We start from the raw sequence: 50,873 nt of genomic DNA, 5'->3' as shown, positions 1-50,873 counted from the left end.
GGTAGTTCTTTTTCGCGACAAGGTGTTCGGGGAATCGGGAAAATTCGCCGAGGGATTGCCGATCCCGCCAGTAGTAGATCGAGTTCTGGGTTTTGCCATCGGGGGAGAGCCAGCGCTCAGCCCCCACAAAACCCTCCAGTGATTCGGCGAAAGCGTCGATGGCGTCGTTCAGGCGGTGAAACTCGGCGTCATAGTCACCGGGGGTGAACATGAATTGGGCTAACCACATGGCCTCAGTATCCCAGTCGGCCCGAACAAGGCCGCACGGACCAAATATGCTACAGTGTAGTATATTGTGGATAACAGGGTAGGCATCAGGGAACTTCAGCAGCATGCTTCTGCGGTGATTAATCGTGTTCGAGAAGGCGAAATACTGGTCGTGACCGACCATGGCAACCCAGTAGCGAAGATTATGCCCGCGGGACCCACCACGCTTGCCGAGCTCGCTGAGGCCGGACTGGTGAGTACTCCCGATCGGGACATCACTGCGCTACTCGACCGGATTCCTCGAGGTGAGCCCTCCACTAAAGGCACTGACGCCTTGCGTGAGCTGCGCAAGGAGCAGTAGTGGGGGCTTTATACCTCGACGCCTCGGCGGCAGCCAAGTTAATTGTCGACGAGCCAGAATCGGTTGCATTGGCAGCCTTTATCCGAGAACACTTGGCCAGGCAGCCAGGCCCACGCACCCTGGTCTCTTCCGAGCTCCTGCGCACCGAACTCCTGGCGGTCACGGGGCGTGTGGGGGGAAACCCTGACGACGCACGAATACTTCTTCGCAGTGTTCAGCTCCTGGCCCTGACGACTGCGATCTGTGATGCGGCGGGACGAATCGCCGGCGCAGTGGTCGGTCCCGCACTTGGAAGCCTCGATGCCATTCACCTGGCCAGTGCCCTCACTGTTGTGAGTGACATTGATTGGATCGTGACCTACGACAAGCGATTTCGGGAAACCGCCCGGTCAATGGGTCTTGAGGTCGTTGCACCCGAATGATCCTGGAAAGCAAAGGTCCCGCGGGTTTACCCGCGGGACCTTTGTGATGTGTCGTTGGCGGTTTACTGGTAAACCATGCCTCCGTCGATCATGATCAGCTGACCGGTCATGTAGTCGCTGTCGGCACTGGCCAAGTAGGCGGCGGTGCCGAGAATGTCGTCGGGGTAGGAGTAGCGCTTGAGTTCAATCATGTTGGCCGCGAGGCTGTCCATCGACTGACCGGGCTGCTCGAACTTTCCGATTTCGACCAGGTCTTTATCCAGCTGTTCCCACATTTCTGTGCGCACCACACCGGGGCCGTAGCCATTGACGGTGATGCCGTGGGGGGCAAGAGCCTTGGCTCCACCGCGGATGAGGGCGAGCACCGCGTGCTTGGCCATCGAGTAGGGGATGATGTCATCGAAGGACATCCTGGAGGCAATCGACCCGACGTTGATGATTTTGTAGGGCTCCTCCTGCTTGCCCTGGGCAATCATCTGCTTGGACACTGCCCGCATCACGTTGAACTTGCCCCAGGCGTTGACGTTCATGATGAAGTCGTAGTTTTCCTTGGGGGTATCGGGGAACATGGTCGGCTTGTTCACACCGGCGTTATTGAGCAGGAGGTTGATTTCGCCAAACTCGCTCACCACGTGAGCAACAGCGGCCTCGGCCTGTTCTTCGCTGGTGACGTCGAGGACAAAGTGGGTGGCCTGACCCCCCGCGTCGCGGATCTCCTGGGCAACCTCTTTGATGCCCTCTTGGTTGATGTCTGCCACGCAGATTGCTGCGCCTTGCGCAGCCCAGTTCTTCGCGATCGCTGCACCCATACCCTGGGCGGCGCCGGTGATTAGTGCTTTTCTACCCGCAAGACGTTGCGTGTCCATATTTCTGTCTCCTCGTTGAGCTGGATTGTGGAGTGTGTTGTGGCCCAGTGGGGGGTCAACCCGCCCACTACCGCCGGGTGTTAACTCTCAGCTTACACTCGGTGGTCGGCCGTGCACACTATGTTTTTTCTACTCTCTGGGCTCCAGAGAGTCCAGAAGCGCGTGCCACTGTCGACCAAACGACACCCCGGTGTTCACTCTAAGCAAGCAGTGCCAGGGGGTGTTCGATGTAGTGGCGGAACGCCTTCATCCATTCGGCAGCCAGCGCTCCGTCTACTGCACGGTGATCAGCCGAGAGGTTGACGGTCATCACCGTGCCCGCCACCAGTGAGCCCTGCTCCACCACTGCAGCATCTCGTGCGGCTCCCACCGCGAGGATTCCTGACTGTGGAGGGTTCAGGATGGCCTGGAAGGCGTCCGTTCCATACATCCCCAGGTTGCTAATCGAGAAGCTTCCGCCCTCAATTTCTGCCTGGGTGATCTTGCCATCACGGGCTTTTGAGGCCAACGCATTCACCTGAGCGTTGATTTCGGTGAGGCTCATCGACTCCACCCCGCGCAGAACCGGCGTGAGTAGTCCACCCTCCACGGCAACAGCGATGGCGATGTCGACTCTGTTGAAGTAGCGCAGGGCCTCATCGCGCCAGATGACGTTCGCCTCCGGCACGTCCAGCATGGCTTTCGCGACTGCTTTGATGACCCAGTCATTGACCGAAAGCTTGACACCGGTGGCCTCATTCATTTCGGCGCGAGCGGCCAGCAATTTCTCCACACGACAGTCAGCACCCACATAGAAGTGGGGAACGGTCGTCTTCGATTCGGTCAACCTCCTGGCAATCGCCTTTCGCATACCGGAGTGAGGTCGGTCGGTGTATTCGGCGTCACCGGAGACCATTGCCCCTGGGGATACTGCAGTAGCGGGTGTGACTTGAGCCTGTCCGGCAGGAGCAGGAGCAGGAGCAGCTTGGGCCGGCGCGGCCGGCGCTGAAGTGCCGGCGGCGGCCATCGCCTCAAGGTCTTTCTTGACGATGCGCCCACCAGGGCCCGTTCCCATCACCTGGGTGAGGTCAATTCCTGCCTCCCGGGCCCGCTTTCGCACCAGGGGGCTCGCATAAATGCGCCCACCCGATACCGGAGGAACAGCTCCGCTGTGTGCGGGGGATACCTCTACAGCTGAGGGAGCAGGATCGTCTTGTGGAGCCGGAGCGGGCGCCTCGGCCGAGGCGTCGGTGGCTGGGGCGGCCGGTGTGGCAGCGGGCTCGCTGGCACCACCGGATTGGCCGACCGATTGACCGATTCCTGCTGCGGCGAGAGCCGCATCGATATCATCGTCGGTGTCTCCGGGTGCGGCGAAGACGGCAATGGGTGCGCCGACCTCGACGGTGTCGCCCGGGCCCACGAGGACTCGGGCCAAGCGACCCTGTTCTTCTGCCTGGTAGTCGACGTTTGCTTTTTCGGTTTCGATTTCCGCCAGGGTGTCGCCGACCGAGACGTCGCTGCCTTCTTGCATCATCCACTGCGACAACACGGCTTCGACCGCGCCGGCTAACACTTCGGGCATTCGAATGACGACGGCCATTAGCGCCCCCCTCCTGCGTTGATTCGCGCCTGCTCAAGCCCGGCGGCCACGTCGTCGACACCGGCAATCGCGGCGCTCTCGAGGACCTTCGAGATGCTGGGGGAGGCTTCTTGACCGCTGACTCGCATGACCGGCTGGTCGAGGTGGTCGAAGAAGCGTCGCTGAATCTCATCGGCGAGCCAGCCGCCATAGGAGGTGCCCCTGGCGCCCTGTTCGACAATCATCACCGCGTTGGTCTTGGCAATGCTCGTCTCAATGGTGGACCAGTCGATACTCGCCTGGTCCAAAAAGCGCAGGTCGATAATTTCGGCGTCGACACCGGTCTGTTCGGTGGCACTGAGGGCTTTGTGCACCATGGAGAGGTAGCTCAACACGGTGACCTCGGCGCCTTCGCGGACCACCCGCGCAGTTCCAAAGGGAATCTGGTAGTCCAGATCGCCCGCAGGAATGGTGCCCTTATCGCCGTAGAGCTCGACGTGCTCAATCATCAGCACCGGGTCATCACAGGCCAACGCAGCGTTCATCATGCCGACGTAGTCGTGGGGGTTTGATGCCGCCATGATGCGCCATCCCGGTGCGGTCGCAAAGATTCCCGCGGGGTCCATCGAGTGCTGGGATCCGTAACCGGTCCCCATGGCTACTTTGGTGCGAAGCACCAGTGGTACCGGGGATTCGCCGCCAAACATGTGTCGGGCCTTACCGATTTGATTAAACACCTGGTCTGCCGCGACCCACAAGAAGTCGGGGTACATAAATTCGACCACCGGGCGGAAGCGACCATCGAGAGCCATTCCCCCTCCCAGGCCGACAAAAGCGTTCTCACTAATGGGGGTTCCCAGGATGCGCCCGGGATACTTTTCGGTCAAACCCTTGGTGGCACCGTTGGTGCCGCCTTTTAGTCGGTGAACGTCTTCGCCGAGGACGACAATGCGCTCGTCGAGGCCCATCCGGCGGTCCATCACCGCGGCGACCGCGTCGACGAAGCGGACCTCCTCGACCTCGCCGGGCTGGCCTGCCTCCCGGGTATTGGCCCCCGCGAGTTCGCTGAGGTCGCCGCGAACACCCACGTTCACAAAGTCGGTGCTCGGCCACAGGTCGGGTTTGATGCGGCGCACTCCGGCTTTACCGGCCGGGTCCTGCTCGACCAGTTCAGCGGCCGCCTGAGCCATCGCCGACTGCGCCTCGGCGCGAAGCTGCGCGACCTCGTCTTCGGTAATCAGCCCTCGGGTGATCATTTCACTGGCAACCCGGGTCAGTGGGTCGCGCTCGCGCCAGGAGGCTTCTTCTTCTTTGCTGCGGTAGCCAAAGGCCGAACCGGGGAAGGCACCGTTTTGGTGGAAGAAGCGGTAGACCTCTGCTTCGACGACGACGGGGCCCTTACCGGAGCGGGCAATCTCGGCGGCCTTCTGCATCGTGAGGTGCACGGCCAGCGGATCCATGCCGTCCACCTGCAGAGAAGTGATCCCAAAGCCGACTCCGCGACCGGAAAGCCGGGGCTCTCCGGTGGCTTCCTCGACCGTCGTGGAGACCGCGTAGAGGTTGTTTTCGATGAAGAAGACCAGCGGCACATCCCACGCGGACGTGAGGTTCATGCTCTCCAGGACAGATCCGATGTTGACCGCTCCGTCACCGAAGTAGGTGACGGTGAGGTCATCGGTTCCGGCGTGTTGTTGGGCCCAGGCGTTTCCCGCGGCCAGCGGAACACCGCCGCCGACGATGGCGTTGGTTCCCAACGCGCCAGCTTCGTGCCACTGCAGGTGCATGGAGCCGCCTCGACCCTTACAGAAGCCTTGAGCGAGGCCGAGAATTTCGGCGAGTGTTTTCTGCAACACGGTCTGAATTTCCGGTGTGACCGGGGAGTTCTTATCGAAGCCTTGCGGCGCGACATAGCCGAGGGCTTTGGCAAGGAATTGGTGGTGGCCACGGTGTGAGCCGTTAATGGCGTCGGTGGCGCGCAGTCCGACGACGGAGCCTACTGCGCCTCCTTCTTGGCCGACCGACGAGTGTGCGGGCCCGTGGACGAGCCCTTCGCCGGCGAGTTCGAGCACGGTCTCTTCGAAGGCACGGATGAGGTGTAGTTGCACGAGCATGGAGTGCAAGAGTGTGGGGTCCGCGCTATCCCAGTCGGATTTGTCGGAACTGATGTGCACCCAGGGTTCAAGCGGGTGAAGTTTCTTTTCTTTCGCCACAGTGGCCTTCTTCCGTGTCCGGCTCGCGGCGACGCCGCGTGGGTCCCTTCATTGGGGTCGCTGACACGGTACACCAGATAGTATCCAATGTCACCCTTTTTTTGGGAGAAAGGCTGGCGCTTCCGCGTAGTTGCCGTCATACTGGATGCAATCAGCGAGACATGAGGGAGTGTCTGATGCCATTACCGGGAATGCGCGGCACCGATCACATCGGCTTCACCGTGCCCGATCTCGACCAGGCCGAGCGCTTCTTCGTCGACATCATCGGATGCCAGCGCGTCTACGCGCTGGGGCCCTTCGAGCGTGACGATAACTGGATGAATGAGCAACTCAATGTTCACCCGCGCTCGGTCATTAGAGAAAACCGGCACTTTCGCTGCGGCTTTGGCACCAACTTCGAAATCTTCGAGTGGATCACCCCGGAACCGCCCGCACCACAACCCAAAAATTCGGACATCGGTGGCCACCACCTCGCGTTCTACGTCGATGACTTAGACGAGGCGATCGGGTTCCTCACAGACCATGACGTTGAGGTGTTGGGTGAGCCGGTGGAGAGCAAACAAAACGCTACCGGGCAGCGCTGGATTTACTTCCTCACTCCGTGGGGCATGCAGTGCGAACTGGTCAGCTACCCCGACGGCAAAGCCTACGAAGCAGACAGCGACGTCATCATGTGGAATCCGACGAAACCGGGAGAATAGGCGCGTGAGTGAAACCACCCCGGCAGTGCGCGATGGCTCAGCGAGCCATCGCATCGCCGAGGCGGTCCGACAGGCAATCCTCTCCGGCGAATACCAACCGGGGGAGAGGATTGTTCAAGAAGATCTCTCCGAGCGCTACGGCGGATCCCGCATTCCCGTCCGAGAGGCACTGCGCCAGCTGGAAAGCGAAGGCCTGGTGCGCTTGGTGGCCAATACGGGCGCGTGGGTTCAAAGCCTCACCCTCGCGCAGTGCTCCGAGGTCTATCAAACGCGCGAGCGAATCGAGCCCCTCCTGCTTCGCCACTCAGCCGAATACTTCACCGACAGCGTGATCGCCCAGATGGCGAGCTTGGCCCACGAGATGGAGCAGACCGACGACCTCGAAGTGTTTCTCGACCTCGATCGTCAATTTCACTTTGCCACCTACCGGGCGGAAGGCACTTACGTGCTGGGTGATCTCGTGACCCAACTGTGGAATACGACTCAGCCCTATCGCCGCGCCTACACCGGATCTGTCGATCGTGAACACATGCGTCTTTACCACGACGACCACCACATGCTGGTGCGCGCCCTGCGCGATGGTGATCTCGAACTCGCCGAACAGGTCGTCGCCATTCACATCCGCCGCACCCGAGTAAACCTCGAGCGCCACCCCGAGATTTTCCCCGAACCAGACCCCAACACAGGATGAGAGTAAGAACATGGCAATAGCTGTCGTCAACCCCGCTACCGGCGAAACCGTGGAAACCTTCGGCGATCACAGCGCTGAGGAAATCGAAGCCCGCGTGGTCAAAACAGAAGCTGCCTACCAGGCACTGAAAGCCACCGATTATGCCCAGCGTGCCGTGTGGATGAAAAAAGCGGCGGACATCCTCGAAGAGGAAGTCGATGAGCTAGCCACAATGCTGACCATCGAGATGGGTAAGCCCATCGCCCAGTCGGTCGGTGAAGTCCTCAAGTGTGCAAAAAACGCCCGCTTCTACGCCGAAAACGCCCACAAATTTCTCGCCGATGAACCCCTCGAGGACCCCAGCATCGTGGGTGCTTCCACGGCTTACCTGCACTACCAACCCCTCGGTGTCGTCCTGGCCGTAATGCCCTGGAACTACCCTCTGTGGCAGGTCATTCGCTTCGCTGCTCCCGCACTCATGGCCGGGAACACTGGGCTGTTAAAGCACGCCTCCAACGTTCCCCATTCGGCGCTCTATCTGGATTCCCTGTTCACCCGCGCCGGTTTCCCCGACGGGTCCTTCACCACAATCCTCACCGGTTCGGCCCCGATCGCCGGACTGATCGAAGATCGTCGGATCAAAGCCGTCACCCTCACCGGCTCAGAACCCGCCGGTCGTGCCGTGGCCGGACAGGCTGGGGCACACATCAAGCCCGCCGTCATGGAGCTCGGTGGCTCCGACGCCTTCATCGTGATGCCCTCTGCCGACATCGAGCAGGCCTCCACCGTGGCCGTCACGGCGAGAATCAACAACAACGGCCAGTCCTGCATTGCCGGTAAACGCTTCGTCGTCCACGCCGACGTGTACGACGAGTTCATGGAGAAGTTCGTCGCCAAAATGTCCGCACTGGTGGTGGGCGACCCCATGGAGGAAGCCACCCAGGTAGGGCCCCTCGCCACGGAGCGGGGACGCGATGAAATCGCAGAACTGGTCGACGACGCACGCGACAAAGGCGCCACCATTCGCACCGGAGGCAAAGCCCCCGAACGCGCCGGGTGGTTCTACGAACCCACTGTTGTGGATGACCTGAAGCCCGGCATGCGCCTGGTGATGGAGGAAGCGTTTGGCCCAGTCGCCAGCGTCTACAGGGTGTCCTCACGCGAAGAGGCAGCTGAAGTGGCCAACCAGACCACGTTCGGTCTCTCGTCAGCGCTGTGGACCACTGACGCCAGCGATGAAGACTACTTCATCAAAAACATCGAAGCCGGAGCAGTGTTCGTCAACGGGATGACCATTTCCTACCCGGAGCTGCCCTTCGGTGGGGTGAAAGATTCCGGCTTCGGTCGTGAATTGGGTGCCCCGGGAATCCGGGAGTTCTGCAACTTTAAGACGGTCTGGAGGAGCTAGCCATGGCCAAGGTGGGATTCCTCGGACTAGGTTCCATGGGTCAAGCCATGGCTACCCGCCTGGTCGATGCCGGACACGAGGTTGTTGTCTGGAATCGCTCCGAGGCACCCCGAGTGCAGATGGAGCAGGCAGGGGCCACCGCGGTAGATCATCCTGCGAAAGCCCTCGCAGTGGACGTGTCCGTATCGATGCTTGCCAACGACCAGGCTGCCGATGCGGTGTTGTCAGAAGAACACCTTCCCGACCACCGCATCGTGCACGCCAACATGGCTTCGGTCAGTCCCGATATGGGTCAGAGCCTGGCGGAGCGCTTCTCCTCACACGGGCACGGCTATGTGGCCTCGCCGGTGCTCGGTCGACCCCATGTCGCCGCAGCGGGGGGACTCAATATCTTGGCCGGTGGCCAGGCGGCTGATATCGAGGCCCTCCAACCGTTTTATGACGTGATGGGGGCGCGCACCTGGCCGATGGGAGAGGATCCGCGAACGGCAAACCTGGTGAAAATAGCGGTCAACTACAACATCATTCACGCCATTCAGGCGCTCGCCGAATCGGTGGCACTGACCACCGCGGCGGGGGTGAAACCCCAGGACTTTGTCGAAGTTCTCACGAACACGCTCTTTGGCGGTGTGGTCTACAGCGGATACGGCAATCTGGTGGCCGAGCGCGAATACCTGCCACAGGCTTTCTCGTTGGAGCTTGGGTTGAAAGACCTCGGATTGGCAGAGTCGGCAGCGAACGCGGCCGGCATCACCCTGCCGACCAGTTCCGCATTGCGGGCGGTGTTCGATGAGGCACTCGAACAACCCGATTTGGCGGATAAGGATTGGTCGGCGTTGGCTGAGATTACGCTCAGTCAGCTGGGCGAATCCAGAGAGAACAGTTAGCCGGGTTGTGGTTGAAGCCAGATTGTAGGGAGAGAAGATGAGAGTGGCTTTTTGTGGTGCAGGGGCGGTCGGAGCATCGCTTAGTGCCGACATGATCAACGCCGGTGTCGACGTCACCGTCATTGACCCCTGGGCCCCACACGTCGACGCAATCCGCGAATCGGGGTTGAGTGTGAACATGCCGACCGGCACCGAACACACCGCGTTTCATCCGTACCACCTCTATGACGTTCCCACACTGCGGGGAACCTTCGACATTGTCTTCACCGGGGTGAAGTCTTACGACACCAGGTGGGTTGCCGAACTGATGAGACCGTTGATGGGGCCGGATTCGGTGTTTGTGGGCACCCAAAACGGGATGACCATTGATGACGTCTCCGAGATTCTGGGACCCGAGCGGACAGTGGGCTGTGTGGTGGGAATTGCGGCCAATATGCCACAGCCCGGTCTGATCAACCGGGAAGTGACCCGCGAGGGCACCTGGTTGGCCGTGGGGTCTCTGGATGGAGCCATTACCGACCGGGTGCGACAGGTCCACGAGGTGCTCTCTCACGGCGCTCAGGTGGAAATTACCCACGACATTCGCTCCGCGAAGTGGATGAAGCTTTTGGCCAACATTCCAGAGATGTTGCCCTCAGGAATTCTCGGAGCACCGCTGGTGGAGGCCGCCGGAAACCCCACCATTCGACAGGCGATGGATCAGGCCTCCATCGAGGCCTATGGTCTGGCGAAAGCCCTCGGTGTGACGTTTATGCCCTCGCTCGGCATTACCGCCGAGGAGATGCCCGACTCGGAGCAGTACGCACTCGATCTCCTCGACGCCGTTCTGGCACGTTTTTCCCAACCCACTACCCGTGTTGCTGTCCTTCAAGACTGGGACAAAGGTCGCCGGGCGGAGTTGGATGCGTTTTGTGGCTATGTGGTGAAAAAGGGCAAAGAAATCGGGATGCCCACACCGGTAAACGAAGCCATACTCGACATCGCCCACAGGATTGAATCCGGTGAACTAACTCCCTCCTGGGACAACCAGGACCTTCTGGTCGCCGCGGGTGAAGCCGGTAACTAGCGAACCCAGCACCTCACACGCTCAGACACAACGAAAGAGCCCTCCCCATCGAAGGGGAGGGCTCTTTTTACTCTCTGGGGTCCTCTGTCTGCCTCGCCCTGTTTAGTAGGGGTTGGCGACGAAGAGTTCTTGTGCGGGGAATCTGGTGAGGACTTGGGCTCCGTTTTTGGTCACGACGACTTCTTCTTCGATGCGTGCTGCGGAGATGCCGTCGGGGGCGGGGCAGTAGGTCTCCAGGGCGAAGACCATGCCTTCTTGGATTTCTACTGGGTTGGTCATGGAGTTCAGTCGGGAGATGATGGGGCGTTCGTGGAGGCCGAGTCCTAGTCCGTGGCCGAATTGGAGTCCGAAGGCTTCCATTTCGTTGGGGAACCCGAATTCGGTGGCTTTGGGCCAGAGGGCGGCGACTTCGTCGGTTCCGACACCGGGGGCGACTTTCGCAATCGCGGCATCCATCCATTCGCGGGCTTTGGTGTAGGCGTCGTGTTGGAAGTGGTTAGAGCTTCCGACACTAAATGTGCGGTAGTAGCAGGTGCGGTAGCCGTTAAACGAGTGGATGATGTCGAAGAAGGCTTGATCTCCGGGTCGAATGATTTTGTCGGTGAAGTTGTGCGGGTGTGGATTACACCTCTCACCGGAGACCGAGTTGATGGCTTCAACCTGGTCGGAGCCTAGTTCGTAGAGACGTTTCGCGGCGAGAGCAACGATCTCGTTTTCGCGAATGCCGGGTTTCAACACGTCGACAATGTTTTGGTAGACACCATCGACCATGGCGGCTGCTTGGGAGAGCAGCATGATCTCGTCGACGTTTTTGATGGCCCTGGCACCCAACATGTCTTGTTGGATGTCTCGAACGTCGAGGCCCTGTGCTTGCATTTCGAAGAGGAATGCGGGCTCGACGATGTCGACACCGATGGGGTCATTGACGACTCCGGCGTCGGTGAGCATGTTTTTGATGTGCGTGACGGCTTCTTTCATGAGGCCCACTTCGGGGTGGATAGCGCCTCGAAGTCCGAGCATGCCGGCGTGGGAGTGGCCTTCCTCCAACCAGGGGGCAAACAGGCGGTGGTGTTTCGCCGCGGAGCCGAAGTCCCAAATGTGGGGGTTGCCATCGGGCATCAGGAGGGCGTAGCGCGACATTTTGTCGCCCAGTGCACCACCGATCCAGGTTTGGGTGACGTAGCGGATGTTGTAAAAGTCGAACAGGAGGAACGCACCACACTCGGACTGGTTGAGCGCATCCATCGCCCGGCCAAGCCGGTAGTCGCGCAAGCGGTGGAAGTCCACTCGTGCTTCGAAGTCGACGGCCATTGTGCCGTGCGCGGGGATTTGACGGTTGGCGAAGTCCAAGGCGGGAATCAGGGGAGCTGGAGCAGCTTCACGCGATGCGTGGGTCTCAACAGCGGCGGCCTGATCAGTGGAGAGCGAGTCAGACATGGTCTCAATTCGTGTGGTTGGTGGTGTCGTGGTCTGGGTCGTGCGGGTCATGCGATGGTGTTGTGGGTGGGGTGACAAAACACCCCACCCACAACATTTTCACCGAAGTGAAATTAGTGGTTTACCACTCGGGAGCGACCTCTGGGTCGTCCGCGTTTTCAGCAGTCACCTTCACAGAAGGCATGTATGCGGTGACGCGGTCGCCCTGGGCGATCTCTCCGGTGAGTACGCGGTGCATGTACTCGGGAGCGTTCTCACCCTCCCAGCCCGAGGACTGGAACACGGTGCCGTACATCTTGCCCTCTTTTACTAGGGGGTTTCCGAGGACGGTGTTACCGATACCGGTGATGTAGTACTCACTTGCATCCTCACCGAGAGCCTCCAAGGCCTTGACGGCCCCGTCGACCATGCTGTCGTCGGCTGCGTAGATGCCGCCGATGTTCTCGACACCTTCAGCAGCGAGCATTTCTGCAGCGACCTGCTGTGCTCCCGCGGGAGTCCAGTCGGCGTTCTGCTCAGCAACGATGGTCACGTTCGGGCAGTTTGCCTCAACGTGGTCGGTGAAACCATTGTCGCGGTCGATTGCAGTTCCGTTTCCGGCTGCACCGTTGACCTGGATAATGTTCACCTCTTCGTCGCCCACTGCCTCACACATCAGTTCGGCAGAAGCTTTGCCCTGGCCGTAGGTGTCAGGACCCGAGTAGCCGTAGGTCAACGGGGCGTCGGCGGGACCAACGTCAGTGTTGATGACCCAGACCGGGATACCAGCGTTGTCAGCCAACACCAGGCAGGGGCGCACCGCGTCACTCACGGCGGGCCACAGCATGATGCCGTCGGGCTGTGCGGCAACGGCGGTTTCACACTCAGCCTGCTGCTTTACGGCGTCGTAACCCGAGTTGGTGAGCGTAATGTTGATGCCGAGCGCTGCTGCGTTCTCCTGCAATGGCTCGATCAGGGTGCTTCCGTACGCCTGGTCGTTTCCTTGCGGGAAGAGTGCGTACACCTCGAACTCTTCGGCGGCCGCCTCCTCAGTGGTGGCCTCCTCAGTGGTGGCTTCCTCGGTGGTGGGTTCCTCCGTGGCAGCTTCCTCAGCCGAAGCACATCCGGCGAGGGTGAGTCCAGCAACAGCGAGCAAGCCCGCCATTCCCAGTGACTTTCGTGATTTGAACATCAAGTAGCCTCTCCTCTTTCTTTCTCTGTGATTTCGGCCTCCGGGAGGAGACCGTGGTTGCTCCGCTTAACTTGGTGCAACCTTCGCGCGTTTCGAGAGTGCCGAGCGCAGTTTCTCGATAAGCGCGCGAAGACTAGTGGGGTCGGTAATTACTGCCAGGAGCAGGATCGCTCCGATGAGTGTGTTTTGAACCGGAACTTGAATTCCGGACATTAAGAACGTGGTTTGCAGCATGCCCAGCGCGGTCGCTCCCAGCAGGGTTCCCACGATCGAGCCCTTACCGCCCTTGAGGTAGTTGCCGCCAATAATGGCCGCCGCAAAACTACTGAGCAGAACATTCGAGCCCGCGTCCGGCGATGCCGTGGTCAGGGTGAGGGTATAAATCACGCCGGCGAGGGCGGACACGAAGCCGGAGATGATGAACCCGGTAAAGATGCGCCTCTTGACGGGAATTCCCGAATCGTAGGCCGCTTGCCGATTACCCCCGACCGCGAAGAATTCCCGGCCTGCCTTCATGCGTGTGACAAACAACTGGAGCGCAATGAATACGAGGAAGAAGAGCAAAATTCGCGGAGTGAGTGGTCCGAGAACCGGCTGGCTGAAGAGGATGCCGGCATCCTGGTTTTGGAGGTTCACGGGCTCCTCACCCGAGAGCACGAACGCGAGGCCGCTGAGGCCAAAGAGCATCCCGAGGGTCGCAATGAAGGAGGCGATTCCGACAATGGCGACGAAAAACGCATTGACGATGCCGACCGCGATGCCTGTCAGCAGTGCCACGGGAATCGCGATGCGAAGATCCGGGATGACCGCGACGATCACACCAGAAGCCGCGAGTGTGCTGGCCACACTCAGATCGAGCTCACCCATCAGGATGACCGCCGTGAGTCCGAGCGCGACCAAACCGATGAGCGCAATTCGGCCGAGCGTCACGGGGTAGGCGGTGAATACGAGGGGTTCGTAAAAGACCACCACAAGCGAAATGACGGCCAGCAGGATGACTGCACGACCCTCCGTGCGCCTCCTCACAAAAGCCTTTAGTTTGGGACCAAGCCCGGGCTTTTGCAGGTTTCCGAGTTCCATGGTTTGCGTCATTGCTGTCCCAACTTTCGTGACAGGACGTCGAGAGTGACGGCCAAAAGGATGAGCACTCCCAGAGCCAGCTGCTGGAAGCCGAAGGTGAAGCCGAGCAACGTCAACACGTTGTCGAGAACGCTGACGAAGATGACTCCCAGGAGTGTTCGGAGCACGCTCCCGCGCCCTCCAAAGACACTGGTACCGCCGATGATGATGGCCCCCAGTGCTTTGAAGTCAAACCCCTGGGCCATCGTCGACACGGCGGTGTTGGAAAAGGCCGCGAAGACAAACCCGGCGATCATGGCCGCTAACGCGGTCACTAAGAAGGCCCCGACGATGACCATGTCGGTGTTCACTCCACCGAGGCGGGTAGCCCGCTCATTGACCCCGAAGGACTTGACCAAAAATCCGAAGTTGGTGCGGGTGAGCACCAAAGACAGCACCAGTGTTAACCCGAGGAACACGAAGGCCGAGTAGGGGACCGGCCCGACTTTGCCGGATCCGAATACGTCCATGGGGCCGTCCGGGGGTCCAAAGAAAATCGAGCCACCGGAAAAGTACCGAAGCAGACCCAGACCGATATACGTGGTCGCGAGGGTCACGATTACCGCGTTGGCTTTGAATAGCCCAACCGCTAGGCCATTGACCAGGCCGTACAAAATGGCCGCTCCGGTAGCGGCCAGGGCGGCCACTCCGAGGCCATATTCGCTTCCTACCGCGAGGAAAATGACTCCCGATGTCGCCACTTGGGCCACGACGGAGAGGTCGAGGTAGTTGCCACTGATGACGACGAAGGTCATCCCCACCGCGACGATCCCCAAAGGCACCGCGCGGTTGAGAATGTTGGTGACGTTGTCCAGCGAGCCGAAACCGTTCACGAAGAACGCCGCGAAGACGGCCAAGACCACCAGGAACAAGAACACCCCGTTTTGGGTCAGCCACAGCCCCACGCCCGATGTCTTTTTCGGGGCTTCTTGAGCGACCACCTCGGTCAGAGCAATCTGCTCGGTCAGTGATTCTTTCGCCATTACGCACCCACCAATTTCTCTCCAGAGGCGAGTGACATCACTGCCTTTTCCGTCGCATCCTGGTGCCCGATTGAGCCCTGAATCTTTCCGTCTCGTACGACGTGAATCGTGTCGGAGAGCTCGAGCAGCTCAGGAAGGTCGGAGCTCACAATCAACACCGCCGTGCCCTGATCGGCGAGCTCTTTAATCAAGCGGTGAATCTCTGCTTTGGCTCCGACATCAACACCGCGGGTGGGTTCGTCGAGAACCATGACCGCAGGCCGGCGACCCAACCACTTGGCAATCACGATTTTCTGCTGGTTTCCCCCGCTGTACTGTCCGGCCTCGCGCTTAATTTCCGGCGGTCGCAAGCCGACTTGCTCGGCGAGACGCTGGGCGAAGGTGCGGATCTTTTTGATCTGTTGAAAACCCGCAGTGGAGAGCTCTTTGCGGTTTGGCAGGTTGATATTTTCTGCGACCGTCATGGTCAGCGCGAGACCATCGACGCGACGCTCCTCGGGAATGTACCCCACCCCGGCCCGAATAGCAGATTGGTACGAACTGATGATCCGGGTTTTTCCGTCGACGGTAATCGTGACCCGACCGGATTTGCGGGCATCGGCACCGATGATTGCTCGGACTATTTCGGTCCGTCCGGCACCGACCAGTCCCCCGAGACCCACGATTTCGCCCGCCCGAACCTCGAGATCGACGTCATCGACGCTGGGCGCCCGAATTCCTTCTGCTTTCAACACGACATCGCTGGGCGTGGCGTCGCGGTGTGATCCGAGGTCCTTTTTCAGCTCGCGACCGACCATCTGGTCCACGACACCCTCCGGCGTGCTCTCAGCCACCGCGGTCACCGACACCCGCTTGCCATCTCGAAGAATGGTCACGTTGTGACAGATTCGAAACACTTCGGGGATTCGGTGGGAGATGTAGACGATCGCCATGCCGCGCCCCGCAAGACGCTGGAGCATTTCGAGCAAGTAGTCGGTCTCCGCCGGAGTGAGTGTTGCAGTGGGCTCGTCCAGGATGAGCACTTTGGGTTTGCGGGCCACCGCACGAGCAATTTCGACAAACTGGCGAAGAGCGACCGAAAGGCGCGAGATTCGCTCGTCGAGGTCGACGCTGACACCGATTTCCTCGAGCGCTGAGCGAGCGATGTTTTTCATTTCCGAAAAATTGGTGAATCCCAGTGTTGTCGGCGCCGAGCCGAGCAAAATGTTCTCGGCAACAGTCATTTCCGGCACGAGTGAGAGCTCCTGGTGGACCAGGGAGACTCCGAGGTCGATGGACTCTTTCGCGCCACCTTCGAGCTTTACTCCGTCGACGATTACCGAGCCCGAATCTTGTTGGTGCACACCGGCAAGGACCCGCATCAGCGTGGATTTGCCCGCCCCGTTTTCGCCGACTACCGCGTGGATTTCCCCGGGATATACCTCAATGGACACATCGTCGACGGCAATCGCTCCGCCGAATTTCTTCACGATGCTGTGGGCTTCGATGACTGGCCCGGTCGATGAGGACGCAGAAGGTGTCACGTCTGGGGCTCCTTTGCCTAAGTGTGCACGGCCCACATGCTGGGCTGTGCGCCAAGTGTAAACACAGACATAACACCATGTCCACTGACGGTTGCAGATTTACCGAAACGTTATCTATTGCAGAACGCTTCTCAGTGCGCGGAAGGCTTAAAAGTCGTGCCCGTTACGGTGGCCCACGGCGGCAGAATTACTGGTCTCACCCTCGGTGTTTTCGTCGCGGTCCGAGACGAACCACACCGCCCGAACCTCGTCGGGGCCCGAATTCCAAAAACGGTGGGGAATGCGCGAATCGAACGCCAGTGAATCTCCCGGTCCGAGCAGCGCTTCACTAAATCCAATCTGAACGTTCAACACACCCGAGAGAATGACGCCGTATTCCCGGCCAGAGTGGCGAATGTAGTCCTCGGGGGGTTCGCCGCCAGGATTTGGCGCGTACACCACTTCCAAAAATTCGCAGGCTTCTTCGGGTTTGGCCGTCAGCCGCTCCCACCGCGGCCCCGACTGGAGCTTCAAAGTGGGGCGAGATCCGCGGCGCAGCACGATGCCCGACTCATCGAGAGGGCCACCCTCCGCCGTCACATCCGCTTCGTCTGGCGGCGCCAGGAGGGGCCCACCCTCTGGGGTGCTGGCCTCTTCAAAAAGGCTGTCCATCGACACACCCAGGATGCTCACCACGTTGTAGAGGGATCGGACACTAAAAGACGCGAGACCGCGCTCCACCTGCGACACGTGGCTCGCGGACACATCGACCCGTCGCGCCAGCTCCCGCACGCTCATTCCCATGACTTCACGCGCCGCTCGGATGCGGTCTCCCACGACGGCCCACTCCTGGGTTGCATCGGTTGTCGCCTCGGTGCCAGTCACCAGGGTGTCCTTTCCGTCTACACGAATTAACGCGTCAACACTCTACGCCTGTTCTGCCCTGCAACACGCTACTAGGTAGGCCAAGCCCTACCTGGAGCGAACGGTGCCCCGATAGAGGGTCGACCCGGACGGCGGAAGGAAAGCCTGCGCATTAGTGTTCCCTGTCTCGCGTGTGGTCGTGATCCCGCTGTGCGAGGTGGCGCTCATGCCCCTCACATCGCGCAACACGTCGAGGGGTATCGTTTGTCGTCGCCATGAAGCACTGAAGCCCCGACATGGTCGAGGCTTCAGGCAGACAACGTTCCGGAATCCAGCCCGTCGTTCCTCCGGTGTACACCTGTCGAGGCATGTGAATCTGGCTTGGGGATAACTTCCCCCGGGTGGTGTCGGCCTTTCTTACGCTGTGGGCAACCGGTAGGAAGGGGAAAAGCCATGAACACATTCGAGAACCGCCCCGGAGAAAGGGGTGACGTTCCGGGTTGGGTCCTGATCACCCTGATGACGGCGGGGCTCGTGATTGTGATTTGGTCGGCTGCGGGTCCCGCTCTGGCCGGAGTGTTCGAACAAGCCATCTCTCGTGTCACGTCGTTTTAGTACCCGCACGGATGATGCTCGCCCCCCAGGGGTGAACAGCGAGTCTCCCGAGCGGGGTAATGCCCCCGCCGAATTCGTGTTGGTCTCAGGCCTTCTTGTCGCACTCGCGCTCGCAACGATTCACGTCACCCTGGTCGTCCACGTGCGACACACCCTTCACGCCTCGGCGTGGGAGGGCGCCCGGCTCGCCAGCTACTACAACGCCACATCAGAAGACGGGGCTGAATTGACCAGGCGACTCATCATCCAGGGGCTTGGACCAGGCTACGCGCAGAGCGTTGATGCCGGGCAGATAACGGTGGCGGGGCAACCCGTTTCTCTCGTGAGCGTCGTGGCGCCCCTTCCCACAGTGGGTTTGTGGAGTGTGGGTGGTGAGATTCGTGTGGAAGCCACCGCCCCACTGGAGCGACCCGACTAATCGTCGGGAATTAGACGCAGGCCGGGCCTCGCTGGAGTTCCTGGTCGCCGGAGTGGTTCTCTTCATCCCTCTCGTACTACTCACCGTGTCGCTGTGGGGACTGCAACAGGCGGCGCTCGCCACTGATGCCGCTGCCCGCCATGGGGTGCGAGTCTTCACCCAACACACAGCGCTCTCCAGCGCAGTGCCGGGCACCCAGCGGGCGATTTCCGACGCCCTCGAGGCGTTCACCATCGATCACGACGTTGCCGTGTCTCTTCGCTGTCGACCCACGAGTGGTTGTTTGGATCCGGGAAGTTGGGTCGAAATTACCGTCGTGGCCGACGTCCCGCTGGGCGCCATTCCGCTCATCCCCGCCGCCCTGCCCGTGAGCGTTCCCATCACCGGTGTGGCTTCAGCGCAGGTCTCTGACTACCGGGGTGACCCGTGATTCGCAAGTGTGCGGGGGAGCGCGGCTGGACTGGGCAGTTCAGCCCAGAGCGGGGTTCCATGCTTCCGCTGGTCGCTGGCGCGATGGCGCTCGCGCTCGCGGTGTCGATGGCGGTCGTCTCGGCCACCTCGCTCACGATTGAGCGCCATCGCCTCGTCGCGCTCGCCGAAGCGACCGCGCTGCGCGGTGCGGAATCTTTTGATCCCGCGAGGCTTCGTCGAAGTGGCGATGAAGTAGTGGCGCCGCTGGAGTCTGGGCGGGTGGCTGACGCGGCACTCGAGTTTCTCCGCGGCGTTCCGGAGGTTTCCCACCGCGAGCTTCGCCTGATTCGCGCAGATACCCCCGATGGCAGCCGAGCGAGAGTTGTCCTCGAGGCGACCTGGTATGCCCCGCTGTGGTCAGAGTTCTTACCGCTGTCGCTTCCCATCGAAGCCGAGGCGCTCTCGCGCAGCGTCATTCGCTGATGCCTTGGAAACCGCCGTATTGTTCTGAGGGAGATAGGCACTGAGCGAACGTGCAGAAAGCGCTGGAACACTCACAGTCATGACAAATCTTCAGGGAGCATCCGTTCTTCTCGTTGGCGCCACAGGGGGTTTGGGCCGTGAGTTTGCCCAGATTCTTCACCAAAAGGGGGCCCAGCTCACTCTCGCGGGCCGCGACCAGGCCGCCCTCGAGGCGCTGGGAATTCCCGGCGCCACCGTCACCGGCGACATCACACAGGAGGGTGTTCCGGAGCGCTTTGTCCAGGCCGCCGTGGCGGCCCACGGACGCCTCGACGGCGTGATTTTCGCCGTCGGTGCCGTGGCGTTTGGCCCGGCCGCCGAGGTGGCCGATTCGACTCTGGACGCGCTGTGGGAGGTCAACACAAAAGCCCCAATGGCGCTGCTTCGTGCGGCGACACCCGCTCTGCAGGGCTCTGCTGAGGCGGGAGGGAGCCCGTTCATGCTGGCACTCTCCGGAGTGGTGTCCGAATCGCCCACGGCGGGCCTCGCTGCGTATTCAGCGGTCAAGGCCGCCCTGCACGCGCACTTCGCCGCAGCGAGTCGGGAGCTTCGCCGCGTAGGCATCCGGCTTGTTGATGCCAGGCCCGGTCACACCGACACGGAGCTTTCGAAGCATCCGGTTGCGGGACAACCTCCGGCCTTCCCGCAAGGTTTGGACCCGCGCGCGGTGGTTGCCAGGATCGTGGAGGGAATCGAAGCCGACGAGCGGGACCTTCCGAGCACGGCGTTTAGCGCACTGTCCTAACTCTCGGTCGGGTCGTCTCGCCGCCGTGGGTCGGTGATCGGTCCGTCAGGGCTCGGTCAGTCTGGGCTCGGTTATGCGGGCTCGGTCAGTCTGGCCTCGGTTAGTCTGGGATGACGATGTCTGAACTCGATATAACCCAGCGCATCGCCCACGCTCGAGAAAACTTCGACGACATCGCGTCGGTGTTAGATCTGGATCGACTGCGAGAAGAAATCGAGCGACTCTCCGCTGCCGCTTCGGCACCCGACTTGTGGGACGACCCCGAGGCCGCACAAAAAACCACCAGCGCGCTGAGCCACCGCCAATCGGAGGCGAGAAGTATCGAGTCGCTTCGTCAACGCCTCGATGATCTCGACGTGTTGCGGGAGATGGCCGAAGAGGACGCCGATTCGGCGACGGAACTCGCCGCGGAGCTGGACTCCATCGAGCAGGCGCTGGCCGATTTAGAAGTTACAACACTCTTGGATGGCGAATACGACGAGCTGCCGGCCATTGTGACAATCCGCTCCGGCGCGGGCGGAGTGGACGCGGCCGATTTCGCCGAAATGCTCATGCGCATGTATTTGCGCTACGCCGAATCCCACGACTTGCCCACTCGTGTCTTGGACACCAGTTATGCCGAAGAGGCGGGAATTAAGTCGGCCACCATCGAAATCGACGCCCCTTTTGCATTCGGGACCCTCGCCTCGGAGGCGGGCACCCACCGTTTGGTGCGCATGAGCCCTTTCAATTCGGCGGGCAAACGACAAACGTCCTTTGCCGCCGTCGAAGTGGTTCCGCTGATGGCCCAAGTCACCGAAATCGACATCCCCGAAAACGACATTCGAGTCGACGTATTTCGCTCGAGCGGCCCCGGAGGGCAGTCGGTGAATACCACCGACTCGGCGGTGCGCATCACCCACCTGCCCACCGGCATTGTGGTCTCCTGTCAAAACGAAAAAAGCCAGATCCAAAACCGCTTGGCGGCGATGCGCGTGCTCCAGTCGCGGTTGATGCTCCTCCAGCGTGAGCAGGAAGCCGCGAAGAAAAAAGAACTCGCGGGAAACATCACCGCCAGCTGGGGTGATCAAATGCGCAGCTATGTGCTCGCGCCCTACCAAATGGTCAAAGACCTGCGAAACGATTTCGAGGTGGGTAACCCCCAAGCCGTGTTTGACGGGGAAATCGACGGTTTTATTCGCGCGGGAATTCGCTGGCGTAACGCACCCGATCGAGTGTCGTAGCGGGGTCTGGCGAGAGCGGAGACCTACGCTTATTACGCCATGATTCTCTTCGACCAGGTCTCCAAGGTCTACCGAGGCGCCGCCCAGCCGGCGCTGTCGAACGTGTCGCTGGATATTCAACCCGGTGAGTTTGTCTTCCTCGTGGGCTCGTCTGGTTCGGGTAAGTCGTCTCTGCTGCGGCTGATGCTCAAAGAGGAGCGCCCGAGTGCCGGCAGCGTTCACGTTCTGGGTCAAGATCTTCGGCGGATTCCCGCGAGGAAAGTTCCCATTTTCCGACGCAGTTTGGGTGTGGTGTTTCAAGACTTTCGGCTCCTGCCCCAAAAAACGGTTTTCGACAATGTCGCCTTCACCCTCCAAGTGATCGGGAAAAGCCAAGGGTTTATCCACGAGGCAGTACCCGATGTCCTCCAAACGGTGGGACTCGCCTCTAAGGCCGAGAATTTCCCGCACGAGCTCTCCGGCGGTGAACAGCAGCGGGTCGCGATCGCCCGCGCCGCGGTCAATAAGCCCGCGATTTTGCTCGCCGATGAGCCCACCGGAAACTTGGACCCGGCCACCAGCGCGGGAATTATGAACGTCCTCTCGCGGATTAACGCCTCCGGCACCACAGTCTTGATGGCCACCCACGACGCGGGCATCGTGAACCACATGCAGCGTCGGGTGGTGGAAATCTCGAAGGGTCGCATCGTCCGAGACGAGCACCAGGGCGGTTACCAAACCAGCACGATTCCACTGGGTGAAGCCGATACGGCACCCACCCCGGTTCAGTCGGAAGACGGCGCGACGACGACACCGATTCGTCAGAGGGTGGACCTCTCGGTCGACCCCGACGAAGTGCCCGCCTCATTTCCCTGGGAGCTTCGCGCGTGAGGATTGGTTTTATCCTCCGCGAGGTGGCAACCGGCCTCGCCAGAAATGCCTCGATGGTGGTCTCCATCGTCTTGGTGACGTTTATTTCGCTCACTTTTGTGGGGACCGCGGTGCTGCTGCAGTCGCAAATTGGGGAGATGCGCAACTATTGGTTCGATCGCGCCCAGGTGGCGGTGTATCTGTGCACGGACTTTTCGACCCTGGGTGGCTGCGACCAGCAGGAAGCGACCACCGACCAGATTCGGGCGGTCGAAGCACAATTGGAATCGGCGAGCCTCAGCCCCTACATCGAGACGTTTTATTTCGAAGACCGGCAGATGGCCTTTGACAACTTCCGGGAACAGTTCGCCGGTAGCGCCGTGGTGGACCTGGTCTCACCGGAGTTTTTGCCGGAAACGTTTTGGGTGAGCCTGGTCGATCCGCAGCAAACCGACCTCATTTTTGAGGCGATGGCGGGCCTTGCGGGTGTGGAAAGCGTGGTCGATCAGCGAAGCTACCTGGACCAGATTTTCGCCCTCCTAAACGCGGGCAGTATCACCGCGGTGGCCGTCGCGTCGTTAATGTTGGTCGCCGCCGCCCTACTGATTTCGACCACAATTCGCCTCAGCGCCTTTTCCAGGCGTCGGGAGCTGGGAATTATGCGACTGGTCGGCGCCTCAAACCGTTTCATTCAAACCCCGTTTGTCTTAGAGGGTGTGGTCGCCGCACTCGCGGGCGCCGTGTTGGCCAGTGGTGCGGTGTGGGCGATCGTGCACTACTTTGTGCGCGGCTACCTGGTGGAGGCCCTGCCGACAACCGTGTTTATCGGCTACGACGAAGCGTTTGCGGCGATGCCCATCTTGTTGGCGACCGGTGTGATCCTCGCCGCTCTGGCCTCCTACGCATCGATTAGCCGGTACCTTCGGGTGTAGCCCGGGAACGATTTCCCGGATGGACCGAGGGGGTGAATCGTGGCGAGGGAAGCGGGTGAAAAGCTCGTGGCGAGCAATAAGAAAGCCCGGCACGATTTTCTCATCGAGGACACGATTGAAGCGGGCCTGGTCTTAAGCGGTACCGAAGTGAAGTCGCTTCGCGCCGGCCGCGCCTCGCTTGTCGACGCCTACGCCACGATCGACCGCGGTGAGGCCTGGATCGAAGGAATCCACATTCCCGAATACACCCAGGGGACGTGGACGAACCACCCGCCACGGCGAAAGCGCAAACTGTTGCTCCACCGCCGCGAAATTGATCGGCTCGCGGGTCAGGTCTCCCGCGGCGGATACACCCTGGTGCCGTTGAAGCTGTATTTCTTGGATGGCCGGGCGAAAGTGGAAATCGCGTTGGCCAAGGGTAAACGCGAGTTCGATAAGCGACAGACTCTGCGGGAAAAGCAGGATAAGCGCGAAGCGGAACGGGCGATGGCCAAGCGTAACCGGGGAGAGGCGTAAACCGGTCGCTCTCATCCTCGAGGTCTAGACTCGGAGGCGATGTCGACTTCAGCTGATACCGGGTCATCCCGGCCCTCGACTGCCGCCATTCCCATCCTCAGTCCCGAGGAACAAAAGGTCCGCTGGCGCGCCTACGCCATTGCGGTCGCCGTGGCGTCTTTGACCATTCTGGACCTGGCCAAAATCAATGTGGCAATCCCGGCCATCTCGGATGATTTGGGTGCGAGCGCCACCCAGGTCCAGCTTCTGGTCGCCGGTTTCGTCCTCGCCTTCGGGCTTCTGCTGGTCCCCTCCGGTCGCATTGGCGACCTCTATTCCAGGCGCAACATGTTTTTGGTGGGCCTCACTCTCTTTACCCTCTCCAGCCTCGCCGGGGCACTCTCACCGACGATTGAACTCTTGGTCGCCAGTCGAATCGCCCAGGGCTTTGCCGCCGGTGTGTTGATGCCCCAAGTCTTGGGTCTCATTCAGCAACTGTTTTTAGGCAAGGAGCGCGGCCGAGCGTTCGGCATTTTTGGCGCGGTGATTGGCCTCTCGACGGCGTTTGGTCCCACCCTGGGGGGAATTCTGGTGGGGGTGGGCGGCTCCAGCTTCGGCTGGCACTTGCTGTTTTGGATGAACGTTCCCCTGGGGATCGCGGCATTTATCGGCGCGGTGCGCCTACTGCCCAAAAAGCAGGACGTCCCCGACTACGTGGTGAAAGATTTCGACGTGGTCGGCACCACCCTGCTCGGGGTGACCGTGTTTTCTTTCATGTTGCCGTTTGTGCTTACCACCGGCACCGACACCGATGACGCCGCGCGCTGGTGGTGGTTGGTCTTGGCCGTGGTGGGCGGTGTGGCGTTTGGCTCCTGGGAGAAGGGTTATTTGGCCAGGGGCCGGGTCGCCATTATCGACTTCACGCTGTTTCAGGTCTCGTCCTTTCGAAACGGTGTGGCGATTTCCAGCTTCTATTTCGCCGCCCTTCCCGCCACATTTATCGCTCAAACACTGTGGCTGCAAAACGGTTTGGGTTTTTCTCCCGTGGTGGCGGGAATGGTGACGATTCCGTTCGCCCTGCTCTCGGCGCTCAGTTCGTGGCGAAGCGGTTTAGTCGTCCACCGCTACGGCCGCATTTTGGTCGTCGGGGGCTTAATCCTGGTGATCACGGGTTTTGGCAGCACCCTGGTGCTGGGTTACCTGGTCCCGAACGAGTGGATGGCCTGGGCGGTCGCGGCCTCGATGGCCGTGGCGGGCTTGGGTGGCGGTGCCGTGATTTCGCCGAACCAAACCCTGATGTTGGAAGACATTCCGGTGCGTGAGGGTGGCCTGGCGGGCTCCATTGCGCAATTGGGTCAGCGCATTGGCACGGCGATTGGTCTGGCGGGGGTGCTCTCCGCTCTGTTTTACGGCGTCAGCCAAGCAGGTGATGTGGTGAGTGACGAGGCCTACCTGCAGGGTTTCACCCTGGCGGGTGTGTCGTCGGTTGCCCTGGTCATTGCCTCACTGGTGTTTGCCCTGTTGGATATGAGCCAGAGGAAAAATCCGGTCGTTCGTCGATAGATTTCTCTCCTCGGGGGCGCCCGAGTGACTCCCAGCCCATCCGAGGGTGGAGGCGTCCGGCAGCTGGGAAAAACCTGGTGCCCGGGTGTCCTGGGGTGTACACTGGAGGGCTGGCTACGGTCAGTTGATAACTCCACAGTGGCAAAACAGCTTCACGAGTGATTCACCATGGGGATGATCGGTTTCGACATTGCTAATGAGTCGGAGAGAAGCGGGTCGAGAACGCAGGGTTGTCTCGTTAACGCCCCCTGCATACCAATAGGTGCCAATACAAAGCGCGCCGACTTCGCCCTCGCTGCCTAGTAGCTAGCGAGCCCGAAGTCCGTCAGACCACGTGAGCCTTCAGCGTGGATTCTGGCGTCATGGAGAAGGCTAGCTGGGTGGTGGCGTGTCAGCGCCACTCGGGACTTTTACTGACACTGGGCCTGTCGTTCACGGTGCGTGTGCCGAATGGACGGGGTCGAGAGACACGACATCACGCGCTACACCCGTAGAAGACTTCGTTTGGTAGTAGTGGACGGGGGTTCAATTCCCCCCATCTCCACCCAGTGCACAAAGGCCCCGCCCATCGGCGGGGCCTTTGTTGTTTTCTGTCGACAAGCGCTCACGGTCGGCCCCCGAGTCGTTATCAGAAGGTGAACCGGTGAATAATGGAACCGGTTCGGTACCCTGCTGGCCTAGGTCTCGCGGTGGCGGAGTGATTTTTCGTCGACAGCTTGGCTGGGGCTGGCCTCACACCGGGGGCTCTAGCGCGCGACCCCCTGGAGGGAGCCCACAGTGTCTAGCCCGGGGTCAAAGACCACGCAGTAGATGGAGCGGTCTCCCAGCGCCCAACTACTGGCCGTGGGGTAGTAGTAGTGGTAGTTCAGCTGTGATGCGGCAAAGTCGAGGCCCACGAACCGCCCAAACTCTGCCATGCACTCTGTGGTGGCCACAGAGGCCACCTCGTCTACACCGGGGAAATCACCGCCCTCCAGGACGACCTCGGCGAAGACTTCCGACTGGTGGGGCTCTGTGCAGGACACGGAGGGAATCTCGGTGAGGTCTTGGGCGAGTGGCTGATCCACGTCGTTGAGGCAGGTGCCCACCTCCAATTCCAGCACCGACACCGAGGCGCTCGCCGCACTGTCATCGACGGTGTCTGTGGAGGTAGCTGGACCCGCCTGGCATCCCGCGAGGATCAGCAGCCCGCTCACCACCAACCCCACGTAACGTGGCCTACTCGGCCTCGCGGCCATCAGCTGTGGCCTCGCATGATGGCGAGAACATCGTCGTGGAGGAGCTGGTTGGTGGCAAGGGCGGATCCTGCCCCGAGGTCTTGTGAACCATCCAGAGCGCTAAATCGGCCCCCCGCTTCGGTGACAATCGGCCACAGCGCAGCAATGTCATAGGGCTGCAGGTCAAACTCACCGGCCACTTCCAATAACCCTTCGGCGACGAGCATGTAGGACCAAAAGTCGCCGATCGCGCGTGCGCGCCAGACCGATTGAACCAGGCTCATCAGTTGGTCGTGGGCTCCCGCCTCCAACCAGCCGGGAAGGCTGTTGTAGCTGATGACGGCCTGGTCGAGGCTGTCAATCCCGCTCACCCGAATGGGCCTGGTGACACCGTGTTGCCTCGTCCACGCACCACGGCCACTGGCTGCCCACCAGCGTTGGCCGAGCGCCGGCGCACTCACCACACCGACTTGGGGAACACCGTCGATCGTGAGGGCAATCAGCGTCGCCCAAATGGGTAAGCCGCGACTAAACCCGGCGGTGCCATCGATCGGGTCAATGACCCACTCTCTGGTGCTCTCCGAACCCGCGCTGTGTCCGCGCTCTTCGCCCACAATCTGGTCGCGCGGCCTCGCCGCCCGGATGACCGCTCGCACCCTGTCTTCCACCGCACGATCGGCATCGGTGACGGGCGTGGAGTCGACTTTGGTGTCGGTGTGCAGGTCGGCGGCCTGGAAGCGCGCCATAGAGATTAAGTCGGCGTCGGCGGCTGCCGCGAGGGCAAGGGAAAGGTCATCTGCGGGAGAGAAAGTAAGCGCCACGTCTTCAGGCTAGTCGAGGGCGCTAGTCCGAGGCTCGGGCGTGCCCGGAGTGTTCCAGCGCCAAGCCCCGCAGGCGAATCAGCGATTCGGCGCGCGCCCTTTGGCGCGCATCGAGCTCCCCGGTGACCCCCGCCTGGGTGAGAGCGCAGTCTGGCTCCGATTCGCTGTGGCCACAGCCTCTCGGGCAGCGCTCCAGGAAGGGCTGGAGGTCGACAAAACCCCGGTCGATGGCCTCCGGTGTGACGTGGCCCAAACCGAATGAGCGCACCCCGGGGGTGTCGATAATCCATCCCCCATCGGGAAGCTCCAGGGCGCGGCTCGAGCTCGACGTGTGTCGCCCGCGCCCGGTGACGACGTTGACCACACCGACGTCGCGGTGGGCGTCGGGAACGAGGCGGTTGACCAGAGTGGATTTGCCCACCCCGGAGTGGCCCACGGCGACCGTGGTGCGATCGGCCAACAGTCTTCTCAGGGCGGCCTCATCGTCCGGAGCACCATCGGTACCCAGCACCACAACGGGAATGTCTAATTGCGCGGCGTAGTCGCGCAGCCAATCCGCCGGGTGCACATCGGCTTTCGTCACACACAAAATGGGTTCAATGCCGGCATCGAGAGCGGCGATTACGTAGCGATCGATCAGCCTGGGGCGCGGTTCCGGGTCGGCGGTCGCGACCACCATCAGTAAGTGGTCGGCATTGGCGACAATGACGCGTTCGAACTGGTCGGTGTCGTCCGCGCTTCGGCGCAGCACATTGGAGCGCTCCTGGACTCGCACAATCCGGCCCAGGGTGCCCTCGTCGCCGCTCACATCACCGACGACGTCGACACGGTCGCCGACCACGATGGCGGTGTTGCGCAGTTCCCGGGCACGATTGGCTCGAACCCGGGTGGCGCCAGAGTCGTCTAAGACGACGTCGTATCGTCCACGGTCGACTCCGATGACCATTGCGGGGCTGGCGTCGGCGTGTGCGGGGCGCTGTTTACTGCGCGGCCGTCGACCCGCCTGGGCGCTATCGAGGGATTCTTCGTAGGCATCGACCCAGTCGTCATCGCCCAGCCTCGAGCTCACGAATGGTCTCCTCGCAGCATCTGCGACCACAGAGAGACAAAGCCGGGCAGGGTCTTCGCGGTTTGGTCAATATCGTCCACTTCGACACCGGGTACGGCGAGGCCCACCATGGCACCGGATGTCGCCATCCGGTGGTCGCCAAAAGCCTTCCAGGTCCCGGCGTGGAGGGGCGCGGGGGTGACGATGATGCCGTCCTCTGTTTCGGTCGCGACACCGCCCAGGGCGGTGATGTTCTCCACGAGCGCGGCGAGCCGGTTGGTCTCGTGGCCTCGTAAGTGGGAGATTCCCCGAAACGTGGATGTCCCGTGGGCAAAGAGGGCCAGCGTGACGAGCGTGGGCGCCAGTTCACCGGCTGCTCCCAAGTCCATCGAGACGGGCTCGAGGCCGATTCCCGGGCCCACACCGGCGCCCTGGACCATCAGCGTGTCGTCCTCGCGCTCCACCAGGGCACCAAAAGCGCGCAAAAGCTCGGGTAAGCGCCCACCCACCTGGGTGGTGCTTTGTGGCCAGTGGCGAACGGCGACTTGACCGCCGGCGATGAGCGCCGCCGCCAGAAAGGGCGCCGCGTTTGAGAGGTCTGGCTCGATCTGAACATCGGTGGGGTCGATAGGTTGTGGTGTTATTCGCCACTGGCTGGCGTGGTCTGATTCCACCTGCACGCCGCGATCGGCAAGACACTTCAGCGTCATGTCGATGTGGGGCAGGGACGGCACACTCGGGCCCGTGTGGGCGATGGTCAGTGGTGCGGGCAGACGTGGTGCCGTGAGGAGCAGCCCGCTCACGAACTGGCTGGACGCTGATGCGTCGATGGTCACGGTGTGATCGGTGGTGGGCAGAGCCCCCGGTTGCACTTCGAAGGGGAGCCCGATCGTGCCCTGGTCATAGACTTCCGCGCCCAGCTGTCGCAAACCCTCGAACACTCCCGACATGGGCCGGTGGCTTGCGCGCTCGTCGCCTCGAAACTGTACGGGTTGGAAACCCAGCAGCACCATGGGCGGGACAAAACGCATCACCGTGCCGGCGAGACCACAGTCGATCACCGGAGGCGTGTCCGAAATGGATCCAAACGAGATGGGCTCGACTCGCCAGGTCTCGGACCCGGCCGCCTCGTCAATGTCGATCTGGGCGCCCAATACCCGAAGCGCGTCGATCATGTGTTCGGTGTCTCTCGCGCGCAAACCCCCGGAAATGGTGGAGGGTCCACTCGCGAGTGCCGCGAGGACCAGTTCCCGGTTGGTCAGAGATTTTGAGCCCGGCAATTCCAGCGATGCGTCGAGAATTCTTCCGGCTACCGGGGCCTGCCACGACGATGTCGAATCGGGGGAATGATTTTCGCTACCCATTAGTTATTAAGAGTAGCGCCAGACGACAGGAAGTGGGGAGAGCCCAACGTGAGTGCCCAGCAGACACTGCTACACCCCGCGGTGGCGAGCCACGGCCGCCGGAAAACCACACCTACTGCGGTGTGTTGTGCGGCGGGGGCCTCCCGTGGGTTTCCGGGCGAATCATCCCTAGACTGGGCGACAATGGTGGACAATCCGGACAGTGACCTCTCCGCGGACGCCGCATCGGCAGAGCGGTCCTCGGCAGGGCCCTCTTCGACAGGGCCTTCCTCGTCGGAAGATTTTGTCGACCAGGCGATGGTCTTTGCCGACCAGTTGTATGCCGGAGCGATGCGCCTGTCCAAAAATCCTTCCGACGCCGCCGACCTGGTCCAAGAGACCTACCTCAAGGCCTACCAGTCGTTTCACCAGTTTCAACAGGGCACCAACCTCAAAGCCTGGCTTTTTCGCATCCTCACCAACACCTACATCAACCTCTACCGCAAACGCTCCAAAGCCGGTATCCAAGAGGGCTTAGACGACCTCGAGGACTGGCAGGTGGGCGACGCGGCCTCGCTGACCCAATCGAGGGCACGCTCGGCCGAGGCCGAAGCGATCGATCGGATTCCCGACGAAACAATTCGCCGAGCGCTGCAAGCGCTCACCGAGGAGCGTCGAATGGTGATTTACCTGGCCGACGTGGAAGGTTTCCGCTACCACGAAATTGCCGAGATCATGGAGACCCCGGTGGGTACGGTGATGAGTCGGCTCCACCGCGGCCGGCGTGAGCTGCGCGAAGCACTGGGCGACTATCACACCCAGCGGACCCACCCCCAGGAGGTAGACCATGGCTGATTGCGGTTGCGATAAAGCACGCGTGGTGATGGAGGACTACCTCCACGGCGAGACAGACGAACACACCGGAAACGATGTGGCCGAGCACTTGGCGTGTTGCCCGCCGTGTGAAGACGAATGGCGAGTCGGCCAGCAACTCTCCAAGGCCGTGCAGCGCGCCTGCTGCGAGGAGGCACCCGCCGACTTAAAAACCCACATTCTCCAGAGCCTGACCTCCACAGACAACAGATAGCGGGACAACAGCCAGCGGCGCAACAGCTCGCGGGGCCCGAGACCTCTGCCGGAGGGTGTGGCCTAGTCGAACGAGCGGTCGAGAATGAGTTGGAGCTCTTCGCCGCTGCGCTTTGACGAACCCGTCGCCGGTGATGCGGCGGCGGGACGTGAAATGACGCGCAACGTCGGCAGCTCTGCCCCCAACGATTCCACCGCCATGAACGGCCAGGCACCCTGGTTTTCTGGTTCGTCTTGAACAAACACGTATTCCGCGTTCGGGTAGGACTCTAGCTCGGCGCGGAGTGCTTCGGCGGGGAGCGGGTAGAACTGCTCCATTCGAACCAGTGCGACGTGCTGGGCGCCGCGAGATTCGCGCTCAGCGGCCAAGTCGTAGTGGATTTTGCCGGCGTGAATGAGTACCCGGGTCACCCGGGAGCGATCGGTGATGCTGTGATCGCCGATCACGGGTTCGAATGTCCCCGTGCTGAGTTCCTCGACACCGCTGGAGGCTCCCTTGAGCCGGAGCATGGCCTTTGGTGAAAACACCACGAGCGGTCGACGCGGGCGCTGGTAGGCCTGGCGGCGAAGCAGGTGGAAATAGGAGGCCGGAGTCGAGGGCCGGGCGATGGTCATATTGTTTTCGGCCCCCAACTGCAAGAACCGTTCGATCCGCGCAGAGGAGTGGTCGGGGCCTTGGCCCTCATAACCGTGGGGGAGGAGCAACACCACGCCGGAGCGCTGTCCCCATTTTTGCTCTGCCGAGGAAATAAATTCGTCGATCACGGTTTGGGCGCCGTTGACAAAGTCACCGAACTGGGCTTCCCAGAGTACGAGGGCGTCGGGGCGCTCCACCGAGTAGCCGTATTCAAAGGCGAGCGCCGCGTATTCGCTCAGCAGCGAGTCGTAAATGGACAACCGGGCTTGGGTGTCCGAGAGGTTCATCAGGGGTAACCACTCTTGACCGTTGACCCGGTCGTGCATGACCGCGTGGCGTTGGACAAACGTCCCACGCCTGGAGTCTTGGCCGACCAGCCGCACCGGTGTTCCCTCCAGCAGGACTGAGCCGAGGGCTAAGAGCTCACCAAAGCCCCAGTCGATGTCGCCGTTTCGGCTCATCTCGAAGCGCTTAGTCAACAGCGGCATCAATTTGGGGTGAACGGTGAAACCGGGGGGAATGTTCTGGTGGGCGTCGCCGATGGCGTGGAGGACATCGGTGTGTACACCGGTGGTTTCGGGAACCTCGACGCGGTCGTCTCGCTGAGCCGTTGGTCGCTCCACACCGCTGATGGCTCCCTGGTCCGCAGACGCTACCTCGATGACTCCGGTCTGAACCGCGTGAGTCTCCGCAAAAGCCTCTTCGAGGCGTCGCTGGAAGTCGGTTTGGGCGGCTTCGAATTCCTCCGGGGTGATATCGCCTCGACCGACCAACGACTCGGTGTAGAGGTTTCGCACGCTGCGCTTGGCTTCGATGAGGTTATACATCAGCGGTTGGGTCATCGACGGGTCGTCACCTTCGTTGTGACCGCGACGGCGGTAGCACACGAGGTCGATCACGACGTCGGAGTGGAACTCTTGGCGGTACTTAAACGCCAGTTCGGCCACACGCATGACCGCTTCGGGGTCGTCGCCGTTGACGTGGAAGATGGGAGCCTGAATCGTTTTGGCCACGTCGGTGGAATAGACGGTGGAGCGGGCATCGTGGGGCAGTGTCGTGAAACCGACCTGATTGTTGACCACCACGTGGACCGAGCCGCCGGTGCGGTAGGCCCGCAGGCGCGACATTTGCATGGTTTCAAACACCACACCCTGGCCCGCCATCGCCGCATCGCCGTGGATGAGAACGGGCAACACCCCAAACCGGCCCGGTTCCAGACGGTCCTGTTTGGCGCGGACGATTCCTTCCAACACCCCGTTGACGGCCTCCAAGTGGGAGGGGTTGGCGGCGAGGTAGACGGGAATGCTGTGGCCGCCGGGGCTCGTATACGCCCCTTCGGTGCCCAGGTGGTATTTCACGTCACCGGAGCCTTGGACGCTGCTGGTGTCCTGTGTTCCCTCGAATTCGCGGAAAATTTGCCCGTAGGTTTTACCCGCAATATTGGCCAACACGTTGAGTCGGCCGCGGTGGGCCATGCCGACCGCCACCTCATCGAGACCCGTTTCGGCGGCCTGCTGGAGGATTTCGTCCACCAGGGTGATCGTGGATTCGCCGCCTTCGAGGCTGAAGCGCTTTTGGCCCACGTATTTGGTCTGCAGGAAGGTCTCGAAGGCTTCCGCCTGGTTCAACTTCGAGAGCACTCGCATTTGCGCGTCGTGGGCGGGTTTCTCGTAGGGCTGCTCCAGGTGGGATTGGAACCAGCTGCGCTGTTCGGGGTCTTGGATGTGCATGTATTCGATGCCGATGGTGCGGCAGTACGAATCGCGAAGAACACCCAAGATTTCGCGCAGCAGCATCGTGCGTCGGCCGCCGAAGCCGCCGGTGACGAACTCACGGTCGAGATCCCAGAAGGTCAACCCGTGGCTTTCGATTTCCAAATCCGGGTGGGAGCGTTGGCGATACTCCAGCGGGTCCACATCGGCCATGAGGTGGCCGCGCACCCTAAACGAGTTGATCAGTTCTTGAACGCGCGCCGTTTTGTTGACCGCATCCGCCGGGTCGACGGCGATGTCTTCGGCCCAGTGGATGGGCATGTAGGGAATACGCAGCGCGGCGAAAACTTCCTCGTAGAAGCCCCCACCACCGATCAACAGCTCGTGGATTTTGGCGAGGAACTCGCCCGAGCCCGCACCCTGGATAACCCGGTGGTCATAGGTGGAGGTGAGGGTAATCGTTTTACCAATGCCCAGTTCGGCCAGGGACGATTTGGCCGAGCCTTGGAATTCGGCCGGGTATTCCAGTGCACCGGCACCGATAATGCAGGCTTGGCCCTTCATCAGGCGGGGCACAGAGTGCACGGTGCCAATACCGCCGGGGTTGGTCAGAGAAATCGTGTTGTCCTGGAAATCACTGGCCTCCAACGCCCCCTCACGGGCGCGTTTGACCACGCTTTCGTAGGCGGTGAGAAACTCCTGGAAGCCCATGTGTTGGCAGCGTTTAATACCGGGAACCACGAGCGTGCGACTGCCGTCGGGTTTGGGCATGTCGATCGCGATACCGAGGTTGATGTTCGCCGGTTTGACCATCACGGGCTTGCCGTCTTGGACGTCGTAGTAGACGTTTTGGCTGGGCAGCTCCTTGGTCGCTTTCACCATCGCCCAGGCGATGAGGTGGGTGAAGGAGACCTTCCCCCCTCGGGCGCGGCGCAGGTGGTTGTTGATGACGATGCGGTTGTCGATCATCAATTTGGCCGGAACCGTGCGCACGCTGGTGGCGGTGGGCACCTCCAAGGACTCATCCATGTTGGTCGCGATTGCTTTGGCAATCCCGCGCAATGCGGAGACTTCGTCACCTTCGGGTGCGACCTCGGCCTCGGGAGTCTCGGCTTTTTTCCCGCCGGCAGCCGGTGCTTCTGCCGGAATGGGTTGGGGTTTTGGCCCAGTCGAGGTGGTCTTGGCTTGGGGGGTGGTGATGGACCCGGTCGTGGGCATAGAGATTTCGCCCGTGCGGGGTGGCTCGACCTGAGCGGTGCGAGGCGCCTCGGGAAGATCCGGTGGTGCCGGAGGTGCTGACTCAGACGTCGACTGGTGGTGGGCGGTCGGAACCTCGCTCGCTCGGCCCTCGAAGAGGTCCCGCCAGGCCGGGTCGACCGAATCGGGGTTTTGTTGAAACGCTTCCCACATTTCGTCCACCAACCACTGGTTGGCTCCAAAATCGTTGCTGTCTACACCGACGGGTGACTGTGTGGTGTCCGATTCCGACACTTCGCGATGCCCACTCTCAACTGTGCTAGTCCGATAGGTCCGGCAAGGTTGTCTCAATGTTAGCGCGTGGCAACCGGTGAACGTTCACCAACGCCCCGGCGAGTGTGCTGTTATTGTGTAGCCACCATGGGAGAACCTCCGTCTGCGCCAGCAGATTCCGGTCATAGACCGCGGGGCACTCGAATGAGTGCCCGATGAGTACTGAACTCATCCTGCTTGTCACGGGAATCCTGTTAGCCATCGGCACCGGGGTTTTTGTCGGCAGCGAATTTGCCCTGCTGAACTTGGACCGCTCCGAGTTGGAAGCCAGGCGAGAGCGCGGGGTCAAGGGCTACGGCCCCACCATCGCCGCACTCAAGCGCACCTCGACCCATCTCTCCAGTGCCCAGCTCGGCATTACCCTCACCACTCTGCTCGCGGGGTACACCCTGGAGCCCTCGATTAGCTACTACCTCGCGGGTCCGCTCCGAGGCCTCGGCTTGGGCGAGGATTTCGTCCGACCGGTCGGGGCGGTCTTAGCCATCGTGTTGGCGACCGGACTGTCGATGATCGTCGGCGAGTTGGTGCCCAAAAACTATGCTCTCGCCGTGCCGGAGGCGACGGCGAAAGTCCTGATCCCCCTGCAGTTGGCCTTTACCTGGACGTTTCGTCCCTTCATCGCGGTGCTCAACGGCAGCGCCAACAAAATCTTGCGCGCCGTGGGCGTCGAGCCCAAAGAAGAGCTCTCCGCGGCGCGCACCGCCGATGAGCTCTCCGCGCTGGTGCGTCGCTCCGCGCTGCACGGCCTGTTGGAGCAAGACACCGCTACCCTGCTCTCGAGGACCCTCGCGTTTGCCGAGTTGAAGGCGGAAGACGTGATGACACCGCGCACCCGGGTCGAATCGGTCCACCGCAGCGACACCGCCGAAGCCATTGTGGCGTTGGCGGGTCGCACCGGGTTGAGTCGTTTCCCCGTCATCGACGAATCGATCGACGAAGTCCGCGGTGTCGTCCACATCAAAGCGGCGATGGCGGTGCCGCGCGAGCGACGCGGCGACGTGCCGGCCTCAGCCCTACAGTCAGAGGTCGTCCGGGTACCCGAGACGATGCCCCTCGATGCACTGCTCACAGAACTTCGCGGCCGCGGTTACCAGTTGGCCATCGTGCTCGACGAATACGGCGGCACGTCGGGTGTGGCCACGCTGGAGGACTTGGTGGAGGAGCTCATCGGTGAGGTCTCCGACGAGCACGATCGCCGCCCGCTCGATGTGGTCCGCGCCAGAGACTGGTTTACCTTCCCCGGGCGCTGGCGCCCCGACGAATTAGAAGACCAGACCGGGGTCGCGCTTCCCGAGGAGGGCCACTTTGAAACGGTCGCCGGGTTCGTCATCGAACAGTTGGGACGCCTGGCTGAAGTGGGCGACACGGTGACAATCGATTCGGGCACGATTCGCGTGGAGCGCCTCGATGGCCGCCGCGTGGAGCGCCTGCGTTTCACCCCGGATATTAAACCCGAGGAGGTGGAACTGCTGTGAGTGAGGACTGGTGGGGCATTTTTTGGCTGTTTTTCCTCCTGGCGGGTAACGCGTTTTTTGTGGGCGCCGAATTTGCCGTCATTTCGGCAAAGCGCTCCCAAATTGAACCCCGGGCGGAAGAGGGCTCCAAACGCGCGAAGACCGCCCTCTACGCGATGGAGCACGCCACGTTGATGTTGGCGACGTCCCAGTTGGGCATTACCGTCAACTCGCTGCTGATCCTGTTGGTCAGTGAGCCGGCCCTGCACCACCTCTTGGAAATTCCGCTGGGATCAATCGGTATCGACCCGGCGTGGGTGAGCACCATTGCCTTCATCATTGCCCTGTTGGTCGTCACCTACCTGCACGTGGTGCTGGGCGAAATGGTGCCCAAAAACATTTCGTTCTCACTGCCCGAACAAGCAGTCTTGCTGTTGGCCCCACCCCTGGTGCTCGTCTCCACGATTATTTCGCCCATCATCCGCGGCCTGAACGCCGTGGCCAACGCCATTTTGCGACTGACCGGGGTCGAGCCCAAACAGGAAGCAACCAGCGCCTACACCCTCGATGAGGTCGCGACAATTGTCGCCGAATCCACCCGCGAAGGAATTCTCGAAGACCACACGGGGGCGCTGACGGCTGCATTTGAATTCACCGAAAAAACGGCGCGTGATGTGGCCATCCCGCTCGCCGATTTGATCACCCTGCCCGAAGGGGCCACACCCCACGACGTCGAGCACGCGCTCGCCCAGCACGGGTTTAGTCGCTACGTCCTCGTCGATGACGACGGTGAACCCAACGGTTACCTGCACATTAAAGACGTCCTCGACATCGATCCCCAGCAGTACGACTACCCGCTCCCGCCAAAACGCTTGCGCTCACTGATTTCGGTGGTCGCCGATACGGATCTGGAAGACGCTATGGCGATGCTTCGGCGCACCCGCTCGCACCTGGCCCGGGTGATGGACGAATCCGGTCAGACCACCGGGGTGTTGTTTCTCGAAGACATCATCGAGGAGCTCGTCGGTGAGGTGCGCGATGCGACCCGGCGCGGGGTGCGAAGTCAGGGGCGCTAATGGCGGGACTGTTTGAACTCACCCTCGACGATGTCACCGGCATCATCCAGGCTCCACAACCCGAAGACGACAAGTATTCGCGCGGAGTAGTGGGACTCGCTGTGGGTTCCGACGATTACCCCGGGGCGGCAGCGCTCGCCGCCGAGGCGGCAATGCGCGCCGGTGCCGGCATGGTCCGCCTGATTGCCCCGACCCGAGCCGCCGAGCTCGCCCTCCACACGCGCCCCGAAATTGTCGCGGTTCCCGGGCGAATCGATTCCTTGGTGGTGGGCTCCGGTATGCCAGAAGGCTCCAGTGCGGACATCACCGCGCGGGTCGCGCTGTGTGAACTGGGTGACCACGCACCGCGAATCATCGACGCCGCGGCGCTCGGTGACGCCCCACACATCGGGGGGCCAAGAATCCTCACCCCGCACGCCGGTGAAATGACCCGCCTCGCCCAGGCGCTTCACCTGCCCGGTGCGGACCCTTCCGCCTGGGCGGAGGCGCTCGCCGCGCACTGGGGTGTGGTCGTGGTGCTGAAGGGCCACCGACCAGAAATCTTTCACCCCGAAGGCCTCGCCTACCGCCTCCCGGCCGGGACCGCGTGGTTGGCGACGGCGGGGACCGGTGACGTATTGGCGGGGCTATTGGGCGCCCTGGGGGCCCTTCGTCGCCTCCCGCAGTGGTCCTTTGACGACTTGGCCTTCACCGCGGCCGCCGCTGTCCTGGTTCACCAGGAGGCGGCCTCCAGGCTCAGTCGACACTCTGGTGCCGGCCAACCCGGTCCGGTATTGGCGCTGGAGCTCGCCCGGGAGCTCTCGCCCGTGGTGGCGTCGCTTGTGGGCCAGGGCGATGAAGACGACTCGTAGGGCGCAGAGGCACCTGGTTTTTCGGCGTCGGGTGTGTGAGGCGTCCTGTTGTTAGGCGTCGTGCTCGAGGAGTCGGCGAATTTCTGCCCCCACGGGTTCCGATTCGATGAGAAAACCATCGTGACCAAACGGCGAAGAGACGACGGCGGGCTGGGCGTCTGCGCTGATGAGTCCGGTGATGTGGGCGGCGAGGAATTGTTGCTGATCCAGGGGGAACAACCGATCCGAGTCGATACCCACGACGATGGTCGGCATCGTCAGCGACGCCAACACCTCGTGGAGTGAGCCGCGGCCGCGGCTCACATCGTGGCTGTTCATGGCGTGTACGAGGGCGAGGTAGCTGTTGGCGTCAAAGCGTCTGGTGAACTTGTTTCCGTGGAAGTCGAGGTAACTCTCCACCGCAAAGCGACCGTGATCGCCCAGCGGCGAGCGTTTTCCCTGCCAACTGCGCTCAAATCGCTCATTGAGTTCCGTGGCGGAGCGGTAGTTCAATAACGCCATGCGTCTGGCGAGAGCCAACCCGCGGTAGGGGCCTTCGTCTTCGTCGTAGTAGTCACCGCCGTGAAAGGACGGGTCGATGTTGATCGCTTCCAGTTGGACCGAGTTCACTCCCAATTGGTCAGCGCTGGTCACCGCGGTGGTGGCGATCAGGCCCAGGCGAGCCGTGGCCTCGGGGGAGTACAGCGCCCACTCCAGAGCGTGCATTCCGCCCATCGAGCCGCCGATGACGGCGTGAAAACGCTCGATACCGAGCTCGTCGGCGAGTGTCCGAATGGGCTGGATTTGGTCACGGATGGTGAGGTAGGGAAAGCGCGAGCCCCATTCGTGGCCATTGGGAGCAACCGTGGCGGGCCCGGTAGATCCTTGACAGCCGCCCACAATATTGGGAACGATGACCGCCCAACGTTCGGTATCCACCGCCAATCCGGGGCCGACAATGCCTGACCACCAGCCACCGGTGGGGTGGCCGGGCCCGGCCGGGCCCGTCACGTGGGAGTCGCCGGTGAGTGCGTGAAAGACCAACACAGCATTGGACCGGTCGGCGTTTAGTTCACCGAACATTTCGTAGGCGATGCGCACGTGCGCAATGTTTTCGCCCGTTTCCGTCTCGAGGGGACCGGTCTGCGCAAAGCGTCGACTCCCCAGGTGATCACCGTCTCGCCACGCACCGGTGACCGGCGGTGTTCCCCTCAGGGTCTGTGAGAGAGCCTCAGTGACAAACGCACTGGGGACAGAGTCGGAGGGGAGCTGCCAATCCATGGTGAGAGTATTCTCGCAGGATTGTCAGCTCCCCGCCCGGAGCTCCTCGCCGCTACGCTTTCGCGGCTGCCTGGAAGCCCGCTTCCAGGTCGGCGATGATGTCATCGACGTGTTCCAGTCCGACGCTCAAGCGCACCAACCCGGGAGTCACTCCGGCGGTGAGCTGCTGCTCGGGAGTCAACTGCGAGTGGGTGGTGGAGGCCGGGTGGATGATCAGGCTTCGCACGTCACCGATGTTGGCCACGTGGCTGTGCAGCTCGACGCTGTCGACCAGGGCGCGACCGGCGTCCACACCGCCCTTGATTTCGAAGCTCAAGACAGCACCGACACCCTTGGGGGCGTAGCGCTGGGCGTGGCCGTAGGACGGGTTGCTCGGCAGCCCGGCGTAGTTCACGCTGGCCACCTGCGGGTGGGCTTCTAGCCACTCGGCGACCTTTTGGGCGTTATCGCAGTGGCGCTCCATGCGCAGGCTCAAGGTTTCGATGCCTTGGAGGATGGCAAACGCGTTATCCGGCGACACCGCGGCACCCATGTCACGCAGCAGCTGCACGCGGGCTTTGATGATGAAGGCGATCGCGTCACCCAACACACCGGTGTAGCTGGCGCCGTTATAGCTGGGGTCTGGTTCGGTTAGCCCCGGGAACTTGTCGGCGTGTTTCGACCAGGGGAATGACCCGCCGTCGACAATCGCTCCGGCCACCACTGTGCCGTGGCCACCGAGGAACTTGGTTGCGGAGTGGATCACAATGTCGGCACCGTGTTCCAGCGGCCGCACCAGGTAGGGGCTGGGCACGGTGTTGTCGACCAGCAGCGGAAGGTCGTGGGCGTGGGCGACATCCGCCACTTTCTGGATGTCGAGCACGTTGATGCGCGGGTTGGGGATGACTTCGCCAAAGAGGGCTTTGGTGTTGGGTCGGATGGCGTCAGCCCATTCCTTCTCGTCGTCTTGGTCTTCGACGAAGGTGACCTCGATGCCCAGTTTGGCCATCGTGTACTTAAACAGGTTGTAGGTGCCGCCGTAGACGGAGCTGGAGCTCACGATGTGGTCACCCGACTGCGCGATGTTCAAGATGGCGGTGGTGGTGGCTGCCTGGCCGGAGGCCAACAGCAGTGCCGCAGTGCCGCCTTCCAGCGCCGCGATGCGCTGTTCGGCGACATCCTGGGTGGGGTTCATGATGCGGGTGTAAATGTTGCCAAACTCGGCCAGCGCGAAGAGGTTCTGGGCGTGCTCCGCACTGTCGAAGACGTACGCGGTGGTGCGGTAGATGGGGGTCGCGCGGGCTTTCGTTCCGGAGTCGACTCCGGCGCCGGCGTGGATTTGCTGGGTTTCAAACTTCCAGTCAGACATGACTTCTCTTCCTCATGGGATGGTTGGGGTGGCTTTCACAGTAAGCCGGCGGGGGAGGCTTGTCACCCCCGGGTGTCACAGTGCGTAACACTTCTGGGGCTGGGGTTATTTGCGCCGCAGGGATTTTTGCATCGTCACGATGCCAATCCAGCGCTCGAACTTATAACCCACTTTTCCCATCCGACCGGTTTCGACAAAGCCCAATTTCTGGTGCAGAGCCAGTGAGGCTTCGGCCCCCGAATCGGCGATCACGGCGATCATTTCTCGAATCCCGGCCTGTTCGCAGCGCTCGATCAATTCGGTCAGAAGCGCCCGGCCCAAGCCCCTCCCGGTGGAGGCGGGGCCCAAGTAGATGGTCGATTCGACGGTGTGGCGAAAGGCGGCTTTATCCCGAAAAAGTTGAGCCCGGGCGTAGCCCAAAATGTCTCCACTGGGGGAGTGCGCGACGACAAACGGGTAACCCAACTTCTGGTTGTGGTCGAACTGCGCTCGAAACGCTCTGAGGGTGGGCGGCTTTTCGTCGAAGGTGACCACGGAGTTTCGCACGTAGTGGCGATAGAGAGCGAGGATTGAGGGTAAGTCCTCCCGGGTGGCCTCGCGCAGCGAGTAGGAAAAATCCGGCTGCGGCGAGGGCGGGGTCACCAGGTGGCGAGGTGGTCGTCGCCGACTCTGATATTCCGACTCCAGCACAATTACCCTCCGAACTGGCAGGCTACCGTGTCCCACACCGCCTCGTTCGAGGTGTCGGTACGACTGGCACCCGTCAGTGCAGGCACCAGTCAGGGCAGGCGCCAGTCAGTGCAGGCGCCAGTCGATGGCGGATACGCCGCGCTCGCTGAGCAGGGCGTTTGCCCGACTAAAGGGCTGTGAACCGAAAAAGCCTCGGTGGGCTGAGAGCGGGCTGGGGTGGGCCGATTCGATCACCCCCAACGGTCCCATTCGTCCCGCGAGCCGTCTGGCGTGCCGGCCCCACAAAATCGCCACAGCCTGGGGCGATGCGTCGACGACCCGGTCGATCAGCCAGTTGGTGATTTCTGACCAGCCCAGATCTGTGTGGGCGGCGGGCTGGCCGGCAGCGGTGGTGAGGTGGCGGTTGAGTAACAACACCCCCTGCTGCGCCCAGGAATCCAGGTCCAAGTGCTGGCCCACCGGGAGGCCGAGGTCGCTGTGTAGTTCGGTGCGGATGTTTTTCGCACTCGGCGGTAGCGGCGAGACACCCCGGGGAATCGAGAAGGCTAAGCCGCTGGCGTGGGAGGGGTTGGGGTAGGGATCTTGGCCGATGATGACCACTCGAACCCGATCCGGATCTACGCTCAGTGCCCGAAACACCCGCTCCGGTTCGGGCACGATGGGCTCTTCGCGCTCATCGAGGCGCTTGCCGAGCGCGGCGAGTTGGTCGCTCATGTCCCGCTGCGCTGCGTGTGCCCAGGCAGCGGGGAGTGCTCGAGGCAGGGAGTGTTCCCAGCGGTTGGGGCTAGTTGGCACGCTCGGTGGTGTGCTGGCGCATTTGGGCGACCAAGGAAGAGCTTTCTTCGTAGGCCAGGCGGCCTCCCGGGAAAATGAGTGCCTCGTACCAGGCGTCCGGGTAGAGGGCGTTATAGATCGCCGGCACGGTGTCACCGTCGCCTTGAATCCAGTAGGTCAACACGCCGTCGCTGGTTTGACCGGGGTTTAGCTGTTGGGCGAGAAGGCCATCGATCACTTCGGCCCGGGATGTTTGGGTCATCGGCGCCACACTGAGGGTGAAGGTTTCGGTCTCTTCAGTGTTGCCAAAGAGGCAGCTAATACCCCCGCGCTCTTCTTGCGGGGAGGGACCCTCCGGATAGACCGTGTCGGTGGAGCCACTGCCGGGACCGCGCAGCAAATCGATGTCGCCGGCGATCAGGCTGTCGAGTTGCGCTTCGGGCAAAATGCCCTGACAGCTTGAGGGCAGAACAAACTCGAGATCTTCGGGGACCTGTGCGCCGTCATCGACTTCATCCTGTGGCGTTTCGACCTCTTCCGGAACGTCCGCGACGTCTGCTGCTTGACAGCCCACGAGCAGGGCAACGAGGAGCAGGGCGGGCGGGAGGAGGACGTTCGCGTGCCGTGTGTGGCTCATATCGAGAAATCCCTCCCTGGCCCTCGATTATAGGCAATAACTCCGGGAAAAATCCTCAGGTCGGTGACCTTTTCGGTGGCTACTAGCCTGAGGGCGTGACTATTTGGCATCAGCACAGCCTCGCCCACCAGCACAACGCCCTGTCGACGGGCCAGATCAGCGCATCGGAATTGACCGAGTACTACCTCCAGCGCATCGAGAGGTTCAACCCGGGGCTGAACGCTTTTGTCCACGTTGACCCGGAGTATGCGAGGCGGCGTGCTGCCGCGGTGGACGATCAGCTGGCGGGGCCGACCGCCACGGCGTTGACGGGGCTCGCCAGTGCGGATAAGGACCTGGTGCACCGAGAGGGTATGCCCACCCGTTACGGCTCAGCGCTCACCGCCGATCAACCCCCCGCCGACCAGTCGGATCCGATGGCGACCTGGCTCGATAGTGTCGGCGCGATCAGTGTGGGAAAGACGGCCACGTCAGAATTTGGCATGGCCGCGGCGAGTGAGGCGCTGGCGATGGGCCCGACCAAAAACCCGCACGACGTATCGCGCAGCGCCGGCGGCTCGAGCGGTGGCGCGGCCGCCGCGGTCGCCGCCGGAATGCTCCCCTTTGCCCCCGGCTCCGACGGGGGAGGCTCCATTCGTATTCCCGCACTCTCCTGTGGTCTGGTCGGCTGGAAGCCCTCTCGGGGGCTCGTCCCGGCAGGCAGTGGTTTTGAGTTTTTGGGCGGCCTGGCTGTTCCGGGGCTGATCACCCGGAGTGTTGAGGATCTGGCGCTCGCCGCCGACCTTCTCGTGCGCGGTGACTGGTCGTGGGCGACGAGAGCACCGGGTGAGCCCGGTTCCTACCTGGCCGGGGTGACAGAGGGATTCACTCCGCGGCGAATTGGCTGGACGAGCGCGTCGCCGTGGCCCGAGGACTGGGCGATTACCCCCGATCCACTCGCCCTCGAGGCCTTTTCTCGTGCCCGCGACGCTCTGGTGGACGCGGGTCACGAGCTGGTGGAGTGTGACTGGCAGCCCAGTCGCCACTACGCGGAGGACTTTGTCACCCTCTGGACGGCAAACGCGGCGAGCCTGCCCGTGCCGGAGGAGGCGCGGGTGGCCCTGGAGCCGCTGACGCGGTTTCTCATCGAGGAGGGAATGAAGGTGAGCGGTGTCCAACTGGTTCGGGCACTGGCGGGCCTGCGCTCTTTTGAGCAGGACACGATAAGCACCTTTGGCCAGTTCGATGCGATGTTGACCCCCGGCCTCAATGGCCCACCTCCCGCACTGGGCTGGTATGACCAAGTAGATGCCTGGCGAAACTTCCGCCAGCAGGTCGACATCACCCCGTGGACGAGTTTTGTGAACGTGGCCGGCTTGCCGGCCATTGCTGTGCCGACCACATACAGCCCGGAGGGTCTGCCCGCAGGGGCACAACTGGTGGGTAACCCCGGCGGTGATGCCACCGTGATGGCTCTCGCCGCCCAGATCGAATCGAGGCTTCCGGAGGCCACCCGCTCACCCGCGGGTTACTAACCCGCTCATTGGAGCGCCCTGATTGGAGCGCCCTGATTGGAGCGCCCTGATTGGAATGGCCAATGCAACGCGCGGTGAGACGGGTGGTGAGACGAGCGGTGGGGGTGTTACTCGCTGAGAGCCCCGAAGACGATTGCGGCATCACGGGTGAGCTCCTCTGAGCTACCCGACGAGTTTGTCGAGGTGAACCAGACGGAGCAGTTTGTCGCCGCGAGAGATTCGGGACACGGTGTCTGGGTGATGAAGTGGCTTTCATTGGCGGTGTATTCGCCGGAGATGTTCGAGCTGCTCGATTCGATCTTCCAGAGCGAACCCGCCCCCAGGGTGGTTTGCGAATCGGCGGCGGGGGAGAGGATGTCCTCCACGACCCCCATTTCTTCTGTGCTCAAGACCGCGACTGACGTGGTCGAGCTAAATTCGGGTGGCAGGTACCAGGTGCAGGAGACGCGCAGGTCGCTGCGCACACCCTCGAGCAGGGCGATCAGATCCTGGTTGGTGGTGCCATAGCCGTAACCGTCTTGGCTGATGTCGCCCTCTGGCTGGCGGCCCTCCTGTTCAAAGGCGACCGTCTGAGCGTCGCTGTACAGGCTGGAACAGGATGGAACAGCGGCTTCAACGCTCGGTGCTGTCGTCTCTTCTTCGGTATTTTCTTCCACCTCGGGGGCATCGGGGGCCACCTCGGTCGAAGATTCTTCGGCGCTGTCGGTCTCCGCCGAGTCTGCCGACTCTGCGCTCTCGGTGGATGCCTCGCCCGTCACCGAATCAATGACCCCTTGAATGGACTGGCAGCCCGAGAGCACGAGAGCCAGGCCCACGATCAGCGAGGCGGGGGCGAGAGCGGGAGCGCGCATCGCGGGAGTCCTTTCCGAATATACGGTCGGGGCTTAGCCTACGCGAGCGAGTACTTCTTTCTCGTAGCGGCGAAGTGTTTCCGGGTTGTCCGCCAGCGGATGGGTCGCTCCGCCAGGCAGTAGGCCGTCAAAGTAGGTCCCGTTGTCGACACCCAGTTCGGGCGTGTCCACCAAATGCACGAGGGGCGCAGCGCCCGCCGGGGCGCTAATTTGAAGGCTTCGGGTCAGGCGCAGGGTGGTTCGCGCGAGCCACGTGTCGGGGCCAAAACTCGTGGCCACGTACCCGGGGTGGACGGGATAGCTCTCCAGGCCACTGCGCGCGAGCAGTGACCGGGCATACAAAATAACCCCCAATTTGGCATCGGCGTAGGGCCGCCAACCCCCCTGGAAGGGGTGGTTTCGGTAGTCCAAGTCATCGAGTCGCAGCTTCGCGATTCGGTTCATCACCGATGAGGTGTGCACCACGCGGGCGTTGTGCTCCACGAGTGTGGGGAGCAGGGTCTCGGTGAGAAGCACCGAGCCCAACACGTTTCGCTGCAGGGTCAGTTCATGACCGTCGACGCTTTCTTCGCGACTGGCCAAGATCCCCCCGGCGTTGTTGAGTAACGCGTCGATGCGCGGCAGGGTCTCACGCAGTTGGACCGCCAGGCCTCGGACATTGTCCAGGGAGTCGAAGTCGGCGATGAATGCGTCCCCGCCGGTCGCCTCGGCCACCGCTTGTGTGCGCTGGGGGTCTCGGCCCGCGACGGCGACGTGCCACCCGCGTCTGGCGAGTTCGATCGCGGCGGCACGCCCGATACCCGAACTTGCCCCCGTGATGACAACTACCCGCTGCACTACTTCAGTCTGTCGTAGTTGACCGCGGGGTCAAAAGCGCCGCTAGTCCAGGCGTGAATGGGCGGCCTGGAGTTGGCGGCGAATGGCCTCCGGCAACTTCTCGCCGAAGGTGTCGAGAAATTCTTCGGCGGCGTCGAGATCGGCTCGGGCCAAGTCCGGTTGGACCTCGAGCAGCCCTCGCAGTGCCTCCGGGCTAATCGGCGCCCCGTCGATATCGAGATCTTCCGGGTGCGGGGTCAAGCCCAGTGCCGTGTCGTTGGCGCTTCGCTGCCCTTCAATGCGCTCGATCATCCACTTGACGACGCGAATATTGTCGCCAAATCCCGGCCAGATGAACCGACCGTCGTCGTCTTTTTGGAACCAGTTGACCTGAAAAATACGCGGTACGCGACCGTTCGCGCGAAGACGCTCACCCATCTCCAGCCAGTGCGACATGTAGTCGCCCATGTGGTAGCCGGCGAAGGGCAGCATGGCGAAGGGATCCCGGCGAAGCACACCCACGGTGCCCTCGGCCGCGGCGGTTTGCTCCGAGGCGATGGTCGCCCCCAGGTAGACACCGTGATCCCAGTCGCGTGCTTCCACGACGAGGGGGACGGTGTCGGAGCGGCGACCACCGAAAATGATGGCGTCGATGACCACCCCGTCGGGGTCATCCCAGTCGGAGGCCAAACTCGGGCACTGGTCGACCGCGACAGTGAAGCGAGCATTCGGGTGTGCAGCGGTCTGACCAGACTGCGGGTCGTGTGGCTGGCCCCGCCAGTTGGTGAGCCCCTCCGGGGCCTGCTTGGTCATTCCCTCCCACCAGACGTCACCGTCCTCGGTGACGGCGACGTTGGTGAAAATGGTGTGCCCCCAGAGCGTGTCCATCGCCACCGGGTTGGTCGAGTGTGACGTCCCCGGTGCGACACCGAAGAAGCCCGCCTCCGGGTTAATCGCCCGCAGTCTGCCGTCGTCTCCGATGGCGAGCCAGGCGATGTCATCACCCAGGGTTTCCACACTCCAGCCCTCCAGTAACGGCTGCATCATCGCGAAGTTTGTTTTCCCGCAGGCGCTGGGGAAAGCGGCCACCATGTGGTAGCTCTTCCCCTCCGGGCTGGTCAGTCGCACGAGCAGCATGTGCTCGGCCATCCAACCCTCCTCACGCGCCATCGCCGAGGCGAGGCGCAGGGCGAAGGCTTTCTTCGGCAGCAGTGCGTTGCCGCCGTAGGCGGAGCCGAAGGACCAGATCTCCCGGGTCTCGGGAAAGTGCGAAATGTATTTGGTCTCGTGACACGGCCACGCGACGTCTTCTTGTCCGTCATCAAGTGGTGCGCCCACGGTGTGGACGCATTTCACCCAGTCGGACCCCGCGGCAATATTCGCCAAGACCTGGTTGGTCACTCGCACCATCAGGTGGAGGCTCACGACCACGTAGGGCGAGTCAGTGATTTGCACCCCGTAGCGGGCCATGGGCGAATCGATGGGACCCATGGAAAAGGGCACCACGTAGAGCGTGCGACCGCGCATGGCGCCGTCTTGGAGCTCCAACAGCGTCTTTTTCATCTCGTCCGGGGCGACCCAGTTGTTGGTGGGGCCGGCGTCCTCGGGGTCGACCGAGCAGACAAACGTCCGCGATTCGACCCTGGCCACGTCGGTCGGTTCGCTTCGGGCGACAAAACTGTAGGGGCGCAATTCGGCGTTCAGCGGCTCGATGGTGCCCTGGTCTTGCATCAGCTGGATGAGCTCGTGGCGCTCGCGGGTCGAGCCATCACACCACACCACGTTGTCGGGTTGCAGGGTCTGTTGCCACTGGTCGACAAAGGCGACGACGTCTTCGGGGGTCACGGTGAGGGTGGTGGTGGGGGCATTCATGAGAAGGGTCATGACCGTCTCTTTCGGGTGACTACGGGGTGGATGTGACTAGTTTTGTCAATTAATCGGTGGGACAACCGGCATTTATGGTGTCAAAAAGCCTGTTTTTTGCGATATTGTGATGAAATGTCTTCTCTCGATGTACTAGGACAACGCATCCGACACTTCCGCCAGCAGCGTGGATTCACCCTTGAGGACCTCGGTGAACACGTCGGAGTCACCGCCAGTGCACTCTCGCTGGTCGAAAACGGTAAGCGCGAAGCCAAAGTGTCACTGTTGAATGCGCTGGCCGAATCTCTGGAGGTGGACCTTGCCGAACTGCTGAACCAGAGTCCGCCCAGCCCCCGGGCGGCGCTGGAGCAACGATGGCGGGAGTCGGTGAATGAACCGCTCTTTCACTCCCTTGGTCTGCAGCCGCCGCGGATTACCCGCTCGACAACCGACGATGTCTTAGCGGCCCTCAACGGACTCTACGGCGAGATTCATCGGCGCGAACAGCAAGCGTTGGCGACACCGGAAGAGGCCCGCCGGGCGAACACCGAACAGCGTCTTCGAATGCGCGAAGCCAATAATTACCTGCCGGAGTTGGAAACCCTGGCTGAGGACCTGGTGGGAGTCAGTGGACACCAGTCGGGGGCGATTACCCACCGCGAAGTCGAATTGATGGCGAAGTCTTTGGGCTTTGACATCGTCCACGCCAACGACCTGCCCAAAACGGCCCGCTCGGTCACCGATCTAGAAAACGGTCGCATCTACCTGCCGCCGGCATCGATCCCCGGTGGTCACGGTCTGCGCTCGATGGCGCTTCAGGCCATGGCACACCTGTTGCTCAAACACCGGGTCCCCCAAACCTATGAAGAGTTTCTCCAGCAGCGTCTCGAAATCAACTACTTCGCCGCCGCCTGCCTGATGCCCAGAACCCAAGCGGTCGACTTTTTGAGGGACGCGAAAAAACAGCGCAACATCGCCGTCGAAGATTTCCGTGACGCCTTTGGCGTCACCCACGAAGCCGCCTCGCTTCGCTTCACCAACCTCGCCACCGAGTTTCTCGATATCCGCTTGCACTTTCTGCGCGTCGGCGACGACGGCGGTGTGTATAAGGCGTATGAAAATGATGGGCTTCGCCTCCCGACCGATGTCACCGGGGCGACAGAAGGGCAAATTGTCTGCCGGCACTGGTCAGCACGGCAAGCCTTTGCCCGCACCAACCGCACCACCGAGTACTACCAATACACCGACACCCCCGAGGGCACTTTTTGGGAATCCACCCAAATTGGCACCGGCCAGGCGGACGAATTCTCCATCACCGTGGGGGCGGCGTTTGACGACGCGAAATGGTTCCGCGGGCGTGACACCACCGAGCGCACCCACTCCAGTTGTCCCGAACTGGAATGCTGTCGCCGCCCCGAAGCAGACATGACCGCCAAGTGGTCGGGCAAAGCCTGGACCTCGGCCAGGCTCCAAGCCCACACCCTCTCGCCGCTCCACGGCGGCACGTTCCCTGGAGTGTCCGACGTGGAACTCTTTGAGTTCTTGGAGCAGCACGAGGAGCCGGATCAGTCTGCGGCGGGTTGACCCTGTTCCCGATGGGTCAGGTGAGCCCGATAGCGACCAACGCTTCTTCAGCGCGGGCGCGGGTTGTTGTGTCCACGAGGTTCCACACTGAAGGAGTGTGACGGGCAGCCCTGGCAATCGCTCGAATTCGCTTCCTGCTGCGGCCGCTCAGACCGTCAAAGATGTGGTCCAGATTCTCCAGACAGGCCAGTAGGGCCACTCCATCAGAAAGGTGGCGTTGGCGATCCCGGGAATCCTCGATGAACGCCGCGCCCTTCAAAATGAGTGCTCCCCGAGCACTGGGAAGACTGATATCGAAGGTGCCTCCTGGGTGTTGTATCCGCACGTTGATCGTGTCTTGAAGCGCTCGGGTCCCGCCCGGAACTCCAAAGAGGGGCCGTCCTTGATACTGGGGTTTCCGGGTTGCCGCAAACCTGTCGCTACACAACACGTCCACAGTTTCTCTATCGCGAAAAAACCGGTAAGCAAAGTGCTGGCGTTCGTCGAGTTGATAGCCGAGCTTTGCCAGTGCGACTGCAGTTTGGGAGAAAGAAATAACGCCCGTTTCTAGATGAAGGGCGGCGTCCACGTCGGTCGTCGCGCGAGTCGGCGGTAGGTCTTTGAGAAGTGAATGGAGTTGCACCATCCCACCCCCGATGAGAGTCCACGAGCGGGCAGGTAACGCCTTCGAAATTTCTTCTGCTTGTGGCCAAGGCCGTTGGTCCATCATCCCCGCACCAAACCGCTTGGTAACCGCCGGTCGGGTCATTACAGAGTGGATTGACGAGTGGATAGCCACTCTGTGGCGGCAATCATTTCGCGATAATCGCCGAAGGTGTAGAGGCTCAGTGCCTCGTAAATCTCTCTGTGTTGCGCATCGCCCGTGACGACCACGACGCGTCCTTCGGGGTCCGGGACGAGACCCGTTGCTCTAACGGAGTGTTCGGGCGATTCGACAAGGACAACACCGGTTCCGCCCAGGCCACTCAATCCCCAGGTTTCCAGCAGGGTGGGCTGGAAGAACCCGGGTTTCGCGGGGGTGGCTGGACTGTGAAGACGGACTCGACTCCGCAGAATCTGGCGACTGATTGCTCCTGGAGGGCTGTTCCTGAGACGGTTGCGAAGCCGGCTTCGTGGCGAGCCCGAGAGGATTTGCGTGTTTCCGGTGCTCAGCAGGTCTAAGGCTGCCGCTCGGGTCGATGTCGACCAGTTCCTGCCACGTGATTGAGTCCGCATGATTGCCTCCACTTCCCGTGCAGAGTAGGCATATCGTGACCCGAATTTGCGCTCCTCGAGCACACCTGTGGAGGAGATGCGCTGGGCCTGGCGTGTGGACACTCCAAGCCACTCGGCAACGTCACTGCTGGTGAGAAACATACATATAGTGTCGCTTTAGCGACTATATATGTCAATCTTCATGGTGGCCTCCACGCTCACCCCCACGAGTGATTACCCCCCGCGCGGAAAGGTTTTCGTCCAAGCGCGAAATAATGGTGGTGTGGCCTTGCGAATAGGAATCGTTGAAGACGATCAGCTTCTTCGAGTGAGCGTCACGGAGTCGCTCTCCGGCAGAGAGG

The 50,873-nt window shown here is 61.9% G+C and carries 49 protein-coding genes and 1 other RNA gene; 25 read left to right on the top strand and 25 right to left on the bottom strand.

Going from position 1 to position 50,873, the window contains the following annotated elements:
* Positions 1-229, bottom strand: a 229-nt coding sequence (locus tag RI518_RS04650) for a hypothetical protein (RefSeq protein WP_310689496.1), incomplete at its 3' end; no start/stop codon positions are given.
* A gap of 66 nt (positions 230-295) precedes the next feature.
* Between RI518_RS04650 and RI518_RS04645 the strand changes: the two genes are divergently transcribed.
* Positions 296-568 (top strand): type II toxin-antitoxin system prevent-host-death family antitoxin, encoded by a 273-nt coding sequence (locus RI518_RS04645; RefSeq protein WP_310689495.1) that lies wholly within the window; start codon positions 296-298, stop codon positions 566-568.
* On the top strand, positions 568-990 hold the full coding sequence (locus RI518_RS04640; protein WP_310689493.1) for a type II toxin-antitoxin system VapC family toxin: 423 nt from the start codon (positions 568-570) through the stop codon (positions 988-990). Before RI518_RS04645 ends, RI518_RS04640 begins: the two co-directional genes overlap by 1 nt.
* A gap of 62 nt (positions 991-1,052) precedes the next feature.
* On the opposite strand, the gene RI518_RS04635 is transcribed toward RI518_RS04640, so the two are convergent.
* The 3 genes from RI518_RS04635 to RI518_RS04625 form a co-directional block, all read right to left on the bottom strand.
* Entirely contained in the window at positions 1,053-1,856 is an 804-nt protein-coding gene (locus tag RI518_RS04635; RefSeq protein WP_310671387.1) for an SDR family oxidoreductase, read from the bottom strand.
* A 199-nt stretch (positions 1,857-2,055) separates the two neighbouring features.
* Positions 2,056-3,435, bottom strand: a complete 1,380-nt coding sequence (locus RI518_RS04630; RefSeq protein ID WP_310689491.1) for a dihydrolipoamide acetyltransferase family protein — start codon at positions 3,433-3,435, stop codon at positions 2,056-2,058.
* Positions 3,435-5,624 carry a thiamine pyrophosphate-dependent enzyme gene (locus RI518_RS04625; RefSeq protein WP_310689490.1) on the bottom strand — a complete coding sequence of 730 codons (2,190 nt, stop codon included), beginning with the start codon at positions 5,622-5,624 and terminating at the stop codon, positions 3,435-3,437. Before RI518_RS04625 ends, RI518_RS04630 begins: the two co-directional genes overlap by 1 nt.
* Before the next feature lie 176 nt (positions 5,625-5,800).
* Between RI518_RS04625 and RI518_RS04620 the strand changes: the two genes are divergently transcribed.
* From RI518_RS04620 to RI518_RS04600, 5 genes are read left to right on the top strand one after another with little or no spacing between them, the layout of a single operon-like run.
* Positions 5,801-6,325 (top strand): VOC family protein, encoded by a 525-nt coding sequence (locus tag RI518_RS04620; protein ID WP_310671390.1) that lies wholly within the window; start codon positions 5,801-5,803, stop codon positions 6,323-6,325.
* A gap of 4 nt (positions 6,326-6,329) precedes the next feature.
* The gene (locus tag RI518_RS04615; protein WP_310671392.1) at positions 6,330-7,016 is read left to right on the top strand and encodes a GntR family transcriptional regulator; all 687 of its coding nucleotides are present in this window, start codon (positions 6,330-6,332) and stop codon (positions 7,014-7,016) included.
* Positions 7,017-7,026: 10 nt separating this feature from the next.
* The gene (locus RI518_RS04610; RefSeq protein ID WP_310671393.1) at positions 7,027-8,403 is read left to right on the top strand and encodes an NADP-dependent succinic semialdehyde dehydrogenase; all 1,377 of its coding nucleotides are present in this window, start codon (positions 7,027-7,029) and stop codon (positions 8,401-8,403) included.
* Between the two features lie 2 nt (positions 8,404-8,405).
* Positions 8,406-9,290 (top strand): NAD(P)-dependent oxidoreductase, encoded by an 885-nt coding sequence (locus tag RI518_RS04605; protein WP_310689489.1) that lies wholly within the window; start codon positions 8,406-8,408, stop codon positions 9,288-9,290.
* A gap of 37 nt (positions 9,291-9,327) precedes the next feature.
* The gene (locus RI518_RS04600; RefSeq protein WP_310689488.1) at positions 9,328-10,356 is read left to right on the top strand and encodes a 2-dehydropantoate 2-reductase N-terminal domain-containing protein; all 1,029 of its coding nucleotides are present in this window, start codon (positions 9,328-9,330) and stop codon (positions 10,354-10,356) included.
* Between the two features lie 102 nt (positions 10,357-10,458).
* On the opposite strand, the gene RI518_RS04595 is transcribed toward RI518_RS04600, so the two are convergent.
* The 6 genes from RI518_RS04595 to RI518_RS04570 form a co-directional block, all read right to left on the bottom strand.
* The gene (locus RI518_RS04595; RefSeq protein WP_310689486.1) at positions 10,459-11,793 is read right to left on the bottom strand and encodes a M24 family metallopeptidase; all 1,335 of its coding nucleotides are present in this window, start codon (positions 11,791-11,793) and stop codon (positions 10,459-10,461) included.
* Positions 11,794-11,914: 121 nt separating this feature from the next.
* Complete coding sequence (locus tag RI518_RS04590) at positions 11,915-12,964, bottom strand: sugar ABC transporter substrate-binding protein (RefSeq protein ID WP_310671397.1); 1,050 nt, start codon at positions 12,962-12,964, stop codon at positions 11,915-11,917.
* 66 nt (positions 12,965-13,030) lie between these two features.
* Complete coding sequence (locus RI518_RS04585) at positions 13,031-14,056, bottom strand: ABC transporter permease (RefSeq protein ID WP_310689485.1); 1,026 nt, start codon at positions 14,054-14,056, stop codon at positions 13,031-13,033.
* Positions 14,053-15,066 carry an ABC transporter permease gene (locus RI518_RS04580; protein ID WP_310671400.1) on the bottom strand — a complete coding sequence of 338 codons (1,014 nt, stop codon included), beginning with the start codon at positions 15,064-15,066 and terminating at the stop codon, positions 14,053-14,055. The genes RI518_RS04585 and RI518_RS04580 overlap by 4 nt, the downstream gene beginning before the upstream one ends.
* Positions 15,066-16,589 (bottom strand): sugar ABC transporter ATP-binding protein, encoded by a 1,524-nt coding sequence (locus tag RI518_RS04575; RefSeq protein WP_310689483.1) that lies wholly within the window; start codon positions 16,587-16,589, stop codon positions 15,066-15,068. The genes RI518_RS04580 and RI518_RS04575 overlap by 1 nt, the downstream gene beginning before the upstream one ends.
* Before the next feature lie 147 nt (positions 16,590-16,736).
* Complete coding sequence (locus RI518_RS04570; RefSeq protein ID WP_310671403.1) at positions 16,737-17,453, bottom strand: cupin domain-containing protein; 717 nt, start codon at positions 17,451-17,453, stop codon at positions 16,737-16,739.
* A 432-nt stretch (positions 17,454-17,885) separates the two neighbouring features.
* Between RI518_RS04570 and RI518_RS04565 the strand changes: the two genes are divergently transcribed.
* The 11 genes from RI518_RS04565 (at position 17,886) to ssrA (ending at position 25,752) form a co-directional block, all read left to right on the top strand.
* On the top strand, positions 17,886-18,047 hold the full coding sequence (locus RI518_RS04565) for a hypothetical protein (protein WP_310671404.1): 162 nt from the start codon (positions 17,886-17,888) through the stop codon (positions 18,045-18,047).
* Between the two features lie 31 nt (positions 18,048-18,078).
* Positions 18,079-18,465, top strand: a complete 387-nt coding sequence (locus tag RI518_RS04560) for a pilus assembly protein (protein WP_310689498.1) — start codon at positions 18,079-18,081, stop codon at positions 18,463-18,465.
* Complete coding sequence (locus RI518_RS04555) at positions 18,419-18,895, top strand: hypothetical protein (protein ID WP_310689482.1); 477 nt, start codon at positions 18,419-18,421, stop codon at positions 18,893-18,895. The genes RI518_RS04560 and RI518_RS04555 overlap by 47 nt, the downstream gene beginning before the upstream one ends.
* A gap of 59 nt (positions 18,896-18,954) precedes the next feature.
* Positions 18,955-19,359, top strand: a complete 405-nt coding sequence (locus tag RI518_RS04550) for a hypothetical protein (RefSeq protein ID WP_310671407.1) — start codon at positions 18,955-18,957, stop codon at positions 19,357-19,359.
* Positions 19,360-19,438: 79 nt separating this feature from the next.
* Positions 19,439-20,143 carry an SDR family oxidoreductase gene (locus RI518_RS04545; RefSeq protein ID WP_310689480.1) on the top strand — a complete coding sequence of 235 codons (705 nt, stop codon included), beginning with the start codon at positions 19,439-19,441 and terminating at the stop codon, positions 20,141-20,143.
* A 116-nt stretch (positions 20,144-20,259) separates the two neighbouring features.
* Positions 20,260-21,366, top strand: coding sequence for a peptide chain release factor 2 (gene prfB, locus RI518_RS04540; RefSeq protein WP_310671409.1), 1,107 nt, complete (start codon positions 20,260-20,262; stop codon positions 21,364-21,366).
* A gap of 39 nt (positions 21,367-21,405) precedes the next feature.
* On the top strand, positions 21,406-22,236 hold the full coding sequence (ftsE, locus tag RI518_RS04535; RefSeq protein ID WP_310671410.1) for a cell division ATP-binding protein FtsE: 831 nt from the start codon (positions 21,406-21,408) through the stop codon (positions 22,234-22,236).
* Positions 22,233-23,147: a permease-like cell division protein FtsX gene (gene ftsX, locus RI518_RS04530; protein ID WP_310671411.1), complete on the top strand. Its 915-nt coding sequence runs from the start codon at positions 22,233-22,235 to the stop codon at positions 23,145-23,147. Before ftsE ends, ftsX begins: the two co-directional genes overlap by 4 nt.
* Positions 23,148-23,186: 39 nt before the next feature.
* Complete coding sequence (gene smpB / locus RI518_RS04525) at positions 23,187-23,663, top strand: SsrA-binding protein SmpB (RefSeq protein ID WP_310671413.1); 477 nt, start codon at positions 23,187-23,189, stop codon at positions 23,661-23,663.
* A 39-nt stretch (positions 23,664-23,702) separates the two neighbouring features.
* Positions 23,703-25,205, top strand: a complete 1,503-nt coding sequence (locus tag RI518_RS04520) for an MFS transporter (protein WP_310689477.1) — start codon at positions 23,703-23,705, stop codon at positions 25,203-25,205.
* A gap of 170 nt (positions 25,206-25,375) precedes the next feature.
* Positions 25,376-25,752, top strand: a transfer-messenger RNA (tmRNA) gene (gene ssrA / locus RI518_RS04515).
* A 199-nt stretch (positions 25,753-25,951) separates the two neighbouring features.
* Here the strand turns inward: ssrA and RI518_RS04510 are convergent.
* From RI518_RS04510 to aroA, 4 genes are read right to left on the bottom strand one after another with little or no spacing between them, the layout of a single operon-like run.
* The gene (locus tag RI518_RS04510; protein WP_310689475.1) at positions 25,952-26,401 is read right to left on the bottom strand and encodes a septum formation family protein; all 450 of its coding nucleotides are present in this window, start codon (positions 26,399-26,401) and stop codon (positions 25,952-25,954) included.
* 41 nt (positions 26,402-26,442) lie between these two features.
* A complete protein-coding gene (locus tag RI518_RS04505; RefSeq protein WP_310671418.1) occupies positions 26,443-27,243 on the bottom strand; it encodes an inositol monophosphatase family protein in 801 nt (266 codons plus the stop codon).
* A gap of 22 nt (positions 27,244-27,265) precedes the next feature.
* A complete protein-coding gene (gene rsgA / locus RI518_RS04500; protein WP_310671419.1) occupies positions 27,266-28,312 on the bottom strand; it encodes a ribosome small subunit-dependent GTPase A in 1,047 nt (348 codons plus the stop codon).
* A complete protein-coding gene (gene aroA / locus RI518_RS04495; RefSeq protein ID WP_310671420.1) occupies positions 28,309-29,655 on the bottom strand; it encodes a 3-phosphoshikimate 1-carboxyvinyltransferase in 1,347 nt (448 codons plus the stop codon). Before aroA ends, rsgA begins: the two co-directional genes overlap by 4 nt.
* Positions 29,656-29,838: 183 nt before the next feature.
* Here aroA and RI518_RS04490 point away from each other — a divergent pair, with 183 nt between their 5' ends.
* Both RI518_RS04490 and RI518_RS04485 read left to right on the top strand, forming a co-directional pair.
* A complete protein-coding gene (locus RI518_RS04490) occupies positions 29,839-30,489 on the top strand; it encodes a sigma-70 family RNA polymerase sigma factor (RefSeq protein ID WP_310689473.1) in 651 nt (216 codons plus the stop codon).
* Positions 30,482-30,721, top strand: coding sequence for a zf-HC2 domain-containing protein (locus tag RI518_RS04485; protein ID WP_310671422.1), 240 nt, complete (start codon positions 30,482-30,484; stop codon positions 30,719-30,721). Before RI518_RS04490 ends, RI518_RS04485 begins: the two co-directional genes overlap by 8 nt.
* A gap of 62 nt (positions 30,722-30,783) precedes the next feature.
* On the opposite strand, the gene RI518_RS04480 is transcribed toward RI518_RS04485, so the two are convergent.
* Entirely contained in the window at positions 30,784-34,560 is a 3,777-nt protein-coding gene (locus RI518_RS04480; protein ID WP_310689472.1) for a multifunctional oxoglutarate decarboxylase/oxoglutarate dehydrogenase thiamine pyrophosphate-binding subunit/dihydrolipoyllysine-residue succinyltransferase subunit, read from the bottom strand.
* A 194-nt stretch (positions 34,561-34,754) separates the two neighbouring features.
* Here RI518_RS04480 and RI518_RS04475 point away from each other — a divergent pair, with 194 nt between their 5' ends.
* Genes RI518_RS04475 through RI518_RS04465 form a run of 3 tightly spaced genes read left to right on the top strand, consistent with a single transcriptional unit; the run spans position 34,755 to position 37,980 of the window.
* Positions 34,755-36,074, top strand: coding sequence for a hemolysin family protein (locus RI518_RS04475; protein WP_310671424.1), 1,320 nt, complete (start codon positions 34,755-34,757; stop codon positions 36,072-36,074).
* A complete protein-coding gene (locus RI518_RS04470) occupies positions 36,071-37,129 on the top strand; it encodes a hemolysin family protein (protein ID WP_310671426.1) in 1,059 nt (352 codons plus the stop codon). Before RI518_RS04475 ends, RI518_RS04470 begins: the two co-directional genes overlap by 4 nt.
* Positions 37,129-37,980 (top strand): ADP/ATP-dependent (S)-NAD(P)H-hydrate dehydratase, encoded by an 852-nt coding sequence (locus RI518_RS04465; protein WP_310671428.1) that lies wholly within the window; start codon positions 37,129-37,131, stop codon positions 37,978-37,980. Before RI518_RS04470 ends, RI518_RS04465 begins: the two co-directional genes overlap by 1 nt.
* 51 nt (positions 37,981-38,031) lie before the next feature.
* Here RI518_RS04465 and RI518_RS04460 read toward each other — a convergent pair whose 3' ends face one another.
* From RI518_RS04460 to RI518_RS04440, 5 genes are all read right to left on the bottom strand, one after another.
* A complete protein-coding gene (locus RI518_RS04460; protein ID WP_310671429.1) occupies positions 38,032-39,240 on the bottom strand; it encodes a homoserine O-acetyltransferase in 1,209 nt (402 codons plus the stop codon).
* Between the two features lie 52 nt (positions 39,241-39,292).
* The gene (locus RI518_RS04455; RefSeq protein ID WP_310689470.1) at positions 39,293-40,588 is read right to left on the bottom strand and encodes a bifunctional o-acetylhomoserine/o-acetylserine sulfhydrylase; all 1,296 of its coding nucleotides are present in this window, start codon (positions 40,586-40,588) and stop codon (positions 39,293-39,295) included.
* Positions 40,589-40,693: 105 nt separating this feature from the next.
* Positions 40,694-41,230 (bottom strand): GNAT family N-acetyltransferase, encoded by a 537-nt coding sequence (locus RI518_RS04450; RefSeq protein ID WP_310671431.1) that lies wholly within the window; start codon positions 41,228-41,230, stop codon positions 40,694-40,696.
* A gap of 153 nt (positions 41,231-41,383) precedes the next feature.
* Positions 41,384-42,073, bottom strand: coding sequence for a uracil-DNA glycosylase (locus RI518_RS04445; protein WP_310671432.1), 690 nt, complete (start codon positions 42,071-42,073; stop codon positions 41,384-41,386).
* Positions 42,063-42,689 carry a hypothetical protein gene (locus RI518_RS04440; RefSeq protein WP_310671433.1) on the bottom strand — a complete coding sequence of 209 codons (627 nt, stop codon included), beginning with the start codon at positions 42,687-42,689 and terminating at the stop codon, positions 42,063-42,065. Before RI518_RS04440 ends, RI518_RS04445 begins: the two co-directional genes overlap by 11 nt.
* 95 nt (positions 42,690-42,784) lie before the next feature.
* On the opposite strand from RI518_RS04440, the gene RI518_RS04435 reads away from it, so the two are divergent.
* A complete protein-coding gene (locus tag RI518_RS04435) occupies positions 42,785-44,203 on the top strand; it encodes an amidase (RefSeq protein WP_310671434.1) in 1,419 nt (472 codons plus the stop codon).
* A gap of 107 nt (positions 44,204-44,310) precedes the next feature.
* On the opposite strand, the gene RI518_RS04430 is transcribed toward RI518_RS04435, so the two are convergent.
* From RI518_RS04430 to RI518_RS04420, 3 genes are read right to left on the bottom strand one after another with little or no spacing between them, the layout of a single operon-like run.
* Entirely contained in the window at positions 44,311-45,054 is a 744-nt protein-coding gene (locus RI518_RS04430; protein WP_310671435.1) for a hypothetical protein, read from the bottom strand.
* Positions 45,055-45,087: 33 nt separating this feature from the next.
* A complete protein-coding gene (locus tag RI518_RS04425) occupies positions 45,088-45,891 on the bottom strand; it encodes an SDR family NAD(P)-dependent oxidoreductase (RefSeq protein WP_310671436.1) in 804 nt (267 codons plus the stop codon).
* Between the two features lie 42 nt (positions 45,892-45,933).
* The gene (locus RI518_RS04420) at positions 45,934-47,754 is read right to left on the bottom strand and encodes a phosphoenolpyruvate carboxykinase (GTP) (RefSeq protein WP_310671438.1); all 1,821 of its coding nucleotides are present in this window, start codon (positions 47,752-47,754) and stop codon (positions 45,934-45,936) included.
* Between the two features lie 114 nt (positions 47,755-47,868).
* Here RI518_RS04420 and RI518_RS04415 point away from each other — a divergent pair, with 114 nt between their 5' ends.
* Complete coding sequence (locus RI518_RS04415; protein ID WP_310689469.1) at positions 47,869-49,317, top strand: helix-turn-helix domain-containing protein; 1,449 nt, start codon at positions 47,869-47,871, stop codon at positions 49,315-49,317.
* A gap of 16 nt (positions 49,318-49,333) precedes the next feature.
* Here the strand turns inward: RI518_RS04415 and RI518_RS04410 are convergent, their stop codons facing one another.
* Both RI518_RS04410 and RI518_RS04405 read right to left on the bottom strand, forming a co-directional pair.
* Positions 49,334-50,065: a hypothetical protein gene (locus RI518_RS04410; RefSeq protein WP_310689468.1), complete on the bottom strand. Its 732-nt coding sequence runs from the start codon at positions 50,063-50,065 to the stop codon at positions 49,334-49,336.
* Positions 50,065-50,286 (bottom strand): hypothetical protein, encoded by a 222-nt coding sequence (locus tag RI518_RS04405; RefSeq protein WP_310689467.1) that lies wholly within the window; start codon positions 50,284-50,286, stop codon positions 50,065-50,067. Before RI518_RS04405 ends, RI518_RS04410 begins: the two co-directional genes overlap by 1 nt.
* Between the last annotated feature and the right edge of the window lie 587 nt (positions 50,287-50,873).

Source organism: Pontimonas sp., from assembly GCF_031581085.1.
Lineage (GTDB): Bacteria > Actinomycetota > Actinomycetes > Actinomycetales > Microbacteriaceae > Pontimonas.
The sequence above is the reverse complement of the archived record's forward strand: the minus strand, read 5'-3'. Positions and strand labels throughout refer to the sequence as shown.

What these genes read in the sequence shown, in the direction of transcription:
- RI518_RS04580 (WP_310671400.1), bottom strand. Translation starts at nt 15,066, where the DNA reads ATGGCGAAAGAATCACTGACCGAGCAGATTGCTCTGACCGAGGTGGTC.
- RI518_RS04410 (WP_310689468.1), bottom strand. Translation starts at nt 50,065, where the DNA reads ATGACCCGACCGGCGGTTACCAAGCGGTTTGGTGCGGGGATGATGGAC.
- RI518_RS04545 (WP_310689480.1), top strand. Translation starts at nt 19,439, where the DNA reads ATGACAAATCTTCAGGGAGCATCCGTTCTTCTCGTTGGCGCCACAGGG.
- RI518_RS04590 (WP_310671397.1), bottom strand. Translation starts at nt 12,964, where the DNA reads ATGTTCAAATCACGAAAGTCACTGGGAATGGCGGGCTTGCTCGCTGTT.
- RI518_RS04430 (WP_310671435.1), bottom strand. Translation starts at nt 45,054, where the DNA reads ATGCGCGCTCCCGCTCTCGCCCCCGCCTCGCTGATCGTGGGCCTGGCT.
- RI518_RS04490 (WP_310689473.1), top strand. Translation starts at nt 29,839, where the DNA reads ATGGTGGACAATCCGGACAGTGACCTCTCCGCGGACGCCGCATCGGCA.
- prfB (WP_310671409.1), top strand. Translation starts at nt 20,260, where the DNA reads ATGTCTGAACTCGATATAACCCAGCGCATCGCCCACGCTCGAGAAAAC.
- RI518_RS04460 (WP_310671429.1), bottom strand. Translation starts at nt 39,240, where the DNA reads ATGGATTGGCAGCTCCCCTCCGACTCTGTCCCCAGTGCGTTTGTCACT.
- RI518_RS04585 (WP_310689485.1), bottom strand. Translation starts at nt 14,056, where the DNA reads ATGACGCAAACCATGGAACTCGGAAACCTGCAAAAGCCCGGGCTTGGT.
- RI518_RS04550 (WP_310671407.1), top strand. Translation starts at nt 18,955, where the DNA reads ATGCTTCCGCTGGTCGCTGGCGCGATGGCGCTCGCGCTCGCGGTGTCG.
- RI518_RS04465 (WP_310671428.1), top strand. Translation starts at nt 37,129, where the DNA reads ATGGCGGGACTGTTTGAACTCACCCTCGACGATGTCACCGGCATCATC.
- aroA (WP_310671420.1), bottom strand. Translation starts at nt 29,655, where the DNA reads ATGGGTAGCGAAAATCATTCCCCCGATTCGACATCGTCGTGGCAGGCC.
- RI518_RS04595 (WP_310689486.1), bottom strand. Translation starts at nt 11,793, where the DNA reads ATGTCTGACTCGCTCTCCACTGATCAGGCCGCCGCTGTTGAGACCCAC.
- RI518_RS04520 (WP_310689477.1), top strand. Translation starts at nt 23,703, where the DNA reads ATGTCGACTTCAGCTGATACCGGGTCATCCCGGCCCTCGACTGCCGCC.
- RI518_RS04610 (WP_310671393.1), top strand. Translation starts at nt 7,027, where the DNA reads ATGGCAATAGCTGTCGTCAACCCCGCTACCGGCGAAACCGTGGAAACC.
- RI518_RS04630 (WP_310689491.1), bottom strand. Translation starts at nt 3,435, where the DNA reads ATGGCCGTCGTCATTCGAATGCCCGAAGTGTTAGCCGGCGCGGTCGAA.
- RI518_RS04420 (WP_310671438.1), bottom strand. Translation starts at nt 47,754, where the DNA reads ATGACCCTTCTCATGAATGCCCCCACCACCACCCTCACCGTGACCCCC.
- RI518_RS04475 (WP_310671424.1), top strand. Translation starts at nt 34,755, where the DNA reads ATGAGTACTGAACTCATCCTGCTTGTCACGGGAATCCTGTTAGCCATC.
- RI518_RS04605 (WP_310689489.1), top strand. Translation starts at nt 8,406, where the DNA reads ATGGCCAAGGTGGGATTCCTCGGACTAGGTTCCATGGGTCAAGCCATG.
- RI518_RS04620 (WP_310671390.1), top strand. Translation starts at nt 5,801, where the DNA reads ATGCCATTACCGGGAATGCGCGGCACCGATCACATCGGCTTCACCGTG.
- RI518_RS04485 (WP_310671422.1), top strand. Translation starts at nt 30,482, where the DNA reads ATGGCTGATTGCGGTTGCGATAAAGCACGCGTGGTGATGGAGGACTAC.
- RI518_RS04455 (WP_310689470.1), bottom strand. Translation starts at nt 40,588, where the DNA reads ATGTCTGACTGGAAGTTTGAAACCCAGCAAATCCACGCCGGCGCCGGA.
- RI518_RS04635 (WP_310671387.1), bottom strand. Translation starts at nt 1,856, where the DNA reads ATGGACACGCAACGTCTTGCGGGTAGAAAAGCACTAATCACCGGCGCC.
- RI518_RS04600 (WP_310689488.1), top strand. Translation starts at nt 9,328, where the DNA reads ATGAGAGTGGCTTTTTGTGGTGCAGGGGCGGTCGGAGCATCGCTTAGT.
- RI518_RS04565 (WP_310671404.1), top strand. Translation starts at nt 17,886, where the DNA reads ATGAACACATTCGAGAACCGCCCCGGAGAAAGGGGTGACGTTCCGGGT.
- RI518_RS04415 (WP_310689469.1), top strand. Translation starts at nt 47,869, where the DNA reads ATGTCTTCTCTCGATGTACTAGGACAACGCATCCGACACTTCCGCCAG.
- ftsE (WP_310671410.1), top strand. Translation starts at nt 21,406, where the DNA reads ATGATTCTCTTCGACCAGGTCTCCAAGGTCTACCGAGGCGCCGCCCAG.
- RI518_RS04440 (WP_310671433.1), bottom strand. Translation starts at nt 42,689, where the DNA reads ATGAGCCACACACGGCACGCGAACGTCCTCCTCCCGCCCGCCCTGCTC.